Here is a 57671-nt window from a genome sequence, read left to right as displayed (position 1 = left end):
GCAGAATTCCCAAATACAATGAATACGCCGACGAAATAGGCCCCAAGGAATACATTCAGAAGGTGCGCCGGCGGGAGATCTACGATCCGACCCTAACCTTCCAGTTGTCCAACGATTTTCATCCCCTTAAGGTCTTGAAAAATTATTCCCAGGGAGATGTCGATTCTCTGGAATACGCCGTTCTGCTCGAATGGAATAACGTTTATTATCAGAAGAAACAAAAGGTCGTCAACCAGCAGAAAACGGTGATCCGGCTCGGGCTGGTCCAGTGGCAGATGCGGCCGTTTAAAGATATGGACGCACTGACGGAACAGATGGAATTTTTCGTCGATGCAGTCAGCGATTACCAAAGTGATTTCATCGTTTTTCCGGAATTCTTTAATGCGCCGCTGATGGCTCCGCATAATCATCTGCCGGAGTCGCAGGCCATTCGGGAACTGGCTGCTTTCTCGGATCCGCTCCGAAAAATAGCCCAGGAATTCGCAGTCAATTACAATGTGAATATCATTCTGGGGAGTATGCCTTATCTGGACGGAGAGCGCCTGCTCAATGTCGGTTTCGTTTGTCGCCGGGACGGAAGTTACGAACGTTACGAAAAGATCCATATCACGCCCTCGGAGAGTTCGGCCTGGGGCATGGTAGGCGGCAATACGGTGAAGGCCATCGAAACGGACTGTGGAAAGATCGGGGTACTGATCTGCTACGATTCGGAGTTTCCGGAACTATCCCGCCTGCTGGCCGATCAGGGCATGAAGATCCTGTTTGTTCCTTTCCTCACGGATACGCCCAACGGTTTTACCCGGGTGCGCAACTGCTCGATGGCCCGTGCCATCGAAAATGAATGTTACGTGGCGATTGCGGGTAGTGTGGGCAACCTGCCGCGCGTGAACAATATGGACATCCAATTCGCACAGTCGGCAGTATATACGCCCGCCGATTTTGCTTTTCCGACTAACGGTATCAAAGCCGAAGCCACTCCGAATACGGAAATGACGGTGATCGCCGATGTGGATCTGGAATTGCTCAAGGAACTGCACGAGCACGGCAGCGTGCGTAACCTGAAAGACCGGCGCAATGATCTTTACGAATTAAAACTGCTTCCTAAAAAATCGTAAAGCAGACCACGGACCCTCCGTAAATCGTGATGAGCGATTTACGGAGGGTCTATCTCTATCCTCAACTTATTTTCGTTGAAAATCTTTCGGCGCTTCCTGGGTGACCTGCCCGGTAGCAGCCCACTCGGTGCCGCGTTGCAGCGTGGCGATGAATCCCGGGCTTTGCATGGAATAAGGAGCATGGCCCAGGGCCGTGTGGAAAATGCGTCCTTCTCCGTAGTGGATCGTCATGAGCAGCGGTTCGTGCCGGCCGGTCCCGTTCTGGGCCTTATCGCTGAAAGCCGTCGCTAGCACGTGGAAATTCCTGGCCGGACCGCGTAACTGGTCGTACAGCTCATCTTTACTGTGTAGCCATTCGGCGGGCAGATCGCGGGCAATGGGGTGCAGGGTATCCTGAAAGGTAACGGTAAATTCGTGTTCATGACCGTGGTGACCACCCCGACCGGGGCTGTCGTCCCGAACCATTTTTCCATCCTCACCGAAGTAGACGTACGGTCCGCTTCGTTCATCCCGGCCTTCCCAGCCACCGAGACCGATCATTTCGTTATAGGCGGGCCAGTCGGCAAAGGCATTATCCGCGGCGTGGAAAGTAACGAATCCACCGCCCCCACGAATGTATTGTTCAAAACTCCGGCGGGTCGCCTCGGGCCAGTCATCTCCGTTGTAATTGGAAACCACTACATCGTAAGCGCTAAAATTCGGCTGGAATTCATCCATCACTTCACCGGCAGCGGGAGTGCGGGCAATCGTCACGCTAAAGATCCCGGCCGCTTCCAATTGTTCTTTTAGAATATCGGTCTTTTCCGGCCAGTTCTGGTGATTATTCTGACCATCAACGATCAGCACTTTTAGCTTCGGTTGCAGGAGCCCCCGTTCTTCCATCCATCCTTTGACCAGCAGAGGCCAGTTTTCGGTACTGCCCATGCCTTTCGCCATTGAGAAACCGTGGCCGCCACCCTGGAAAATGTGCATACTGGCCGGGATATTATGTCTTCGCAATGCGAGGTAATAGTTAACGCTGTTTTCCGACACCACGGCTTTATCATCATCGGCATGAATAAGGATCGCCGGTGGTGTTTCGGCCGTGACCTGTTTTTCGTTGGAAAAATGGTCGATCGCCTCCTGATCGGGATCGGGGCCGATCAGATTGCGCCGGGAACCCATATGCGCGAAGGTCGTATCCATAGTGACTACCGGGTACATCAGTACGGAAAAGTCCGGGCGGCAACTGAAGCGCTCCAGCGGTTCTTCGGCCGCGGGGTCCCCGTAATCGAAGTGGGTGGATAGGGTAGAGGCGAGGTGCCCGCCGGCCGAAAAGCCCATGACGCCCACCCGTTCGGGATCGAGCCGCCATTCTTCGGCCCGGCTGCGCACCAGGCGCATGGCCCGCTGGGCGTCCATTAGCGCAACTTTATCGCGGCAGTCTTCACTTTCCCAGTGGGGGAGCCGGTATTTGACGACGAAAGCCGTCACTCCGAAAGAGTTGTACCATTCAGCCATTTTGGTCCCTTCCCAGTCCCAGGCCAGAATAGTGTAGCCACCACCGGGGCAGATCACCACGCTGGTACCATTGCGTTGGGCTTCCGCCGGGAAAAACGCCACGAGCTCGGGTTCGTGTACTTCCCGGACAACCCGGCCGATGCTGGCGCGTTCGTCGATACCGGTTTCCAGATTATTTTCGCAGGGAATGCCTTCCGGCCAGAGGGGAAGGACAAAGTTTTGGGCAGAGGAGATCAGGCTCATACTGGTGAGTAGGAGAATAAGCAGGTTTTTCATTTTGATTGCGGTATAATTTCCGCTAAAGGTAAGTAATAAATGCGGTAGATTCCGGAGGATAGTCCAGGCTCATCCTCCGGCTTTCGCTAAAACTTATTCCTGATTACCGGCCCGCAATTTTTCGGCATTTTCCGCTACCTGCAGGGCTTCGATCACCGACTCCAACTGTCCGTCCACGATCTGTTCCAGGTTGAAGTTTTTGTTATCGCCCTCCAGACGGTGGTCCGTTACGCGGTTTTGGGGATAATTATAGGTACGGATCTTCTCGGAGCGGTCCCCCGAACCCACCAGAGAGCGTCTCTGGGCGGCAACGGAGTTCATCTGCTCCTGGCGCATCTTATCCTGGATCTTGACGTACAGGCGCTGCAGTGCGATCTCCCGGTTCTTGATCTGGGAGCGACTGTCCTGGCTTTCGGATACGATACCGGTAGGTAAGTGGGTGAAACGCACGGCCGATTCGGTCCGGTTTACGTGCTGACCACCCGCGCCACTGGCGCGGAACACGTCGATCCGCAGGTCTTCCCGCCGGATGTCGATGTCTTCTTCCTCCATTTTGGGGATCACCGCTACGGTAGCGGCCGAAGTATGTACCCGCCCCTGGGATTCGGTTTTGGGGATCCGTTGTACGCGGTGTGCGCCGGATTCAAATTTGAGCTTACCGTAGACATCTTCACCAAACACCTCCAGAACGACTTCTTTATAACCGCCCACGGTTCCTTCGGTAAAGGACAGGGTTTCGGTCTTCCAGCCCTGGCTGTCAAAATATTTGGTGTACATCTTGTAGAGGTCGCCGGCAAAAAGGCTGGCTTCGTCCCCACCGGTACCCGAGCGGATCTCGAAAACGACGTCTTTAGAATCTTCCGGATCCTTGGGAATGAGCAGCCACTTGATCTTTTCCTCCATTTCCTCTTTCTGCTCGCCGAGTTCCTCAAGTTCCATCTGGGCCATTTCGCGCATTTCCGGGTCATCGGAACTGGTCATTTCCTTAGCCGTTTGGTAGTTGCCAATCAGGAGTTCGTATTCCTTGAACGCCTTAACGATAGGCTCCAGGTCTTTGTATTCTTTGCTGATCTTTTTGAATTGATCCATATCGGAAATAACTGCCGGATCGGACAGCCGTTCTTCCAAATAAATATATCTATCTTGTATCGCTTCCAGTTTATTGATCATGTTACTTGGTAAATTTTGCCAGGAAATGGCGGATGTGAGCATATTTAGATCCTGCCGGCAGTTTGCTATCCTTTAAAACTGGCAGCAGCCGGCTACCTGCCAGGTAATGTGCAGGACGCTAATAGCGGAGTTTCCCGGATTGTAGTAGAATGTACATGTGTGTTCGTAAAATTGAGCGGCAAAGTTAATGTAAGTTCGGGAAATTAGCTAATGCAAGTTGTTGTGCCCGGGTAATTAGGGCCGGTAAGGGCTGAATCGCAGATCCGGCGATCATGCATCAGCCGTAAATTCCCTTCCCCAAAACCATTCTGATCCAAAGTATGATCCTGTGTGCGATCGCGCCAGAGCGAGTATCGATGAACTTTTTGGGTTATCGGTGATGATCCTTACATTCACATTCCCGCTCTCGGTATTTGTAGTTTACAACTTCGATTTGATGCGCTCCACCTGAAATGATCCAGACAAAACATCAATAAAATGAATAAACCAACGATCTTCTTTTTGCTGGTCGCGATCATGACCATGACGAGCTGTGCCAACACGCCGCCGGAAACCCCGGAAGAGGCGACATCAACGACGGCTGAGCGGGAATTCTATCAACTCAAAGTCTACACTTTTGACACCGATGAGCAGGTGGCCATGACGGACAACTACCTGCGGGATGCCTTTATGCCGGCGCTGAAGAAAAGGGATATCGGTCCGATCGGGGTGTTTAAGCAAATTCCCGGCGAAAACGATTCGACCCGGAGAACTTACGTGCTCATCCCGTTTTCCTCCCTCGAAGAAGTAGTGGATCTGGAGGCTGCGCTCGGCGGGGATAACGAATACCAGACGACCGGAAGCGAATACGTCGACGCCGCCCACGACCATCCACCCTATCGCCGGATCGAATCCACCTTAATGCAGGCCTTCGTGGATATGCCCCAGATGGAGCCTTCCGGCTTGGAAAATCCCCGTTCGGAAAGAATTTACGAGCTGCGCAGTTACGAATCGCCTACGGAACAGTACTATCACAACAAAGTGGACATGTTCAATGCCGGGGGAGAGATCAAACTTTTTGATCGCCTCAACTTTAATGCAGTTTTTTACGCCGAAGTGATCTCCGGTTCCAAGATGCCCAACCTGATGTATATGACGACCTTTTCGGACATGGCCAGCCGGGATGAAAAATGGAAAGCGTTTTTCGATGCGCCGGAGTGGAAAGAGTTGGTCGCTATGGAAAAATACAAGAACAATGTATCCCATGCGGATATCATTTTCCTGTCGCCGACGGAATATTCGGATTATTAGGCCATGGATTATCGCTTGCGGATCCGGGCCAGCCCGGCCTTGGCCCGCTGGTGCAGACCGGTGGCGTATTCATCGGGATTGAGCAACAGGCATTTCTTAAAATACTCTTTGGCCTTTTGCCAGGATTCGATCTTCTCGTAAATGAGCCCACATTGCAGGGCGGCATTGCAGGCGAAGAAATAGGGCGAATTAGCCCCGGAGTCTTCAATGGTTTTTTCAAAATAGGAAATCGCTTCGGCGGTGCGGTCCAGCTCCTGCAGGATGCGCCCCATCCGGTAGGTATATTCCAGGCGAAGGTATGCATCTTTAGATTCGTTCAATTTGAGTGGCGCCAGTCGGTCATAGGCCTTCTGGGCGTAGCCGCCGTCGAACAAGAGGCGGGCGCGCACGAGGTCCACGTGTGGTGTCCGGCCGGCATCCGCTTCCCGCTGGGCATTGCTGTCCCCGCCGCTCGTGGCGTTCCCGCGCTGGGATACCTGTACCAGGTTCGTCCGGTAGCCCGTCGGGTCGCCGTTGATCAGCGCCTGCCAGGCCAGCTTCTGGTAAGCTTCCTTGATATAGTGCGTGCCGTTGAATTTTTCCACAAAGCGATCAAAATGTTTTCCGGCATCCCGATCCAGCCGGCGCAGTTTGGCCAGCCCCAACATAAATTCCAAGAAGGGGAGAGGGTGGAAGATGCCGTCCTGGGGCGCAGCTTCCAGGATCCTGATCGCTTCGTCATTATGTCCGGTACGCATGGCGATATTGGCCACTACAAAAGCATGTAGCGGATTGTCGGCAGGCACCAATTCGGATTTTCGAATGGTTTTCCAGGCCTGCTGCGGCTCGTTGGCCAGGTGGAGCAGGAGATAAGCCTGCAGCACCTGTGATTCTTTAGTGAACAGGAAATCGTCGTGTTGCCGGGCGTAGGAGACGACCTTTTCCATTTCCTTTTTTCCCTGATCGATAGTGCCTTTCAGGCTGCTCAGAAGACGTACGCTCCACTGGTAGCCGTCCGGAATGGTGCCCACCATGGCGTGGAGAATGGCCAGATCCTTCAGATTGGGTATGAAGTCCGGGAAACGTTCCTGATTTTTTTCGAGTAGTTTATTGGCGCGGTTTACATCGGTAAAAGCCGGAAGATAGTCTTCGAACCGCAAACTAACCAGCGCCCAGTGCAAGCGGATGTCCGCCTGGAGGAACAGATAATAGGGCGAAGATTCGTCTCCGGTCTCGATGGCCGACAGGCGGCGATCCTTATTGGCTTCCAGCTGTTTGTACAGGGCTTTATCCTCGGTGATGTACAGCCGGAAAAAATCGATATAATTTTCAATGTGATGAACGACGAGGTTATTGGGATCTTCCAGCTTGAGCTTGGCCAGTTGGAGATGTGCTTCTCCGAACCGGAGCGACATTACATTTTCGTAGGCATCCCGGGCCAGAGGCGTATAGGTGAAGTGCTTGGCCCCGTAGAGGACCGAAGTGTGGAGGAATAGAAGCAGGCTGGTTATTCTCAATAAGTTCATGGGATGCATTGGATAAGTTGTCAGTCAAGTAACCCGGCCGTAGTTAGCGACCGGTAAGCGGGCCGTTCGTATACCGTTTAGACTAAAATTGAACACTTCCGTCACGGATTTTAGTATACAGCGGTGCCATCAATTCCGGTAGACCGGCCACCGGCTTAAATTAGCTAACAAAAATACCGTGTAAGTGATCGGTCCCCGCGGGAATTAAAACGAAAAACCTCAGGCCATCCGGAAGACGGGCCTGAGGTTTTATAGTAACGATTGTACTTAAAGAGTATGCTTATTCGGTAACGGAAGAAACGCCGTCCACCTTATCTCTTACTTCGTCTACCAGAGAATCGTCCACCAGGATACGGCCGCAGTGTTCGCAGGCAATGATCTTTTTGCGCTGAGCGATCTCGAGCTGCATCTGGGGCGGGATCTGGTTAAAGCAACCACCGCAGGCATCACGCTCTACAGTTACCACCGCCAGACCATTCCGGTAGGAAGTGCGGATCTTGTCGTAGGCCCGCATCAGACGATCTTCTACTTTTTCCCGTGCCTTATCGGACAGGGCACGCAGTTTCTTTTCGTCTTTGTCCGTTTTCTCGATAATTTGTTCGAGTTCCACCTTTTTGGTTTTCAGGTCGGCCTGCTTGGACGCCAGGCGATCCTGGGTCGCTTTCAGCGTTTCCTCTTTTTTGAAAACCTCTTCTTTGGTGCCTTTGATCTTTTTATTGGACAACTGGATCTCCAGTCTCTGCATTTCGATCTCTTTGCTCAATGCATCGTACTCGCGATTGTTCTTCACATTGTCCATCTGCTTCTCGTAGCGATCGATCAGTGCATTGGCTTCAGTAATATTCGCCTGGTGCTTGCTGACTTCATCCTCCAGGTCTTTTACAGTATTTTCCAGACGGCTGATCCGGGTTTCCAGACCGGCGATATCGTCTTCCAGATCACTTACTTCGATCGGCAGCTCCCCTTTCAAGATCTGTATTTCATCGATCTGAGAGTCTACAAGCTGAAGCTCGAACATATTCTTCAACTTTTCTGCAACGGTTAATTCTGCCATTATTTTAAGGCTTGTTTTGTTAACGATAGTTTCATTGCTACAAATAATAAACGGGGTTTGTCCTTACTTTTGTGCAATGGACCGCAAAATTACTAAATTTTTGGGATATAATTTCATGCAATAATTGAATCGTAAACTGCTCACTCTCATAGTGTCCGATATCGGCGATGATGATGTTCCCGTCGGCATCAAAAAACTCGTGGTATTTGTAATCGGCCGTTACAAAAACCTGAGCTCCCTGACCGATCGCCTGGCGGAGTAAAAAACCACCGGCGCCACCGCAAACGGCAACTTTTTCAATCTGACGGTCCAGGATCTCGGTATGGCGGACACAGTCTGTCTGCATGCGTTCTTTCAGGTATTTCAAAAATTGGTCGGGCGCCATGGGCTCGGGCAAAAAACCGATCACTCCCGAACCGATCTCCGGAGTATCGACCTCAATGGAGAACAGATCGTAGTCTACCTTGGCTTCCTGCTGGTATTTTTTGACCGTTTTGAGTACTCCGCTCTGGGCGGCCGAGGGAAAAGCGATCTCCAGTTTCACCCGGGCTTCCCCGTTGATCATCTGGGAGCGGCCGGATTCGGTGAGATAGCCGGCTTCGCGGATACCTTCGATCCGGGTGGCGCCCACGGCAACCAGCGCTTCCTGCAGGGGAACGGCCAGACTGGCCGGGGTGAAGATCTGTAGCTTTTTCCCCACCTGTTTCGGAGCCAGGATCTGCGTACGTTCCAGCCCAAGACGCTCGGCGATCCGACCGTTTACACCGCGCCGGAATACATTGTCGAGATTGGTATGCGCAGCAAAGATGGCCAGGTCATGCTTAATGGCTTTGATGATCACCCGCTCCACATAATTCCGACCGGTGATCTTTTTCAGACCGCGAAATACAATGGGGTGGTGGGCGACGATCAGGTTACACCCCAGCGCGATGGCTTCGTCCAGGACCGCTTCGGTAGCATCCAGACACACGACCACTCCGCTGACCAGCATGGCCGGAGAACCGGTGATCAGGCCGGCATTGTCGTAACTTTCCTGGTAGACGGGTGGGGCGATAGTATCTAAATAGGTAATGACTTCTTTAACATTCATGGTTTTTCAGGTAAGGAGTAGTTGAAAACTATCGGGTCCGTCGGCCGGAGCATCAACTGGCACCGGTCACGGTTGATTTAATTTTTTGCTCAATGGAGGTTGTGGAATATCCCTCGATATACGGCAGACTGTAAACTTTTCCTCCGGCATTTTGCACAATATCCGATCCTACGATCTGCTCCGGTTTCCAGTCGCCGCCTTTAACAAGAACATCGGGAACCACCAATTTGATCAATTCAAAAGGGGTATCCTGATCAAAAGCTACCACGGCGTCCACAAAGGCGAGGGCTGCCATCTGGTGCTGGCGGGTCAGCTCGTCGTTAATGGGACGGTGCGGTCCTTTCAGCCGGCTAACGGAAGCGGCGGAGTTCAGGCCGATGATCAGACGGTCGCCGAGGTCACGGGCTTCGGCCAGGTAGTGAAGGTGTCCGTAATGGAGCAGGTCAAAACAACCATTGGTGAAAACGACCTTTTCGCCATTGGCCTTCCAGGTTTCGACAGTGGCCCGGATCTGGTCCCAGTCCTGGATCTTGGATTGTATTTGTTGGAATTGCATGCTTGATGGATTTTAAGTCTGTAAAGCGGGTTGGTAGTTCCGGTTGATAATGGGCAGCAGGATCAGACCGATCAGACCGATCAGAATATTACACCCCAACTGTATGGAGATGAAAGCGATCATGGCCCAGGAGAAACCGTCCTCTCCGCTGACTCCGTACATCGTCAGGGCAGTCTGCGCTAAAAAATGATAGGAGCCCATTCCTCCGGGAGACGGAATAACGATGCCCCAACCCCCAAACACAAACACCAAAAGTGCCGCCGTTGCGGATAATTCGCTGGTGGGTGGGAACGCAAAGAAGCACAGATAGGTCATGAGGTAGTACATCACCCAGATATTGATACTGTGGAAGATGAACCAGAAGGGGCGATCCAGTTGCCGTACGGTCTGCAATCCCTGCAGAAAACCCAGGGCCAGATCACGGATCTTCAGGGCCAGTTTGCTGGCCATGATCTGTTTTCGGAAGATCCAGAAAACGATAATTGCTGCTACCAGTATGAGGGAAAGGATAAGGATCAGCGTACCCAGTCCACTACCCTCACCCGGAATGGAGGCGTATTCGCTGAAGAACGCCCAGATGCGATCGAATTCGAGGATGAAGGCGAAGGCCGTGACCAGCAGAATACTGATCACATCAAATACGCGGTCGGCCACCGCCGTACCCATGATCTTTTCCAGAGGGGCCCGTTCGTAGCGGGCCAGCAGGCCCGGTTTGACGATCTCTCCCATGCGGGGCAGGCCGAGGTTGGCAAAATAGCCGATGACGACGGTAAGAAAAGCATTGATGAGCCGGACGTTGTAACCCAGCGGGCGAATGAGCATCTGCCAGCGCTTGGCCCGGCTGATATTGCTGATCGTGAAGGCCAGCAACACCATGATGATCCAGAAGTAATCGACCCGGCCGAAATCCTGTAATACTTTGGTTACCAGGCTGCATTCCGCTTCGGGAATACCCTTGAGCGCGCACTCTTCCTGGTAAGCGGTATTCTGATTTTGGTACACCAGATAAAGGATAACCAAACCGATACCCAAAAAAAGGAGAAATTTTAAGATGTTGATCAGTATCGCTTTCAAGGCCCTATAGGTTAGCTGGTTTAGCCGCGGCTGTTGTGAGATTTGAAAAGATTAATTGCATTCCGGAAACCGGGGGAAGTTTAGAACATGTTTAAAATTCGTTTTTGCCCGGGACGGACCCGTATGGGCAGACCAAAGGATGAAATTTAAGCATGTTCTTAGCTCGAAATGATAGAAAGGACAAAAGTAGAAATGTTCTCTAAGAATCCACCGAAATTCCGAAATTAAAGCGTGCTAAACCGCTACATTGTCAGTGAATTGCTGAATTTGGATGCCGGAGCACCCAATTGCCGGAATGTTGGAAAGTTCTCGATTACCGGAGGTTCCGGTTTAGCCCGGAATCACTTTATTCGCTTCATCGACAAACACTACGCTGGGTTCAAAAGCCCGGGCTTCGTCCTGAGACATCCATGCATAAGCGATGATAATAACGATATCCCCCACCTGACAACGGCGGGCAGCGGCACCGTTCAGACAGATAACTCCCGAACCCCGTTCCCCTTTTATGGTATAAGTTTCCAGGCGTTCGCCGTTGTTATTATTGACGATCTGCACGCGTTCGCCTTCGATGAGATTGGCTGCATCCAGCAGGTCTTCATCGATGGTGATGCTACCGACGTAATTCAGATCCGCCTGAGTGACGGTAGCTCTGTGTATCTTCGACTTAAATCTTTGTATCATCATAGCGCTGCAAAAATATAAAATTCTGAATGGTAGTCAATACAAATCCTGAAAAGGCCCCCGTTTGGGGTAAAGCACTTATGCAAACAAAATATTATTAGGATAGTTGAATCCCCCGGGGCAAAGTTCTGACGTGCAAAAGGGAAGATGGTCACTGAGCCGGTCCGCCGGCTGTGGCCAGTCATCCATTCGTACTGTATTCCCCGTTTTTAAAGCGTACCGAACCACTCTTTTCCGGACAACCGGTAGTGCGCTCATCCGCCTGGATATAGTACCTATAGTGCTCAAAGGCCGATAAAAAACTTATCTTTGCCGAAATTTTGCAGAAATTGTCCTCGTTTCGAGCCATAATTAACCCATGCTTACACAATTTCCCATACTGGAATCCATATTGTGGACCGTATTTACGATGGTCATTATCTGGCGTGCCAGTGATGGGTTCGAAACCGCTTCTGAATATATCGGCCGTAATTTAACAGACGGGGTCCGGGGGGCAACGATCAACGCCATTGCAAGTTCTATTCCCGAACTCTTTACCACTATCTTTTTCTTACTGCTACTGAAAGACGCCGATGGGTTTGCCGGCGGGGTCGGCACCACCGCCGGGAGCGCCATTTTTAACGGTATGATCATTCCGGCTCTGGTGATCATTGTCGTACTGCTCTTTGGCATTACCCGCTCTATTGAAGTCTCCCGCCGGGTGTTATTCCGGGACGGTATCGCGCTTATTCTGTGCGAACTGGTCCTTATCCTGGTCCTGAGCAGTTTTCGACTGGAATGGTGGCACGGTTTGTTGCTTATGGCTATGTACGGCGCCTATGTGCTCTACATGGTGCGCAGAATGCGACAGCGACAACGCAGCGCCGCTGTGCTAACGGATCAGGCTCCCGAGATCCCTGCACCCGATCCGGAACCAGTTGAAGCGGAAGACGAAGCGGCGGATACCTGGCTAAAAAAAATCCTGAAACTTGACCTGGAAGGCCTGGTTATCGGCAACCGGCCCATCAATAACCGGAATGCCTGGACCTTGCTGCTCTTATCAACGGCCGTCATCGCTGCGGCCTGTGCCATTCTGGTGTATGCCTGTGAATCTTTCGGTGAGGCGGTGGGCTTCCCGATCTACTTTGTAGCGGTCATTATTGCCGCCGCTGCTACCAGTGTGCCGGATACGATCATTTCCATGCGGGACGGCATGCGGGGCAACTACGATGATGCGATTTCTAATGCGCTGGGCAGTAATATTTTTGATATCTGTTTTGCACTGGGGCTTCCCCTCTTTATGTACACGGCCCTGTACGGCCCGATCGATCTGCCCAGCGGAAGTGAAGTAGGTGAATTGCGCCTGATCCTGCTGATCCTCACTATTGCCGCCCTGCTGATCTATATTATCGGTAAAAAAATGACCTTCCTGAAGGCCGCCCTGCTCATTAGCCTCTATCTGGCTTTCGTCACCTATATCATCAATAAAGGGATCGGTAGTCCCTGGGCCTTAGATATATCGGCCTGGGTACAGCAGGTGCTCAGCAATATTGAATCGCTATTCTAAAAGACCGGATTTAAATGGTTTCCTCTTATCCCGTCCTGGCCTTATGCTCCGGGAAGCGGCCGCTTATCCGCAAATAAACGTTTCCAGCCAATACGGATCGCCACCAGCAGGGCGATAAAGATCAGAATGACGTAATGGAAAGGGATGTAGGTGAAGGCGATGATCCGGGTACGATCAATAAACCACATAATGGCCAGCGTAGCGGTGATCATCATGATCAGGCCGGAAAGTTTATCGAAGCCGGGAATGTATTCCAAACGAACGTTGCGCCGGATGATCAGCAGCGTGGCGATCATGGAGATGACGGGAAGGATCTGGACAAAGACATCCGTCTGCATAATGCTTCGGCGCTCGAAAAGGAAAAAATAGATACTCAGCGTGACGGCGAATATGCCCGGTACACTTACCATATAGATCAAGGTCGAATACAGGTATTTCCAGGGTGAGATGTGTCCCTCGCCTCTCCCGAGCCAACCGGCCAAAAGGGCCGTAACCGGAATAATGGTGAAGTAAAAAATGATGTAGGAGGGGTTATCTGCAATCTTCTGGAAAAAATCCGCCAGGGTCATAGGAAGTGGTTTAGGGTAGTTGGTTGAGGTGTGAGGTGTCAGGGGCGAGTGGTCAGGAGGGAGGTGTCAGGGGTGAGGTGTCAGGTGCGAGCACTCAATCTCTGACCCCTGACTCCTGACACCTCACCCCTCGCACCTAATTACAAATCTAGCAACAACGACACCGGATCTTCCAGCAGCGCTTTTACCTTCACGAGGAAAGTAACGGAAGAGCTACCGTCAATCACCCGGTGGTCGTAGGATAAGGCCAGATACATCATCGGCCGGATCTGTACTTCGCCGTTCACGGCTACGGGGCGTTCCTGAATGGTGTGCATTCCGAGAATAGCCGATTGCGGTTCGTTCAGGATCGGAGTGCTGACCAGCGAGCCGAATACCCCACCGTTGGTAATGGTGAAAGTACCACCCTGCATCTCGTCCAGAGACAGATTGCCGTTGCGGGCCTTACCGGCCAGTTCTTTGATCTTATATTCGATCTCCGAGAAATTCATGGATTCTACGTTGCGCACCGGTGGTACCACCAGACCGGTAGGCGTAGAGATCGCGATGGAAATGTCTACATAATTATGGTAGATCAGTTCGTTGCCTTCGATCCGGGCGTTTACTTCGGGCATTTCCATCAACACTTTGGCGCAGGCCTTGGAGAAGAGGGACATGAAACCGAGCTTGATCCCGTATTTTTCTACGAACTTTTCCTGATATTTTTTGCGCAGCGCCATTACTTCCGTCAGGTCCACCTCATTGAAGGTGGTGAGCATGGCGGTTTGGTTTTTGGCGCGAACCAGCCGGTCGGCGATGGTCCGGCGCATTCGACTCATTTTCTTGCGCTCCTCATCGCGGCTGTAACTGGCCGTCGAAGTGCTGGGCGCAGGAGCGGATTTTGCACTTTTGGCCTCCGGCTGAGGCTTGGGTTCCGCTTTTTTATTAGCGGCCGCTTCTACAGCATCCGCTTTGGTGATGCGACCGTCCTTGCCCTGACCTTTTACCGATTCGGGCTGGATGTCGTTTTCTTTCAGGATCTTGGCTGCCGCCGGGGACGGATGTCCGCTGGCGTAGGTTTCCGCTTCCGCCGGTTGGGCACTGGGCGCCTCGGCTTTGGGTTCTTCCTTCGGTGCCTCGCTACTTTTTTCGGCAGCCGGGGAAGAAGAACCGCCGCCGTCTCCGGCGGTAACGCTGGTATCGATCTTGGCTACCAGAGCTCCGATCTCCAGATCGTCACCTTCGCTGGCAACGTAGATCAGCTTGCCGGCCGCTTCGGCCGGAAACTCAAGAGTAGCTTTATCCGATTCAAATTCACAAATTGCTTCGTCCATATTTACGAAGTCGCCGTCCTCTTTCAGCCATTGGGAAAGGGTCACTTCGTTGATGGATTCCCCAATGACGGGGACTTTCATTTCTACGATACTCATAAGTAAGATTTCAATTGCAGTGCAATAATCCGGTAAAAGCGTTAATTAAACAACATTGGTCGGAGTTTTCTTGTGGAAACTTCGGACTCCTTTAAAATATACAACTTCAAAAGGTATAGGATAGTTTTAACGGAGGGAATACCCGATCAATTTGCGGCGTATTTATACACCAGGATCGTTCCTTTGTCGCCTCTGCCTTCATTGGAGATGTACATGTTGCCGTTTTGGTCAAAGCACAGCCCTTCCGGTTGGGGATGTTCTTCCTTTTGTAGCTTCTGGATGTATACGACCTCGTTCTGACGGTTCATGACAATGATCATCTTGCCTTTGGAGGACAGCAGATACAGATCGCCGCTGATGGGGTGTACGGCCAGGGCTGACGGACTGAAATCGAGTTCGTCTTCATCGAAAAAGTCTTTTACCTTTTCCAGTCGCGTGATGGGTGGGTTTTTGTCCAGGTAATTGTGGACCGCACCGAGCGTAAGCATGTAGATTGGATCCTGAAGCAATTGTTTGTACTGCAGGCTGAAGCCGTAGATCCCCCGGGCTTCTTTCTGTCCGTCCGGATGTGCCTTGCAGGCCAGCAGTAACATCTGATTTTGCGAGTCGTATCCGAGGCCCTCTACATCGTTGTCTTTATTGAGATCGTAATTGAACTTTTCCGTCTCGAAATCCTCCTTATTGTGGTTCTTGATCCAGTAGACCGTGCCGGTGCTCTTGATGGCGTACGCGTCGGAACCTACCGCCTCGACCCCTTCGTAATCGCCGTCTTTCCAAAATTCCCTTTTCTCCAGGATCGCTCCGGTGGTTTTGTCCAGGTGGTACAAAATGCCGTCTTCATCCTGTACGGCCAGTAAATAGTTGCCGTCTCCCGAGATTCCGAGCCCGGAGATCTCCTCCAACTCATCATCGAGTTCAAAAATCTGATCGGGAGAATCGAATTGGTAGGGGAACAATTGCGCGGTGCTGGTGAAAAAACAGCCGAAAAATATACCTGCTATTAAAACAATGCTTCCTAAAAATTTCATACTAAATGGTTAATGTTGGTACTGTTGCTATAAATCAATATGGGATAACCGATCGCATAAAACCGGAAAATTACAGCATCCCCCTACTCCTGCAGGGGATCGATAATTTTGTTGTTCAAATTTCCTGCGGCGTTTACAGAATACTTCAACAACAATTGAATACTACAAAAATCGCTCCACGATCCCGGGGAGGGGGCTGGGTGCAAGCTCAGATCTTATTTGTTCGATTACATTCTACGGTATAATATAACTAAAAAATTACAGACATATTTTGTTCAACACCGGAGATAAAGGGAGTCAGTAGCCAGTCCGGAAATTTTATGCTGACTACTGACCCCACGACTGGTTTTATGTTTTCTTGCGCAACACGATCTGTTCGCCCTGTTTTTCCATTACCAGGTCGATGAACTTTTTCAGGCCGGAATATTCCTCCGACTGAAAATGGATCTGATTGAGTTTCAAATTGCAATTCATATAGATATCCTGCCCGACCACTTTGGTGGAGATCTCAAAGCTGCCTCCGCTATCGGGCAGTACCATCCGGATGTCTTCCGGGAGTTCCTCTACGTCGTAACCGTCCGGCATCTTCAGGTTGATCACATAACGCTCATCAATGGTATAGGGCACATCGACCGGGTAGGTGCGCTTTTCCTGTTTGAAGGGATTTTCATCGAAAGCCGGGAAAATAACCGGACTGAAGTAAATGAAATCATTATTGACCATCGCGGCCCCCGGGATCCGGCAGTGGAATTTCAGATTGAGCGGCGCTTCGGGATCTTCGAGGCCGGAATAGTCGGCCGCTGTGATCTCAATATCCGGATAGCGGTCCCGCAGGCTGCCTTTTTCCTCTTCGCCTTCATCGGCCCCGGAAGAGCCGGCAACGGCCGTCTGATCCTGACTTTCCTCTTCCAGATCGATGCGGGTATCAACGGCTGCGTAGCCCTTATAGCGGGATTGTACCTCCCCGTCCAGTTCACCGGTTTCCGACAGTTGGGCGTTGATCATCATAATACTTTCGCGCTGAGGTACCGGCAGCTGTATCCACTGCGGTTTTTCGGTGCTCAGCAGCCAGGCTTTGTTATTAAAGCTACTGATGCGGGATAAACCGATGGGACGATGTTTACTGCCGATATCTACTATCTGGAGCTGTTCACCGTAACGGACCAGGGCCATGAGGTGATTGAACTGATCAATGATGGGATACAGGTCGACCATTCGGCCGTGGGAACGCGTGCTGACCATGATCGGGTAGACTTCGATACCCATCTTTTGGGCCAGACCGATAAACATCAGATTGAGCTCACCGGAAGTGGCGGTTTTCTTTTCGAAGCATTTATCCAGTTTATCGGTAGCGGAAAAGGTGTAGCGACCGTCCCATTCCATTTCGGTAGCCAGGAAGTTGTAGATGATCCGAACCTTTTCGTCATTATCATCTACCCCGGAAACCTGTGGGCTGACGGCCTTCCAGAGATCTTTAAAATTCCGGTCTTTGCTGATCTGTTCCCCGACACTTTCGTATTCCATCAGCTTTTGGGCCAGAGCCGGCCAGGTGCTCATGTGGGGTTTGTAGCCCTGACCGGGCCAGTTGGTACCTTTGAGTTGAAACCGCACGCGGGAATAATAGTCGTCCATGGTGGTGATGAACCCTTCTTCCTTCAGGGCCGGTACATGCTCGGCCGCGTAACGGCTAACGTATACTTTGGTTTTGGCGCGACTGGATCCCGTATAGACACTGGAGCCTCCCATAGTGATGGATTGTTCCTGGCTATCGGTCTCGTGAATATCGGCCGGTTGGCCCTGGGTGATCGCTACGTAGTCAAACCATTCCGGTACTTCCAGACGGTATTCACTCCAGATGGTCGGGATGTTTTCCTGGAAATACCATTCCCGCAGTTCGTTGAAGAATTCCGATTCCAGAATATAGCGGTATTCCAGGACGGCACCTTCGCTCAGGTTGCCGGCGGAGAACTTCATCAATGACCAGTTGTCACTGACCTTTTCCTCAAAAATGTCCGAATTTTTTACGTTGTATTCGCTACCGTCGGGGCTGAATACTTTCACCTGCAGATTACGGATATTTTCGGCGTTGTGGTAAAACGGGATGGAGACATCTCCCTCGTCAAAACCGGATCTTTTCAGGATCTTGATCCGCTTGTGTTGACGAAAGTCGTAACGGATATCTCCTTTCATAAAGTTGAATTGCAGCTCACCGTAATTGCAGAGTACGACGGCACTGGCGGAAGTGTCGGGCTCATAGACGGTCATGGCCAGATCCTCGTCGGGGATTTTTCCCCATTTGATGGGATCTTTCTGAGCATTGGATGGAATAGCAAAGAGCAGGGCCAGCATCAGCGAGATGCTTTGCAAAGAGAAAACGCGCATGTTAGATTAGTTTATTGATAAAATAAAAATTGGTAACCGGGCATCAGAAAACCGGTTTACTTAGAGTGTGTTTGGGATTTATTAATCGGACCACAAACGCCACTTTTTCGTTTATACTTCAGCTATTTTTCAGTCCGTACCCTCTGGGTATGCACTTCAAAATAAGCTTCGTCTAAACAAAAAATTGACTGTTTTCGTCACAAAGAAAAAATCCCAAACACACTCTTATTGATTCTTTTTAAGCACGACTTTGGCGTGCACTTGTTGTAAATAATGGCTAAACAGCTGCTTTAAATGTGGGTAGAGTGCCGGTTCTATAAAATCGCTACGCATTGTGAACCGGCAGTCAAGCAGGATCTTTTTACCTTCCTGCTTACATTCATAAGTTATTTCGCCCTGGTGATCGGGCAGACTGTAATTGGTGCTCTTCGGTAGTTCGACGACTTCGTAGTTGGGTGGCAAATCCAGCGTGATCTGCCACTCTTCCTCAAATGGATACGGGAAGTCCACGGGGAAGTTACGATTCTTTTGCTTAAACGGATTTTCGGAAAAATTCGCGTAGACGACCAGCGGCAAATATAAAAAATTGCCAAAGGACTGACCGGCGTCCGGAATGTAGAAAGACAGCTGTTGCTCAAATGCGGCATCCAGATCAGTTGCATTTAAGAACTGAACGGAATCCAGCATGGCTTCCGGATGCAGGCGCTGCAGGCGTTGACTCCAATAATGCCCTTTGGGTGCCTGGCGGTGCAATTTGCGTTCCAACAGTGCCGAATAACTGCTGTATCGGGCCTGCATCCGGCCGTGCAGGGCGCCGGAAGCATCAAGTTGTAATTCAACCGTATAGCGATCACGGCAGGGAGGAACCTCCAGGTTGATCCACTGCGGCCATTCTGGATTGACCACCCAGGCCTTCTTGTTGAGCGTCTGTAGCCCCGGCATTCCCGGTGGCCGGAGCGGATCGGTGGGATCCAGCAACCAGGTCCGTCCCCCGATGCTTACCAACACCATAACGTAATTGAACTGATCCATCAGCGGGTACTGCTGGGTCATCCGGCCGTGTTGCCGGGTGGAGGTAAGCACGGGGTGAGCTACAATATTCTGAGCGTGCAGCAGGGCGAGCAGCATAAAGTTAAGTTCAGCAGTGCTGGCTTTCCCGGTTTGGAAAGCGTCGTAGAGTTCCCGTTCGGGTTGTACGCCATTGAGCCCGTTCCAGTGGATCCGTGTTACAAGGAATTGGTAGATCTGACGCATTCGCCGTTCCGGATCGGTGGCCAGGTCCAAGTTGTTAAGGAGTATACGATTGAGCTTGCGGTAAGATTTTTTGGCCAGGTACAGGCCGCCGAAGAACGGGCTGTCGATCAGGTCGTGAGCTGCCTGTTCCCAGGTCGGCAGAAATGCTTTGGGGAAATCTCCCGGCTGGATGATCTCACTCAGTTGCAGCCGGAGCCGGACGCGGTAATCATCGATAGTGGTCATGTAGGCTTCCTCGCGGATGGCCGGCGCATTTTCCATGAGGTAGAACTGGTCCGAAAACAAAAAGCGCGTCTTGCCGCTGACCAGGTGGATCTCATTTTTTGTTTTTTCCTTCAGTTCCATATACTCCGCCCCTTCGAACAGGGTGGCAAAAGAAAGGTAAGACGAATTGTGCAGGCTTAGCTGACTGAAACGCGTTGGGATGGAGTGCTGAAAATACCAGGTCCGGGGCTGAACTACATTATTGGAGCGGAGGCTGTAGCGGTATTCCAGGATGGCTCCTTCCTGAAGCTGGGGGAAAGTGAAATTCACGTGGGTCCAGTGGGCATCGCGTTTTTCGAAATAAAAATCTTTGCGGGAAAGGCTGTGTACGCGGCCGTCCGGAGTGATGGTCTGGGCATCGATGGAAATGATCCATTCGGAATCATTGAAATGATAATAGGGAATACTGACGCTGGCCAGTTCGGCAACGGGTTTTTTATCGAGCAACTTGATCCGCTTGTGTACGTTGAGCTGGTAATCGTGTTCTTTGCTTTCATTGCGAAAAAAGAACTGCCCGATCTCTCCGAGGATAACGGCGCCGGCCTCCGGATCTTCAGCGTAGACCTCCATAATGCGGTCTACCGGGGGAATGGTTCCCCATTCCATTTTGTAAGATTGGGCAACCGGTATTTGGCATATTGAAAAAATAAAAAAGAGTGTGTAAAAAAATTTCATAAAGAAATGATTGGTTCACCGACTCTAATATAAGGCCAATGCATTCTCCGCTAATGCATAACGTATAAGTTCCTTATATTTGCGATCCGAATTTTTATTTATTCACGCAAGTCGGCAGTTTGTCGGTTGTTGGCTGATCAGTGGGACAGGCATCGGTTCGAAACGGGCCGCAGGCTGGGAAAAGGGAGAAATCTACCGCACCCCGCACAACTGATCCCGCCCGACGGAAAACTGGCGCTTGAATTACGCATTGAAGTTTGACAAAGTTGATGGAAGACTGGCAGGAGGATTTTGAATGGCTGCGCATTCGCCACATGGTGAAGGACCGGTTTGGAAAGGCAAGCCTTCCGGATCTGAATGCGATCCTTTTCCTGATCGGTATTCAGGAGCTGGGGCGTTGGCAGGAGGCTTTTACCAAAGAGGAAAAGCAGGACCTGATGCACATCGCGGTTTGCCGCTTACTGAGTTACGAGGGATACTACGAATTTGTGGGAAGGGATGACGATGGCTGGCCGCACTGGCGTACCCTGAAACCGTTTGCCACGAAAGGCCTCAAGGCGCAGGAAGGAATTCTCAAGGAAAACATTATCCGATATTTTAAAGAACTGGAAGCAGAGTAACACTAATCAAAAAGAGTACCATATGAGAAATATCTGGCTCGGAATAGGCCTTTTGTTGATGTTGGGTTTTTCTTCTTGTCAGAAGGATGAATTTACCCACGCTGAGATCATGACGGATTTTGGCAATATCGAAGTGATCCTGTACAATAGTACGCCGAAGCACCGCGATAATTTCATCAAGCTGGCCAATGAAGGCTATTATGATGACCTGTTGTTCCACCGGGTGGTGAACGGTTTTATGATCCAGGGCGGCGATCCTGATTCAAAAAATGCCGCTCCCGGACAATCACTGGGCCGGGGTGGCCCCGGTTATCAGATCGACGCTGAGATCGGTGCGCCTCACTTCAGAGGAGCCCTGGCCGCCGCCCGTGACGGCAACCCGCTGAAAAAATCCTCGGGCTCTCAGTTCTACATCGTGCAGGGAAGACCGGTAACGGAGGAAGCGCTGACCCAGATGGAAAATCAGAAGAGTCTCAAATACAGTCCGGAACAACGGCAGGTATACGTGAACGATGGCGGTTCTCCCTTCCTCGATGGCGATTACACCGTTTTTGGAGAAGTGGTGAGCGGTATGGAAGTGATCGATAAGATCGCCGAATTGAATACGGATTCCAACAATCGCCCTACCGAAGACGTTCGGATGAAAGTACGCATTCTCGAATAATCTAATTTGCAGTTCATGATAAACGAACAATGGTCCGGGTCGGTAGCAGGGAGTCGGTTTTTTAAAATGCTGGCCTATCTTTTGCTGGTTGTACTGGTGGTAGGATGTTCCCGCCCGGTAGCGCAGTTTACTTACAGTGGTGAAGCTAAGGCGCCGGCAAACATCCAGTTTGAAAACCAGTCGGAAAAAGCAGACAGCTACGAATGGGATTTCGGCGACGGAAAGACCTCCGAGGAAGCAGCTCCTACCCACCGGTTCCGCAAATCGGGCATTTACGATGTACAACTTCGCGCCTTTCGCGAGGGCAAAAGCCGGGTGACCCGGCAGCAGGTCGTGATCGCGCCGCCGGACCGTTGTCTGGTGGAGGTCGAAACGCCTTACGGCAATATGCTGGTTGAGTTGTTCAGCGCAACGCCCCAGCACCAGGATAATTTCACCAAGCTGGTGGAAGATAATTTTTTCGACAGCTTGCTGTTCCACCGGGTGATCCAGGAATTTATGATCCAGGGTGGCGATCCTAACTCCAAAGGAGCCGGAGCAAACCAGATGTTGGGGAGCGGCGGCCCGGGTTATACCATTCCGGCCGAATTCGTAGATTCACTGATCCATATTAAAGGCGCACTGTCCGCAGCGCGTACGGGAGATCAGGTCAATCCGGAGAAACGTTCTTCCGGATCTCAGTTCTATATCGTACAGGGTAAAACCTATACGGACCGGGAACTGGACATCATCGAATCCCGGAAAAATATGCGATATACCAGTGCACAGCGAGAACTGTATAAAACCGTTGGGGGGACACCCTTCCTGGATCGCGATTACACGGTATTCGGACAAGTGATAGAAGGATTGGAAGTAATCGACGCCATCGCCGCGCAGCCCACCGACGGGCGTGACCGGCCCCGGGAAAATGTGTGGATGAAAATGACCTTTATCAAATAAATTATGGGTAAGAACAAGTACGTACTTGGAATTGACGTAGGGGGTTCTGGGATCAAAGGAGCGCCGGTTGATATCAAAAAAGGAAAACTACTGAGTGAGCGGCTGCGTATCGACACGCCTCAGCCGGCAACACCGAAAGCGGTCGCCAAGACGTTTGCCGAACTGGTAAAGATGCACGATTGGAATGGTCCGATCGGTTGTGGATTCCCGGCGATCGTTCGCCACGGGGTAGCCCATTCGGCGGCCAATATCGATAAGAAATGGATTGGCACGGATGTGGAAAAATTATTTTCCAAAGCCAGCGGCTGTCCGGTTAAGGTAATGAACGATGCGGATGCGGCCGGTTTGGCGGCAGTCCGTTACGGCGCCGGCAAAAAGGTAGACGGTACCGTGCTGATGCTCACGATCGGCACCGGTATTGGATCGGCCCTTTTTATCGACGGGAAATTAGTGCCCAATACTGAATTCGGCCATTTGTTCTTCAAGGGAATGATCGCCGAGCACTACGCCGCCAATTCCGTGCGTAAAAATCTCGAACTCTCCTGGGAAGAATGGGGAAAGAGATTCAATGAGTACTTGCTCCATATCGATCGCATCCTGTCTCCGGACATGGTGATCCTGAGCGGTGGAGCCAGTAAACGTTTCGACGAATACCGGCATACCATCACTTCCGAAACCAAGATCATTCCATCGGCAATGCTGAATAATGCCGGTACGGTAGGCGCGGCAATTTACGCCTGGGAGAATCTGTAAGGGACGGAAGTCAGTTCAATAAAAAAAGGAGTTCATCCCGAATTTCGGAGTAGTCTGAAATTCGGAATGAACTCCTTTTTTTATGGATGCTGCGGATCTCTTACAGGTCCAGCTCCACGCTGTAATCACCGATTGTCAGTAAGGCTTTGTCATCACAACCGCCGTCCCCGAAATCGATCGAACCGGTGACTGCCGGATTGCTGATATCCAGCGCAAAGAAACCACTGACCGGCCAGACGCAGGTGATCGGGTTCTTAATGGCGTTCGGCGTGGAAATATTCACTACCACGCCTTCGCTGGTGGTCAGTACGGCATCACGGGTCGTACTCCAGACGTCATCGAGAATGCCGCTCAGTCCGTCGGTGAAAAAGTTAGTGTCCCCACCCTGGGTCTTTTTGGTCATCGTGCTGGCCTGATAGGCAAAGCTTTTACCGGCCGCCGTAGTGATCTGACCGTCAATAGTGGAGGAGAAGGTGAAGAAACCATCGTTGTCCTTGCCCTCATTTTTGATCTCATACGCTCCGGAAACAGCATTTCCGTTGTGTACAAAATCCGTGAAACTCAAACTGATCGACGTACCCGGACTGAGGAGCAGTCCATTGAAAACGGCAGTGATCTTTCCGGCCATCAGCGGGAAATCTCCATCGGCGCAACCCGCGCCGAAATCGAGCTCAAAGGTAGCGGGGAAAACGCCGTTGCCGGCCAGGTTCAGGTTCGTCTGCGGACAGTTGCCCCGGGTATCGAGATCGCCTTCCTCGTTTTTAAACCCGTTCAGGTCGCCCTGCTGACCGGCTTCCCGGTTAACGACCTGAAAGACATGTTCAAAGGTCGTTTCCGCCATCATATATTCTTCCGCAGCTTTTTCGGCGGCCATACGATCTTCTTCGGAAACGGATTTTTCTTTAGAGCAGGCCGTGGCAAAGGCAAGCAATGCCAGGCAGGGCAGCAGATACTTTTTAGTGATCATGTTGATTAGTTTAAAGGGGATGAACCGGCCGCGCCTCCCGGGCGTCAGGCCATCAAATTAAAATTGCAAACTCATTGTTAATACAGGGATAAAAACGAGTAGGCAGGGGGAGAGATTATTAAGCGGGAAAAGATTTCCCGGTTTTTAACACTTACCGGCGGGAAGGAACGGTCGGCTTAAGAGTGTTCCGGAGGGGCTGTTTCAAGGACCCCATCCGATTCTTTTTTACTGTACATCACTGCTTTTCTGGGTGGCAACCAATTGGTCAATAATCTTGTCGCAGGCAGCATCCAACATGTTATAAACCTGTTCGAATCCGTCGTCATTCCAATAGGGATCGGGTACATCCGTACCATTGCCGGGCTGGGCCAGTTCCATGATGAGGTGGACTTTCTCGTTGTGCGCTTTCTGGGTGCTCAGATTTTGAATGTTGCGGAAATTACTGCGGTCCATGGCCAGGATGATGTCAAAATCATTAAGATCGTCGTAGCTAAACTGGCGGGCTCTTTGCTTGCTGATATCAATGCCGTATTTACGGGCAACGGCAATGGAGCGGGTATCCGGTTTTTCGCCGATGTGCCAGCTACCGGTACCGGCGGAATCAACCGTCCAGTCGAGTCCGCGTTCCTGTAGCTTTTCCTTCATGATCCCTTCTGCGAGGGGGGAACGACAAATATTTCCAAGGCAAACCATCAAAATTTTCATCAAGCGAATATTTTTTCTTCTAGAGAGAACGCAGTCCGTGGCGATGTGTTGTAGGGAGCCGGTTTCTATCTAAACGGATGAGCCCGGCAAATTGCGTCCTCCGCCCGCACATTCGTGGCCCAAAGTACCTAATTAGCGGAAACTCCAGACCGGGTAAGCTTCCCCGGCCGCAAAATGATCTTTTCCTCGGGGCAGCATCAAAAATGCATCGGCATCCACGAGGTTGGCCAGGTCTCCCGATCCGTGTCCTTCCACGGGATCGGCCAGCAGGTTGCCGTCGGCCGCACTGCGGAGTTTAACCTGGATGAAGTAGTTTAAGTCCGGTCGGAAACTAACTTCCCGGCTCAGTTGGGCCCGGGGTTTTTCTTCACTGATCCCAAGGCTGGTCTCCAGCCATTCACCGAAATACACCCGGGTACAGGCAAGGGAAGAAACCGGATTGCCCGGAAGGGCAAACACGACCGTACCTCCGGGAATATGGCCGAACCAAAACGGCTTACCCGGGCGCTGGGCTACCCGGTGAAAGAGGCGTTTAACCCCCATGGCGTCCAGTGCATCCGGAATGTAATCAAATTTGCCCTTGGAAACACCTCCACTGAGGAGCAGTACATCGTAATTCGGAAGCTGCTCCTGCAGTACCTTTTTAATCGTGGCCGGATCGTCGGGCATATGCATGATCTGCGCACGGATGCCCCAACGCTGCAAAAGTGCCTGAATACTGAATACATTCGACTGGCGGATCTGGTGGGGGAGGGGTTTTTCCTCCACCGCGACCAGCTCGTCGCCACTCGAAAGGATCAGAGCGGTGATCGGGCGGGTGACGGGCAGAGATGCACGCCCCACAGTAGCGGCCACGCCGATCTCTCCGGGAGCGATCTTCCGGCCGGCCGGGACGATAACATCTCCCCGCTGGCGATCCTCTCCCCGCCGATGAATGTTTTGACCTTTTTTGATCTTATCGATGGTCAGATGAGCTTCCTGGTCCCGGATCTCCAGGTCTTCGTAGCGAACGACCGTGTCGGTACCGGCGGGCAACATGGCCCCGGTCATGATCTCGATGCAGTGCCCCTGCCGGGTTAATTCCTGCTGGGGCGCTCCGGCGGCGCCTACACCCGCGATCGGAAAACTACGTTTCCCGGCCGCAAAATCTGCAAAGGAGAGGGCAATCCCGTCCATGGTTACCCGGTCAAAAGGGGGGAAGTCCCGGTCCGCGCGTAAAGGTTCCCGGAGTATCTTTTGATTGGCTTCGGCCAACGGCACTTCCACCGCGGGCAACTCAATGGCTTGTTGCCGGACAATTTTTAATGCTTCTTCAACGGAGATCATATCTATTTTTTCATTTCGGCTTCCTTCGGAAAGATCGCCTGGAAACAATCTACCTGGGACAGGCCGTTTTCGTTTTTGTGTGCTCTTAAACCGTAGTACTGATCCAAAAAGGCATCACTGCCGGACCAGATCGTTTGCAAAATTCCCCGGAAACGATCCTTCATAACCGGAGTGGCCGATTCCCGAAAGCGGTACATATCCGCCATTTGGACCTTGGCTACTTCCGGGTTCCGCCAGGGGCAGGTAACCACCGGAAGACCTTTCATGGCGAAATATACGGCGGCTTGGTCGGGCCTTTCGTAATGCCAATCACAGATCAGGACATCTTTGGGGATCAGGTCGACCGCCCGGTGTGTATTGTTGTAACTGCCTTCCCAGAGACCGATACCGGTGGTTTTACCGTCGATCAGTCGGTCACCCCAGATCCAGAGTTGCCGGTCCTGTTGGTGCAGGTGATTACGGATCCGGGTAACTTCTCCGGCAAAGAGCTCTGCTTTATCCCGGCCATTGCAGCGTGGGCACTGCTCGTGGCCGATGTAGAAAACTTCATCCATACCCGCGTGGAAGGCGTCGCTCTGGAATACTTCACAGATCTCATCGACAATATCGAATACTACTTCGTGAACATCGGGGTGGAGCGGACAGTAACTTTTGCAGTAAAGTCCATCTTCGTTGGGCCATTCGTAGTTCTCGGGGAGTTCAACTTCGGGCGTCTCGTCAAATTCCGGATACTCCTGCAGGAGTTTGCCCAGGCTGCCGTGCCAGGATTGATGCCCTAATAAATTGACCTGCGGTACCATGCTAATACCGTGCTCCCGGCAGGCCTCCAGCATACTGGTCACATCCGCTTTGGATAAGCCGTTCGGATTCGCCAGTTCCGGTCGACTGGTATACTGGTAATTGTAATCGATCCGCAGGATCAGGGTATTGATCCCTCGCGGCGCCAGTTCTTCCCGGATGAATTTTACAAAGCGTTCCACCCCGTCCGCCCCGGGAGCGCCGATACAGAAACCGCGCAGGGGAAGGCTGTCCTGGGTGGTGGGCTGAGCCTGAATTAACGTAAGGATAAAAAGATGGAAAAGCAGAGTGAGTGGGTATCTCTTCATTGTCAATAGTGTAAACGGGTTTTATTGGAAGCGATCAGCTTCTCAGGTTTAATTGGATCGTGTGGATAAGCGGTCGGTTAAAAAAGACTTCCCTGACGGGCGAAACTTCTTGGATTTTCCAGTTCGAGTAGCCGGCGTTTCATGTCCAGGCCGTAAAAGTAGCCCTGGAGATCGCCGTTTTTGGCAATAACGCGGTGGCAGGGGACGATGATGGCCACGGGGTTTCTCCGATTGGCCTGGCCGACCGCCCGGATGGATTTGGGATCACCCAGTTTTTCGGCGATCTTCAGATAGGAGGTCGTGTGGCCGTAGGGGATCTCCAAAAGCGCACTCCAGACGGCCTTGTGGAAATCAGTGGCGCCCTCCCAATCCAGTTTCAGATCAAAGTCCTGCCGCTGCCCTTTGAAATATTCATCCAGCTGGACGACGCAATCCTTCAGGACCGGAGCAATGGGCCCGGCCGGACAGGGCTTGGTATCCACCAGTTGTACTTTGCGAATACCCTTGGTACTGCCCTGAATACAGAAGCAACCGAATGGAGAAAGATAATGAGCAGTGGCTAGCATAATGCTCTTGATTTTACAGTCCCTAAAGTACAGTTATTGGCTTAAAAGAACAAGACTCTTTCCCATTTCCGTGCATCCCAATCTGAGTTAAATTGTTATAAATAACACAGTCTGGCATCTAGGAGAAGTATTCTCCGTTACGGACCCGGTAAATTCGACGGGATCTCGAGGTAGCCCGGCCTGCTTACATTCAAATAATTCAATCCGACATGCGCGTATTGCTTTCTGTTCGTTTTTGGCTGCTATGGCTGGGCAGCCTGAACTTTTTTTCCGCTTCTGCCCAATTTGCTGAGCCGCTGACCTTCGGAGGAGCAGCCAATGAGAACGGCTACCATTTGCTCAGTGACGGAGCGGGTGGCTTCTTTGTGGCCGGTACTACCGACGGCGCTTTCACTCCCGCGGGAACACCGCTGCCGGTGTACGGACAGGAAGATTTTTTCCTGGGCCGCCTGGACGCTGAGGGGAACTGGCTGTGGGCCCGGAGCGGAGGCAGCTTTCTGAACGACGAGATCCGCGTAATGCGATCTATGCCGGACGGCGGATTATTGCTGGCGGGTACTTTCTGGCTGGACTTCACCTACGATGAATTTGAACTCAGCACATCGGATAACATCCGAGGCGCTTTTATCCTGCGCACCGATGCACTGGGTAACGAACAGTGGGGAAAAGTGATCAACGGGGCCAACCTGCGGGAGATCGAGGATGTAAAGATCGGGCCGGAAGGCCAGATCTATCTGACCGGATATTTTGCCGAAACGTTGCAGTTCGATACGCTGGAACTGGAAGCCCGGGGCGATAACGATGCCTTCCTGCTGAAACTCAGCCCGGACGGCGAATTGGAAAGCTGGCAGCAACTGGGATATAAGGGAACTACCCGCGGGCAAACACTCGCTCTCCACCCGGACGGCGGCTATTACTGGGGCGGAGTGTACGACGATACCTTGCGGGTGGATACCGCGGAGTTGTACGCCAACACTTTCGACCGCGATGTATTTGTCGGACGCTTTGACGGTGATGGCAACGCACTTTGGGCCAAACGGGCCGGAGGCGTGTTCGAAGAGGAACTCATTGCCATGGAAACGGATGAAGACGGCAATGTGGTAGCCACGGGCTTTCTGATCGGCGTCATGACGCTCTCCGAAACGCTGTCCGTTCAGAGTCGGAACGGGAATCCGGATATTTTCCTCTTTCAGTACGATGAAACCGGTGCCCCGCTCTGGGCCCGCGCCATTGGCGGAAACCTCATCGATCTTCCAACTGATCTGAATTTGCAGGAGGATGTCCTTTATCTCAGCGGTACCTATCAGGGCAGCATCGCCTGGGATGACCTTTCGACACCAACTACCGGTGGCGTGAATGGCTTCGTGGCTGCTTTTGACCCGGCATCCGGGAACAGTCAGTGGCTGGCGCCGGTGACTACCGAGGAATTTGTTTTCGTGGAAGCGCTGGCCGTGGACTCCGAGCTGGGATTATTCGCAATCGGTAGCTTTACCGGTACGGCCCGTCTGGGAAGTTTTACCGTGACGAACCCGGGAGATTACGATGTATTTCTGACAGCGGTAGATCCAGGCCTGACCTCCGTTTTCTCTCCGGAAGCTTTTCCCGAATTGAAATTGTTCCCCAATCCCGCCCGGGACAGGATCTATCTGGAAAACCGGGAAAACCCGATCGTAAGGCTGCAGATCTACGATGCCGCCGGACGCAAAAGGTGGGAGCGCCATGGCCAATTACTGTCCCAGCCACTGAACGTCTCCACGCTGGAGCCGGGACTATACTGGCTGGTCATCCACCTGGAGGAAAAGTTCGTAACTAAATCCTTTACGATTGTACGATGAGCGTTTTTTTGATCGGACCAATGAGATTTGAGAATAAGCATGACGCTTCGGTTCTTTTTCGGATTACCTTTGAGGCGGTAAGGCGCTAAGCAAACTTCAGCATTGGTCGAGTAGTAAAACTATTCGCCGCCTCAATCGTTGCTTAGAGATATTTCCGTTATAAGCGGTACCGGTCGGGCCGGCATCCCACGCATCGTACGTGGGGGAGCTTTCAAGCTTTCCGCTGCTGAACACTCACTTTTACTATGTCTACTTTTTCTACACCGGCGGGCCCTGCTGCTCCTAAAAAAGAGGTGGATGTCAACGCCATTCCCCTGTATAGTTGGTTTTTGCTTTTGTTTTTGAGTTTGATGTGGGGATCGTCTTACATTCTGATCAAAAAAGCGCTGGGCATCTTCACACCCATGCAGGTGGGCGCTTTGCGACTGAGTATTTCCGGTCTGGCTTTCCTACCTTATTTCCTGCTGAAGTGGCGGCGGGTCGACTGGAGTAAGTTCAGGTGGTTGCTGCTGGTCGGGATCACCGGTACCGGCCTGCCCTCGATCTTATTTCCCCTGGCCCAAACCCATATCAGTAGTTCGGTGAGTGGTATTCTCAACTCGATGACTCCTTTATTTACGATGCTTATCGGCATCCTGGCGTTTAAGGCGCCGATGATCTGGGCGAAAGCCGTTGGGGTCTTGCTGGGACTGCTGGGAGCGGTTTTGCTGATCCTGGGTGGCTCGGAAGGAGAATTTGGCGGGAATTTCGGTTACGGACTATTCATTGTCCTGGCCACGCTCTGCTACGCAACCAGTACCAATACGGTAGCGTTCAAATTAAAAGGCATCAGTTCACTGGTGATCAGCGGCGTTTCTTTTACCATTGTGGGTATCCCGGCCATCATTCTGGCTTTATCTCTGGGAATTCCGGAAGTAATCGCAACCCATCCGGAAGCCTGGACGGGACTGGGTTACATTACCATTCTGGCTTTGGGAAGCACGGTGCTGGCCTCTGTCCTGTTCTTTCACCTCATCCAGATCATGGGGCCCATACCTTCTTCCATGGTGAGTTACATCGTACCGATTGTTGCTTTACTCTGGGGATTTGTCGACGGAGAATTCATCGGCCTTATCCACTTTATGGGAATGGCGATGATCTTTATCGGCGTGTATCTGAGTCGGCGCCGCTGATCCGGGTGCAAGACCGCCAAGCGAGCCTTAATGCCTACATCTTGTATTCTATATCCTTTTTCACGACCTGCTCTTCGGGTGCACTTGTCTCCGGGGCTGCCATATCCCGGCTGCGCACCGTACGTTCTATCGTTTCCATAGAGATCGGGATCTCGTCCGGCTGCGGAATGATCGGCAGGAAAAGGCGCGTACCTTCATCGAAGTACCGGATGAGCTCATCGGGCGTGATGACCCGGGCGTTGGGTTTGGTCCGGTCATCCAGTCGGCGCAGTCCCAGTACATCCGCTCCGATATACTGTCCGAGTTGGTAGTAGGATTCCCACTGGATGGGATCAAAAAACTGATCCGAGGTGGGTTCGTGCGGAAACAGGGGATGGTAGATCTTATATTTATAGGTGCCGTATTTCAAAAAATCCTTCTTGGGGATCTCCGGACGTCCTTCCGGGGCGGTAACGGTGGATTTGATATAGACCAGCGTGCCCACCTTTTTGTTCTCGTAGTGTTCGATTACCTCTTCACCGTCCTTTTCTATTTTATCCCACAACTGATAAAGATCAGCAATGGCGTAGCGCTGGCGCGAATAGCCGTGGGAAGGGTGGGGGCGCATGACTTCTTCGGGGATCTGATCCTCCCGAAAGCGGATGTCAACCCCGAGTTCATTGCGGGCCCGGATGGTGAGGTTCTCCAGATCCGCAAAGGTGAAATTGGGGTCGGCACCGGCATCAATAGCCAGGATCAACCGGCATTTCCGGCGCAGCAATTCCATCACCGCCAGATTCTCGATGTGGCCACCGTCGGAAATATTAACCATGGTTTTATCCGTACCGATCCGGGAGAACAGTTCGTAAAAGAAATAAAATGGCCAGAATACCAGCGGGTAGGAGGTTTTTAGTCGACTGGGATTCAAGGTCCAGTAGCCGAGCCGCAGGTTCAGTACCGTGGTGAGGATGCTCAGGATCCGGTTGGAATAGATCCCCATTCCGGGGTTGACCGCGGCGGCGGAGATCGTTACCGCAGCGGGCAGTGTCATGGTATCGTAACCGAAGTGATCGGAAGTCCTGACATAGCCCGTTAGTTTGGCTCCCGAATACATTGGAGACAGCAGGAAGTAATCACTGGCTTTGGTACCCTGGAAATTCGGATCGGAAGAGGACTGCAGGTTCAGGCAGGTATTGATGAGCGGATAGGGAGCCAGATAATCAGCCCGCTCTTCGCTCGTGGTATCGGACAGATCTTTGAGTAATACGTTTTGGTGGGTACCCGAGAATTTCAGAAAAGCATCCGAAAGCTGCTTTCGGTAGAAGCGGTGGAAACTGGATGCATTGGGGTTGGCAAAAAAGCCGAGTATGATCAATAAAACGCCCAGTACCAGCTTGGGGAGGAACAGCGGGATATTGGGGATCTGGATCTGCTTAAGCCCCAAAAAGACCACAATGGCGATGCACAGTAACGCCAGTCCCACGGCGATCGATTCCACCACATTAAAATAGGCCGAAACACTCAGGTTGAAATTCAGGACGATATTGAAAACGTAGTGAACAACAAAAATAACACCCAGCACGATCCCGCCCCAGTAAAACAGGGTATCCAGGCGCTCGTCGATGATGACGGGGTCGAAACCCAGCGCGGGCCGGATGAAGGCATACAGTCCCAGGGTGAGCGCCACCAGGATGCCCGGGCTGATCCAGCTCATGATCAGGCTGATCAGAAAACTAACTACCAGCACGAATTGATTCCAGATCTTGAGCCAGCCGGTACCGGGGAAGAGGTATTCGCCGCGCGTGCGCATGTAGGAGATGTGATCATCGCTGAACAGGTGTTCGTAGCCTCCGGTTTGCTTCAGCGTAGCCTGGATGTAAGCGCCCGTATAACCGCCGCCGGAAACGGTGGATATGTAATCGGCATGTTCGAGAATATTGTACTTGTTCAGGGTCTTGAGCAGGCCCAGGTTGATGGTGGCTGAACGAATGCCGCCGCCGGACAAAGCGATACCGAATTTATTCTCCTCGAGACTTTCGGCAAACTCCCGATCGAATAACTTTTCCCGGCGCTCTTTCAGATGTTTATTTTCTTCGGCAATTACTTCCGTGTACTTCAGGGTCTTAGGCTGGGTCTTCATCGTGTTAAATATGCGTGAAGTTTATTTTCTTATCGCAGAATAATTTGCCACATAATACAATTTTTTTTATATTCGCAGGACCCAATGAGGATGCAGTTCGCATACTCACCCGTATTCCCCTCTAAAATTCATCACATCCTATCGCTTTATAGTTTAGTTGCAAACACTAATACACTTGTTTCATCTTTTTTGAAACAAAAGAAGCAGTCTTACGTACAGTATTAGACGCAATGCTTTTTTTTATATATATTTTTGACCGGTAGGTCAGAAATGGGACCGAACTACACCATATTCCCAATAATTAGCACCAAAGGAACCCGGTAAGGAAATTAATTCTTTGGTGAAACCGATTAAACTATGAGACAAAACACACTCCGGCTACGGACAGGCTGGGGGCATCCCATGATCACTGAAAAAAACAAATTTCTGAGCCTAGTAATTTTCATGCTCTTCTGTTACTCAGGTACCGCTCAGGAATCATTTACAGTTTCAAATCTAACCGTGCTCCCTCAGGGATCTTATATCAATCCCGCTCAGGTACCAACTCATCTTAAACATTATATTGGCGTACCCTTACTTTCGAATATAAGAGTCAATGGTAACAGCCAGGGCTTCAGAATTGATGACCTTGGCGTGGACGATCTGTGCAACTGGATGATCGATTACGATCAGGCCCGCCGGCAGGTCAGCGATATGAACACCTACCGACTGGATGGTCAGATTGACCTGCTGTACGGAGGAATTGAGTCCAAAGCGGGCTTCTTTACCTTCAATTTCTCCGAACGCGTGGTCGGCGATATGTGGTTGCCGCGAGATCTTTTCCGCCGCTACGCGGATGAGGACCTGGAAGAACCCATTGCCGGCAGATGGTACGATCTCCAGTACCTGCAGGGGCAGGCCCTGCATTTTAAAGAACTGGCCGTTGGTTACGCCAGCGAAGCGCGCAAGGGCTTTAACTGGGGCGCACGGGTGAAATTCCTGCTCGGTCATGAAGCCATGTTCCTGGAAAACGAGAACTGGGTCGTACGTGAAGACGAAGAGGGCGGCCTGTTTACCGACGGCAACTTTGCGGTGCGATCCGCAGGTTTCGGCCACTACGCCGAGGGCGAACCGCTCTTCCGCCTGTTCTCCGCCCGCAACGCGGGTGTAGCGCTGGATGCAGGGCTCAACTACCAGTACAACGATCACTGGTCTTTTTTCGCCAGTGTGCGCGATCTGGGTGGCATTACCTGGCGGCGCGGATTGAACCAGAGAATGATGCCCAGCACCTTTTCCAGTCTGATGGAGGAAGTGGACGTTACTTTTGATGACCTGGTCAATGTGCCGGCGGAAACCACTAAAAGTTTCCGGACTAACCTGCCGGCGCGCGTTATGGCCGGTGGCCGCTATCAATTCGAGAATAAGCACACCGTGAACGGTCTGGCAACGGCCAGATTCTACGAAGAAGAAATGGAAATAGGCGTTTCGCTGGGATATGCCCTGCCGATCACTTCCTGGTTGGATGGTACGGTAAATTATGCTATCTTTAACAAGACGTACAACAACGTGGGTGCAGGCCTGGCCATGGAGTTCGGAAATGTGCAGTTTTACGTTGCTTCGGATAACGTTCTTTCGGTGTTTTCACCGACTTCCGCCACCAATAATCACTTTCAGACCGGACTCAACCTGATCTGGAATAAGCCGGAGGAGGATGAACAGAAACCTACGGCGAACCGCGAGACGATCCAGCCGGATGATGAGATCCTGCAGGAGCAGGTGCAGCCCACTACGACGGCGCCGAAACCGCAGACCAGTGACGATGAAGATATTGCGTATTTCACACTGAAGAGCCAGTTCTCCAGTCAGGAGCCGGGCCAGGAGATCGACGCTATCTATGTGGATGTTTACCGCTACAACAAGAGTGGGGAAAAACAATTGATCCACACCAGTCGTTATCCGAGTAATGAATTCGAAGTTACCTTGTACCGCATTCACAGTTTGCACGAGCTTACGGTAAGGGCTTACGGGTACGAACCGCTGGTATATCAGTTCTTTCCCGAATCGGACGGCCTGAACCGCAATTTTAAACTGAACCCAAGGGGTGGATCTACGGGTAAATAGGCAGTTTTAACAGCTCGGGATCGATAAATATTATTTTTTATATAATAAAGTAAAGCAAAAAAGCTTTATATTACTGATTGCTAATCGCTTAGAGTAAACACGCTATAAAAACCAAGTGACGACACCAGGCAATCGACGCATACAACCATACTGAAAAGAAAAAAGATGGAAATTTCTCTCCATCTGAAGAACTAAAAACACTGTAGTTCAAGTTAGGTATTCCGTAACCCCATATGCAATTTAATACGCCCTTGTTTCTATTGATTTAAGCGCCCCTCTGCCTTGAATCAGAGAAAATAGCACACAACACGTAATCTCATATTTTTTAGTCGCTATCTACATCTAAAGACAGCTATGTACGACCTTATTTTGTGGTAAGCAATTACCATATGGGTATAATACAAGCATGGGTATTCTATTTTACTAGGAGAACAATTACTACACATTACACACCACTCAAATTTTTGACCATGAGCACATTAAAATTCATGGAAAGTCGGAGGCGGTTTCCCGGGGCAGGACAAAGTATATTAATGCTTATCCTAACGCTTTCGATAAGCATGACAACTACTATTTCAGATTTATTCGCGCAACGGCAGATGACACTGGGGGCCATGCGCAATGTACCACAACTCAATACCATTAATCCGGCATATATGCCCGACAGTATCAAATGGTACGTCGGCCTGCCGTTACTTTCCGGTATCAACGCCCATTATCGCAATAGCAGTTTTACACCCGGCCAGTTGGGCCTGGGCAGTAGCGACGGTCTGGACTTGTTGGGCGCCCTGCCTTACACGGACACCCTGAACCGTGCCTACGGCGAACTTTACGTGGAAGATCTGGCCTTTGGCATCAACCTCGGGAATAACTTTCTTTCCCTGAGCGTTGCCGAACGCTTTTTTGCGAATGCGAATTATCCGATGCAGTTCATTGAGTGGTTGGGACTGGAGCAGGATGAAGCGGATATTCCCCTCGGTCGTACGTTCGACCTCTCCACCCTGGAGTTTTCCGCTGTGCATTACCGCGAAGTGGCACTGGGATTCGGTAGTAGATTGTTTGACGGTAAACTTACCCTGGCCGGCCGTGCCAAACTCCTGATGGGACAGGCGGCCGTTCAATCCGATAACTATAATTTCCGGGTGTGGCATCGTCCGGAAGATGATTATAATTACGAACTCACCGGCCGTCTGGATATTATGGCCTCCGGTTTCGACCGTTTCGCTGAAGGCGGACAGCCTTTCCAGCCTTTTGGCGCCAGTAATACCGGGATCGCATTCGACCTTGGAGCACGACTGAAACTGGGCAAAGCAACCTTTTTTGCCAGCGTAAGCGATCTCGGTAAACTGAACTGGAATAAGAAAAACTCCATGACGAGTCTGCGGGATATCGCCGTGAGCGGAGAGGAACTCTTCGAACGCGCTACGGATAACCTCTCCATCGACCGGAACATGGGAGCGCCCGGCTTCAGCACGGAGCTGGTCACCAAGATCTACGGCGGCGGACAGATCGAGATCGGTAATAGTCACGCGTTCACGGTACTGGCCAATCCGCGCCTGCACCTGGGCAGCACGGAACTCAACGGCTCTGTGGCCTACCGCCTCCGGACCAGCAAGTTTCTGGATGTGATCGCCAGCTACAATTATTTCCAGGAGCGCCCGAACAGCATCGGGGTAGGTGCAACCATCAACCTTTTACCCGTACAGATCTACATCGCAACCGATAAGGTAGAATCCCTGATCGATCGCAGCGGACAGAAAGACTTCCAGCTGGCCGCAGGGGTGAACTTCATTTTCGGTCAGTTTAAAGATGAGAAGATCATCGCCAAGAACAAGATGGAAGAGGATGGCGAAGAGGACATGGGCGGATCACACGGTTTCTTCAACTTCGGCAAGAAGAAGGAGGAAGTAGTTACGGTGGATCCGGATCTGAATGACCGGAAAAAGAAAGAACCTGAAGATAAATACTTCACCTTCTACGGTACTGTGATCGATGATGAATCGGACGAACCGGTAGATGCGGTATATGTAGATGTATACGTGATCGGGCCGGATGAGCGCCGCGAGCTCATTCATACCAGCCGCTATCCCGGGCATACGTTCAATGTGCCGCTGTTCCAGAGCGAGCTGCAGCATGAGATCAGCGTCGGTGGTCACGGTTACAAGCGTCAGAGCCTGAGCTTCCGGGCCAATATTACCCGTCTGGAGCATGAATTCAGAATGTCTGATGGTTTGTGGACGGTTAAAGATCCCGAACCCTACGTTGATCCGGGTATGCCGCAACTGGTGAGTGCCCAGGATGTAGATCCGGAGATCCCCGAGCCGGCCCCGGTTGTACAGGAGCCGGAGATGGAATTCGGTGGTGCCGAAGAAACTACCAGCCAAAATCTGGCCTCTACGAATGAGGAGTATACTTTCGAGATCATCCAGCGTACCAGTCTGCGTTCCGAGCCGGACTCCCAGGCCCGCGTTATGAAGCGCCTGGCGGTAGGTACCAATCTGGAACTGCTCGAAAAGACCGATAAGTACTGGTGGAAAATGAAACTGGGCGATCAGATCGGTTACGTAAAACAGCGCCTGCTGGTGAGTGTGCAGTAAGATTGGTTGACCCAACAAAAAAAGAAAGGGGACGGATAAGCATCCGTCCCCTTTCTTTTTATAATGCTGCCCCGATGGGCTATTCTTCCACAATTTCCGTCACTTCCAGGTTCAGCTCTTCCAGTTGCTCTTCCGCAATGGCGGAAGGAGCGTCGATCATCATATCCCGACCCTGATTGTTTTTCGGGAAGGCGATGAAGTCGCGGATGGAACTTTGTCCGTTCATGACGGCACACAGGCGGTCAAAGCCGAAGGCGATACCACCGTGGGGCGGCGCTCCGTATTCAAAAGCTCCCATCAGGAAACCAAACTGATCTTCGGCCTCTTCCGGCGTGAAGCCCAGTAGTTTGAAGTTGCGCTCCTGCAGTTTCCGGTCGTAGATACGAATGGAACCACCACCGATCTCCGAGCCGTTGATCACGAGGTCGTAAGCGTCGGCGCGCAGGTTTTTCATGGTTTCATGATCTCCGGTCAGCATGCGTTCTACGTCCTCTTTCTTCGGAGAGGTGAACGGGTGGTGCATCGCGAAGAAACGCTCGGCGTCCTCATCCCATTCCAGCAACGGAAAATCGACCACCCACAGCGGTTTGAAATCTCCGGCTTTCATCAGGCCGAGGCGTCGGCCCATTTCCAGGCGCAGTTCGTTAAGCTGCTTGCGGGTCTTTTCGGCCTCACCGCTGAGTACGAAGAGCAGATCGCCCGCTTTGGCGCCCATTGCGTCGGCCCAGGCCTGCAGGTCTTCCTGGCTGAAAAATTTATCTACGGATGACTTAAAGCTGCCATCTTCATTACATTTTACATATACCAGACCTTTCGCACCGATCTGGGGACGCTTCACCCAATTGGTGATCTCATCCAGTTGCTTTCGGGTGTATTCCGCCTGGCCGGGTACGCAGATACCGACTACCAGCTCGGCCGCATCGAATACATTGAAGCCTTTACCCTGAGCGACTGCATTCAATTCGTTGAATTCCATGCCGAAACGCAGGTCCGGTTTGTCCGACCCGAACCGCCGCATCGCCTCATCGTAGGACATGCGCGGGAAGTCAGGCAGCGTTACCCCCAGGGTATGCTGGAAGAGGTGCTTGGTCAGGCCTTCGAAAGTTTGCAGGATCTCCTCCTGGGTAACGAAGGCCATCTCGCAGTCGATCTGGGTGAATTCCGGCTGACGGTCCGCCCGGAGGTCTTCGTCGCGGAAACATTTCACGATCTGGAAATAGCGGTCCAGACCGCCCACCATCAGGATCTGCTTGAAGGTCTGCGGACTTTGCGGCAGGGCGTAAAACTGACCGGGGTTCATCCGGCTGGGTACCACAAAGTCACGGGCACCTTCCGGCGTGGACTTGATCAGGAACGGGGTCTCGATCTCCACAAACTGCTGGCTGTCCAGATATTTCCGGGTTTCCAGAGCCAGTTTGCTGCGGAAGATCATGTTGCGTTGGAGCGGCGTCCTGCGCAGGTCCAGGTAGCGGTATTTCATCCGCAGGTCATCGCCGCCGTCCGTTTCATCTTCAATCGTGAAGGGAGGAACTTTAGCCGGATTGAGAATGCTTAGTTCTTTTACCTCCAGTTCCACATCGCCGGTTGGCAATTCTTTGTTCTTGGAAACCCGTTCGATCACGGTACCGGTTACCTGGATCACGAATTCGCGTCCGAGCGTCCGGGCCTTCTCAAACAGTTCTTTGCTGGTTTTTTCTTCACTGAATAACAACTGAGTGATGCCGTAGCGATCGCGCAGATCGACAAACATCATGAATCCTTTGTCGCGGTCCCGCTGCACCCATCCGCTGAGGGTCACGGTCTGACCAATGTGTTCTGCTCTTAGTTCACCACAATTATGCGTTCTATACATGGGAAATATTTTGATCTCATTTTCAAAAGGTGCACAAAAATAGTGGAAACCTTCGATTGCCACTAAAACCGGCCGCTTATTTTTAACCAACTCCGGTTCTTCGCAAATAATTCCGGGGATCAGGCATCATTTTTATCGGAAAAGGCTGCAAATAAGATAAATAGCGATAAAAAAGTTGAAGGGTAGAACAGGTAGGAATAAGGGATGGTCAGCATATTGTAAAAATAAACAAGGCAAAGCTTCAGGCTGCACAAGCCGAAGAAACGGTCCTGCAGGCCGGAGCGGTATTTACGGAACAGCCACAAAGCCGCCGGCGGTATCAGGATCGATCCGATGATCAGTAACCGGTGCCAGCTTGCGATGCCCGAAAAGGGAAGGAATTTGATCAGGCCGGGGTTGTTCCCGATCTGCGCGATAAAACTCCAGCTCTTGTCCGGATCTAATAATTCGTCCAGATAGCTCTCCTGCAATTGCAGAAAAAATCCCAACTGGTCCCAGGCCTGACCGATAGTGAGTAGGAGGATCAACCCGCCGGCCAGCGCCGCGGCCGTTGTGTAGGCCTCCCGGCGCGAACGGTAAAAGAACTGATAAACCAGATAGACCGGAACCCAGAAAACCAGCGAATAGCGGCTCAGCAGGCAAAGGGCGATCGCCAGCCCGGTCAGCACCGGCCACCGTCTGAACAGGGCCCAGGCCAGCAGCAGGTAATAGAAAACGACCACCGGTTCTTCCGATAAGGTGATGAGGGTATTATACAATCCGAAAATGTAGTAGTAAAGTAAGATCAGCGCCAGCCAGGCGATCAGCCGAATGGACACCTGTCCTTTTTGCCGTCCTGTCCCGAATACAATAATTGCCATTACGGCCACCAACAGCAGCGCACTTACCCAGCGGATATCGAGCTGGAGCCAGACTGCCGGTAAAAAGGGTAGCCACATAGCCGGCAGGTAGATCGGACGCATACCCGCCCAGATTGCTTCGATAGGAGCGTAAATAGCAGCACCGTTCAGACGACGTTGAGCCATCGTCTCCAGAATGGGCAGCATGTCGGCCTGGCGGTAATCCAGGGGGGCGGCGGCCACCAGGTGCACATTGCGCCACAGACACCAGGCGGCCAGCAGGGTGAAGAGCCCGATACCGGCTATTCTGATCCAGGAGGCCTCCGTGGCTTGCCCGGGTGATAGGTCTTTCCATACGGGGATCAGAGCAACGGCCAGTCCGGCCGCAAAATATACGAGGGAAGCGGCGATCGGCAATTTCCAGTAAAAGCCGTAAGTCTGCGCCAGTACTTCCAGCAGTACTGCTCCCGCCAGCAGATATTTTACAGCGCCCGTGGATGTTGATGAAAGCTTCATGGATACGTATGGTCCCCGGCAAAGCTAAGAAACTGTTTTAAAAATGGTGCTGCCGTCGAGAAGCCCGGATTTTTTTCATGAACAAGGCGTGAAAAAGTGAGTAGATCTCGATCCCGCCGTAGGGAAAACGTTAGTTCGGGAGTCTAAGCTACCTGATCTTTTTTGCAACGCTGTGCAGGGAAAAAATGCGCGCTTCGTAAACCAGTATATTTTTAGGACAGTTCCTAAGCCGAAATGTCGTGAATCTGGCGGACCGGTGTATTTTATGCAAGGTGGCCATCGGTTTTTGACGAAGGTACGCTGTTCACCGGCCAAATCGTGTTGTTGGGGTAGCCCGGTGTGAGATGGTTAAAACATACAGACAAACTTTTATATTTTTGCGGCCATGAATGCGGTAGCTTACTATCTGGCCCTGCCTTTCATCTATTTGTTGTCCTACTCGCCCTTTTGGGTGATGTACCGGATCTCGGATGTGGCTTTCGTTATCCTGTACTATCTGATCGGTTATCGCAAGCAGGTCGTATTGAATAATTTGCGAAATTCCTTCCCGGAAAAGTCGGAAAAGGAAATAAAGCAGATCTGTAAGGAATTTTATCATTACTTTTGTGACCTGATCCTGGAAACCCTGAAAACATTAACGATTTCTCCGAGCTCCCTGCGAAAAAGGGTCCGCTTTGAGGAAAAGGATAAACAAGTTTTCTCCCGTTTTCTGCAGCAAGATCAAAGCGTGCTGATCGTAATGGGACACTGGGGGAACTGGGAATTAGCCGGCGCGCGTTTTGCCGTCGAAAGTCTGCACCCACTTTACATTGTTTATCATCCACTAAGAAATCCCTATTTCGAAAAACTGGTATACCACATGCGTACACGGCTCGGAAACGGCCTGTTCTCCATGAAAGATACCCTCAGGGAAATGGTCAGGCACCGAAAGGAAAGCACCGCCACGGCATTTATTGCCGATCAAACCCCACACAACTTATTGACTGCGTTCTGGACTGAATTTTTGGGGCAGGATACACCGGTATTCCCCGGTCCGGAAGTGATCTCACAGAAATTTGATTATCCGGTCATTTATGTCGGTACCCGCCGGGTGAAGCGGGGATATTACCAACTGCATTGTGAATTACTGGTGGAAGCACCAAAAGAAACGGATAAAAAGGAGATCACGGACCTGCACATTCAAAGATTGGAAAAAAACATTAGAAAACAGCCGGAGATCTGGCTTTGGACGCACCGTCGCTGGAAGCACCAAAGGCCGACTTCATAAATTTATTAAGCTTCATGAATACACAAGACAAGGAAAAGCAACTAATCAGGGCGACCTTGCCTTATGCTAAAGAAAACCGGACCAAAAGCTGGGGGACTACTTTTTCTACCCTGGCGGTTATCGCTATTGCATTCGTGGGCATTTTCGCACCCACTGCCCTTTGGGTGAAGATACTGAGTAGTGTGTTGCTGGGGCTGACCCTGGTACGGTTTTTTATCATCTACCACGATTACGCACACAATTCAATTCTGCAGAAGTCTACTTTTGCCAAGTGGCTGTTCACATTTTTCGGACTTTATATCCTTGCGCCCCTGAGTATCTGGCGGCGTTCTCACGATCATCACCATCAGCATAATTCCAAATTATACACGTCGAGTATCGGTTCGTATCCGATCGTGACCAAGGAAAAATTCCTGTCCGCTACGAAAAAAGAGCAGCGGCTTTACCTCTTTGCCCGTCACCCGCTGACGATCGCATTCGGCTATATCTTCGTGTTTATCGGCGGCATGTGTATCCGTTCGCTGATGAATAACCCGAAACGACACTGGGATTCGGCTATTTCTCTGGGGCTGCACCTGGTCATGGGCATCATCATGTATCTGGCCGGCGGCTGGACGGGACTGATCCTGGGCCTGATCGTGCCCTCCTTTATCGCATTTGCAATCGGTGCGTACCTGTTTTACGCCCAGCACAACTTTCCGGGCGTTTACTTTGCCGATAAAAATGGCTGGACCTATATCAATGCGGCCATGAAATCATCCAGTTTCATGAAGATGAACCCGCTGATGCACTGGTTTACCGGCAATATCGGTTACCACCACATTCACCACCTGAACGCCAAGATCCCCTTCTACCGTTTGCCGGAAGTATACCGGGAAATACCCGAACTGCAGAAAGCTAAAACGACGAGTCTGAAAGCGCGGGACATCATGGCCTGTTTCCGGCTTAAGGTCTGGGATGTGGAGCAGCAAAAGATGGTCGGATTATAGGCCCGATGGAATTTCATTCGGCTTATGGCGCATGTTAAATAGACTTAATACCGATTTATCCACTTTTTCCTGCATTTTTTTTGTCAATAGACTCATTAGACCTACTTTTGGTTGAATTGGAAAACACGCTATTCCTTAACTAAAATTTATTCCCAAATGAGCAAATTTGATGAAGCTATTGACAAGTACAAGAGTGCTATGGATGGCATGGGTATGAAAGTCGATGAAGACTTATTAACTAAAGTTACAAAGGCTTTAGGCCCGTCAATCTATAATAGTGATGCTTCAATGGTGTCTTGCTCCGACAAAGCAGAACGCAACCGCGTAAAAGAGCGCTTTCTCATGGGTAAGCTTGGTCTTGCCGACAGCCCTAAACTGGATGATGCTATCGAAGCCGTATGTCAGGAAATGGGTAGCAGCAACAAACAAAAGCACCGCGCAATTTTCAACTATCTTCTAGTGAAAAAATTAAAGCAGGAATCTAAGTTCTAATGGAACTTGCCAGGATTCTTTCGACGGGCCTCCATGTCATTACATGGCGGCCCGTCGTCGTTTCGGTCCGGTTCTTTTGATCCGGCCCGCCCGCAATGGGCATACAAATATTTTTTTCTTATAAGTTCTGTTTTGTTGAGTTTTTTTTGCATTTTTACAGGAAAGTAAGACACCCATTCTAATTAGCGAATACACTCATACTTCCACCAAAGGAAGTCCAATATCTTAAGCGTACAGCAACATTTCTGGGACAATTCTATATCTCACACTATCATTCCCCTCCACTGATAGCACATAGCAACTCTTACATCCAGTCACTTAACGGCGGTGAGTATCAACTCAACCGGCGGTGATTTCGTCTGTCTGACCCTAACTGGCTCCGGCCTGAGCGGTTGGCAAGCCCTGATCGGAAGCATGACCCCGCATCCGGCCACCGGCGTTTTTCCGGATGGTGTTGCGGATAATTTTATACGCCATTTTTATAAACCAATTGAGATGAAATTAAATCTATACCGAAAACAATTTGCCGGCGAAGCCCCGACCCGAATGAAACGATCTTCGATCTTCATACCCCTTGGTCTGGTGCTGATGTGCCTAGTGCTGGCCCCAGCCGGCCTGCAGGCCCAGATCGAGATGACCTGTGACGGTACCGCCCAGACGGTAGCCGCCACCGGCGCTTTGGAGGACCTGATCATTCCCATGGATACGAGTATTGCCCAAATGGAATTTACCGTGCACGGAGCAGACGGCGGCTTTGCCGATCTGGCGAACGGATGTGTTTCTGCGGGCGGCGCCGGAGCTACGGCCACGGCCCAGTTTGACCTGGGAGACGGAGAGGGAGAGATCCCCTACGGCTCAACCATTCGTTTTGTAGTCGGAATCGCCGGTGAGAAAGGTACCGGCGGCACCGTACTGGGCACCGGAAATACCTACGGCGGTGGCGGTGGCGGCACCGGCATCCTCTACAAAGCACCGGATAGTGACGAATGGCAGGTCCTGATGGTTGCCGGCGGCGGCGGCGGTGCCTACCAGGGCAGTGTAATCGGTATCTGTGTAGATAGTAAAACCGGCGAAGGCGGCCGTTCGGTCACTAGTGGCGGTGACGGCAATGGGGCCAACGGCGGCCAGGGAGGCATGGTCGGTAGCGGCGGAATGGCCGGCGGCCTGGACGGATTGGAGATGTCCGGCGGTGGCGGCGGTGCCTACACCATCGGTGAGGGTATTACCTGTGTCAACCTGGAGGGCAGTACCGAAGTGGGCGAAGGCCAGCAGGGATTCCCGCTCGGCGGTGCCGGAGGTGGTAATGAAGGTTGTTTTGGAGCGACTTCCCGCGACGGCGGTTTTGGTTTCGGTGGCGGTGCTGCCGGCCAGGGCGGCGGCGGTGGCGGTGGCGGCTTCTCCGGTGGCGGCGGCGGCGGTAGTGCCGGTCGCGGCGGCGGTGGCGGCAGCTACATTTTGAATATTGCCAATAATCCGATCATCGAAGAAGGAGGACTGTCCAGCTCAACGGAGGACGGTTTTGCCCAATACCGTTGTATCAAAAATACCGAGCCGACCGATGAAGATCCCGTCGCGGCCTGTATCGACTCCACTGTGGTCGTGAGCCTGAACGCCGAAGGACTGGCCGTATTATCGCCGGTAATGGTGAACGGAGATACCCTCAATCCGGCCCTGGATTACAGCCTGAGCGCTGTAGACTTCAATTGTGATAGTCTGGGAGAACGTTCCGTGACCCTTCTGGTGCAGGACGAAGGCGGACGAGCGGATTCCTGTACGGCGACCATTCGGATCGTAGATGATCTGGCCCCGGAAGTGGAATGCCCGGCATCTGCCGAAGTTAGTTGTGATACGAATTATAGTGTAGAAGCGCTGGGTACAGCTACTGCGATCGACAACTGCGGCGACGGTGCACTGGACCTGGCCGAAGTGGTGGAGTTCGGAGATTGTGCGGCGGATTTGACCATCACGCGTACCTGGACGGCTACGGATGTTTCCGGGAATAGCAGCACCTGTACGCAGGTGGTGGTAGTGACGGATTCAACCGCACCGACCTGTGCGAATTGCCCGGAAGACATTACGGTTTCCTGCGATGAAGTTCCGGACCTACCCGAACTGGAAGTGGATGACAATTGCGACGAAGCTCCGGTGGTAGCTTTAGAGGTCACTACCACCCAAACGGAAAGCGGCTGCAGTGCTTTCTCCTATACCGAAACACGTACCTGGACCATCACCGATGCCTGTGGCAACGCCACGGAGCACGTACAGGTGATCACGGTGGTGGATGAAGTGGCGCCGGAATGTGCAAATTGCCCGGAAGATATGACCGTGAGTTGTGACGCCGTGCCGGAAGTGCCGGAACTGGAAGTAAGCGATAATTGCGATCCTGATCCGTCCGTTACTCTGGATATTACTTCAACGCAGACAGATGACGGCAGTTGTAGTCAATTCTCCTACGTGGAAACGCGTACCTGGACCATCACGGATGCTTGCGGCAACGCTACCGAGCACGTGCAGGTCATCACGGTTGAAGATACCGATGCTCCGGAAATTACCTGCCCACCAACCGTAACGGTTACCTGCGATAACGATCCGAGCGAGGCCGGCTTCCCCGATGTACTGGATAATTGTGATCCGGCAGCGAGCTTTGATTTCGAAGATGTGGTGCTTTCGGGCGATTGCGACTGGGATTGCATGATCGAACGCACCTGGACCGCCACGGACGCCTGTGGGAACTCCAGCACCTGCACGCAAATGATCCAGCAAAGTGTACTGGAACTGATCGAAGACGCGCTGTCCGAAGATCTGGATGGTGATGCCCTGGCGGATCCTCTGGTCATCGGCCGCCTCAACCGGCACTCGCTGACGGTTACCCTCGAAGGTGCCGCCTGTATGCTGGGCTGGATGCCGAACAACGGTGGTACGGCCTGGCCGCTGGTAAGGGAAGATTTTGTCGTAGACGGTACGGCGTGTACACCCGACGGACTGCCCATCGGCGAGGATGGTAAAATGACAAATCCACTGATCTCAGAGACCCTGATCATGGGCATCAAACTGCGTCTGGACCCCAGTGTCGGTGAGGTATTGCTGGCTGATCTGGATTGTGACATTCATCCGATCGTATTCCAGGGACTGCCCCGCGATCCGACCGTAGCGGATCTGTACAAACAGGCGAACCTGGTAGTCGGTAATATCATCGGATTGCCTTTTACGGCCTACTTTGCCGATGCCCTGGCCTGTATCAACGGTACTTACGGCCTCTGCCCGGATGACGATGACGCTACCGCTTTCGGCGGAGCGGGCAATTATCCGGCCCTGAAACTGGATGCCGGCGGGCAGCATGCCGCCGAGATGAGGGTCTTCCCCAATCCGGTGCGGTCCCAGCTTTCGGTAGACCTGAGCGCCTTTGCCGGTCAGAATGGTCAGTTACGGATCTTCAATGCCGTTGGCCAGAATGTCTACGAACAGGCTTTGAACGAGATATCGGCTGATCCGATGTCCATCCGGACCAATGATCTGAGTAATGGTCTGTACCTCCTGCAGGTACGTATCGGAGACCGTGTGCTGAACGAACAGATCGTCGTACAGGGAAAATAGGAATATTAGGAACCGGGCTTAGTCCGGTATTAGGAAAATAAAAAACCCAAAAAGGCTGCCCCCGGGCAGCCTTTTTGGGTTATATGAGAGTCTGTCGCTTCGTGCGCTCAGACTTCCGCCAGATACTCATGTACGAACTTGATCGCCATGGCCCCTTCACCAACGGCGGAAGCCACCCGGTTCATCGCTCCGGAACGAACGTCGCCGGCCGCGAAAATGCCCGGTCGGCAGGTTTCCAGCAGGAAGGGTTCCCGGTCGAGTTTCCAGATCTTTTTAAAGTTGCGAAAACGAAACAATTCCTTGCCAGTCTCAATGAAACCTTTGTCGTTTCGAAGGATATCATTGGCTTCAAGCCAGTCCGTGAAAGGCCGGGCTCCGATAAATATAAACAAGGCATCGGCGGGTACTTCGTAGGTAGATTCCTCCCGAATATCCTGGATGACCAGCTTTTGTAATCGTCCTTCTCCGCAGGCCTCCGTAATCTGCCGGTAGCCGTGCACTTCAATGTTATCGATCTTGTCGATCTGGTCGATCAGGTAGGAGGACATGCTGCTTGTGAGGTCTTCCCGCCGGATGAGAATGGTGACCTTTTCGGCAAATTTGGAGAGATAAACAGCTCCCTGTCCGGCGGAATTTCCGCCACCTACCACATACACCTTTTTGCCCTGAACGGCCTGCGCTTCGGTAGTCGCGGCGCCGTAGTAAACTCCCGCGCCGGTGAAGTTTTCCACCCCGGTTGCGGGCAGCCGCCGGTAATCCACACCGGTCGTGATAATCACGCTGCGGGTATTGATCTTGCTGCCGTCCCCCAGGGTAAGGATCTTGTACTGGGCGTCCACTTCCATATTGGTCACCTCCTGGGGCGATAAAAACTCAATGCCGAAGCGGGTAGCCTGGGTCAGCGCTCGGCGGGTCAGTTCGGCACCGCTGAGGCCTTTAGGGAAACCCAGATAGTTTTCGATCCGGGAACTCGTCCCGGCCTGGCCACCGGGTGCCCGCTTTTCGATCATCAGGGTTTTGAGCCCTTCCGAACCACCGTACACGGCGGCGGCAAGACCGGCCGGGCCGGCTCCGATGATCACCACGTCGTAGAGGTCGGATTTAGCCTGCGGGTTTAATCCCACCTTGGAGGCAACCTCCTGTACTTTGGGGTCGGTCAGGAACTCTCCGTTCTCAAAAAAGATGGCCGGTAGATCTTTGGTGCTTATTTCGTGTAATTCCAGCAGTTCTTTCGCCTTTTCGTGCTGGTCGATGTCCAGCCACTGGTAGGGGAGGAGGTTGCCCGCCAGAAAGTCTTTCAGGTTGTGAGATTTGGGAGAGTACTGGTAGCCGACGACCCGGATACCCTGAAAATCCGGCCGGTAACTGACCTGCCATTCGTCCAACAGATCGGAAATAACGGGGTACAGTTTTTCCGACGGTGGGTCCCAGGGTTTCATCAGATAAAAATCCAGTTGCACATCGTTGATGGCCTTGATGGCCGCCTCCGTATCCGAATAGGCCGTCAACAGCACTCGTTTGGCGTCGGGAAAGATAACTTTGGCTTTTTCCAGAAAGTCGACGCCCGGCATCTCCGGCATGCGCTGATCGGACAACAAGAGGGCGACCACATCTCCTTTCTTCTTCATCTCCACCAGTGCCTCGAGACCTTCATTCGCCGAATCGGTACTGATGATCCGGTAATCATCCCGGTATTCGGAGCGCAGATCCCGGCGAAGCGACCGCAGTACGGTCGCGTCATCATCGACTGAAAAAATGATCGGTTTTTTTTCGTCTGACATAAATGGTTTTTTCCTCGAAGGCCAGTCCGTTTCCGCTTATTAAGCAGAAAGTGATCTCGTCTTTTGACCGACCGGCCGACAACTATTGAATGTTTTAACTAAGTGCGAAACAGACCCGAAAGGTCGTTTTCCCCGGCCGGCTCTCAACGATCTTGATCTCGCCCATGTGGCGGTCCATGATCTTTTTCACGATATCGAGCCCCATGCCCGTTCCTTCTCCCATGGGTTTGGTGGAAAAGAAGGGATCGAAGATGCGGGACTGATCTTCTTCCGAGATGCCCGAGCCGGTGTCGGTAATATACACACAAACGTGACTTCTTTCTACCGCCGTTCTGATGGTCAGGGTACCTCCCGGTTCCATCGCGTCGATGGCATTGTCGATCAGATTGGTCCAGACCTGATTAAGATTGCCCGCAATAGCGCAAACCTGGGGCAGATCGGGCATAAACTCCTTAACCAGCTGGATATTTTTATTTTTGATCTTGTGTTTGAGAATGATCAGGGTACTGATGATCCCTTCGTGCACATTCAGGTTCTCCATGGTAGAGGCCCGGTCCATATGCGAATAAGATTTGATCGCCTTGATCAGTCCGGAGATGCGCCCGGCCGCTTCCTGGATCTCGGCCACGAGGCGTTCCAGATTCAGGGTACTTTCGATCCAGGCCATGATCGGGCCTACGCTTTTTCCTTCAATGATGTCGCAGATATCGTCCAGATCATCAACCGTTATGCCGAAATCGAGATAGGTTTCGGCGATCTGGTCGGCATCATTGACCTCGTGATCCTCCAGCCAGTCCATCAGATCATCGCGGACCTCTTCTTTTTCCATCAGGCTCAATTCCACTCCCTGTACATTGCCCAGTTTGGAAAACAGGATCTCGTTCACCCGGTCCGTTTGTTCGGGGGTGATCCGCATGGTGATCACGTTTTTGAACTTATCGGGGGTAGCGTGCACTCCGCGGTAAAGTTCTTCGGAGCTGCGGACCATAGCCGAGGCCGGATTATTGAGTTCGTGGGCCAGGCCCGCCGACAGTTTACCCAGTGCCAGCAGTTTTTCGTCCTGATAGCGGATCTGGGAAAAATCCCGGATCCGGGTCGACATGACGGCTACCAGGGCCTGCACCATATCGTAGCTCACATTGACCATTTCCACAAAATAATCCCGGTGCAGTTCCAGTACGTGGGTGTCTTCCAGCGGCATCCCGTAGGCCCGCGAATGGGTCATTCGGGAAAAGGGCAGTACCCCGGCGATGTTGCCTTTGCCCCAAACACCCATTTCTCTCCGGGTGCCATTGCGGTCGATCTCAATGGTGTATTCCCCTTCCAGAATGATCTGCATGTGATCGACGGTCTGGTCGGGTTCGAAAATGTAGCTGCCTTTTTTGTAGATGTGATAGTCTGATTTATCTATAAGCCATTCCAGCGCCTCGGCGGGAAGGTCTTTGAAGGTATCCAGTTCGCGTAGTTGGGCGACCAGGTTTGCGGGTTTGGTTTCAATGGACATAAGGGTGGTTTGAGGAGTTCCCAAAAGGAACAACGGGAAACAGCTTTGGGTTGAACCTGAAGAAAAAGGAAATGTTTTTCCAGAGTGTTCGATTGAAAAATAGGCATATTTCCGGCGAAATACAAGCGGTCCGAACGGAGGGTCAGGATTCAGCTAAATGATCTTATCCAATCCCGAGCGGCCCGGCGGTTTCGCAAGATGAAGATCTGCTTGCCGGCGGCCTCGTACCCTTTCAGTCGGTCGAGCATCGCTGGCCGCCGGGTACGCGGATAGTTCCAGACGTAGCGGACAAATTCCCAGCTGAGTCTTTCCGGACAGTTGTCGGGCATGGAAGGGCGTGTCCGGCCGTGGTAGCGGATGCGTCGGCTGACGATACCCCACAGACACTGCCAGCGGCTGAAGTCCAGAAATACGATCGTGTCGGCGGCGCGGGCCCGGATTTCCAGCGTCCCTCCGTAATTTCCATCCATCACCCATTGGTCTTTGGCAATTAAATTCCGAACTTTAGCGTTCCATTCATCAGGTGCACATTCCCGCCACCCTGAATTCCAAAAATGTTGGTCCAGATGGATGACCTCCAGGTGCAGCAATTCGCCGAGTTGCCGGGCCAGTGTGGTTTTTCCGGCTCCCCCACTGCCAACGATTAAGATCCGGTTCATTTTTGAAAGATAGTTAATTGTTTGTTACACTGTCCAGAAAAAGATTATCGGATTGAACCACAAGTGATTAATGCTGTATTTAATAACGCAAGTTGCTAGTTGTCAGTAAACAGTTGTCAGTTTAGGTAAGAGAGCAAATGAATTAATTAGACGGCCTCTCTGGTCAATTACCTTTCGTAACAACCGTTTTAACCATTTCACCCGAACTGACAACCGGTACCAGGAAACTGACAACTCTTACATAATAACATGAAACCAAAAGCGTCTTCCAAAGAGCTGGGCACCAAATCCATCGGCTCGCTACTGGTAAAAATGGGAGTACCGGCTGCTATCGGTATTCTGGTGATGTCGATCAATTTTATAGTAGACACGATCTTTGTCGGGCGCTTTGTGGGCACCATGGGCATAGCTGCGATCACGGTAGTCATGCCGATCAGTTTTTTCTTCTCTTCCATTGGAATGGCCATCGGCGTAGGTGGTGCTTCGGTTATTTCCCGGGCCCTGGGTGCCGGTGAGCACGATAAGGCCGTTATAACTCTGGGGAATATGGCCTGCCTGACGGTGATCATGGCCATTACCGTAGTGAGCGGCGGGTACTTTTTCGACACGCCTATTCTTCAGCTTTTCGGTGCCCAGGGAGATATCCTGGCCCCGGCCCAGAGCTATTTTGGTATCGTGCTGACGGGCATTCCCTGTCTGGCCTGGGCAATGATGGCCAACAACGCCATGCGGGCGGAGGGAAAACCCAAGAATTCCATGGTGTCAATGCTGATCCCCGCCATCACCAACATCATTCTGGATCCCATATTGATCGTATGGCTCGATATGGGCCTGGAGGGGGCCGCCTTAGCTACCACTATTTCCTATTACGCCGCGGCCTTGTATACCCTCTGGTTTTTTGTTTTCGGTGGTTCCGAACTGAAAGCATTCTGGAACTATCTGCAATTGCAGTGGAAAGTGGTTCGGGAGATCTTTTCCATCGGTTTCGTGACACTGGCCCGCCAGGGAGCAGTAAGCCTGCTCACCATCGTGCTGAACAATGCTTTATTTCAATACGGTAGCGAACTTTCCGTAGCGATCTACGGGGTGATCAACCGGGTGATGATGTTTGCCAATTTTCCCGTACTGGGGGTCACGCAGGGTTTTCTACCGATTGCCGGCTATAACTACGGGGCGGAGCAATGGAAGCGGGTTAAAGATACCATCCGGATCGCTTTGGTGGCCGGTACGGGTATTGCCCTGATCATTTTCTTTGGTGTGATGTTTTTTGCCCGGCCGCTGGTGGCGCTGTTTACCCAGGATCCCGAGTTGCTGAGCCAGGGTCCGGAGGCCTTGCGGATGGTTTTTCTGGCTACTCCCCTGATCACGGCCCAACTGGTCGGGTCCGCTTATTTTCAGGCGGTCGGCAAACCGATCCCGGCTTTATTTCTAACCTTGACTAAACAGGGCTTCTTTCTGGTCCCCCTGGTGTTGACCCTGCCGTTATTTTTTCAGCTCGACGGCGTCTGGTATGCTTTCCCGGTAGCGGATATTCTGGCGGCCTCCGTGACGCTCTGGGCGCTGAGAAGAGAGATAAAACGGAACCTGAACAGCTTCATCCGGCAGCAGGCAAAGGAAACGGAAAAAGAAAAGGTACTGGTCTGACCACACTTCTCCTCCCCGAAATTATTGTTCGATCGACCGCGCTGTGCCGGTCGGTATCGAACCGTTTAAGTAGCAAACGCGTTAATCACAAAAACACGCGAACACACTCCTAATGCCGAAAGATTCACTGGTTTCCGTTATCACCGTTAATTTCCGACAGGCTCAACTGACCTGCGATCTCCTGGACTCCCTGCAACAATCAACCTATCCCAATCTCGAGGTCTTCGTCGTGGACAACGGCAGTCTGGAAGATGTGAGTGATCTGTTTCGCGCCCATTATCCGGGAGTGGAAGTGATCGTTAGTGAAACCAATCTGGGTTTTGCCGGAGGCAATAACCTCGCGCTGGCGCGTGCCAAAGGCGATTATCTTTTCCTGATCAATAATGACGCAGAACTGGCACCGGAAACGATCAGCGTACTGGTAGACGGCCTGAAGGCCGATGCCAAACTGGGCGTGCTGGCGCCCAAGATCCGCTATTTCGAACAACCGGATCTGATCCAATACGCCGGATTTACACCGGTGCATCCACTTACCGCCCGCAACCGGACCATCGGGCAGGGAATCACGGATGAAGGGCAGTTCGATCAGCAACGACCGACGCCTTACGCCCACGGCGCCGCCATGATGCTTACGCGCGAAGCCCTGGAACGGGCCGGGCTAATGCCGGAGGTCTATTTTCTGTACTACGAAGAACTGGACTGGTGCGAGCAAATACGCCGCGCAGGCCTGGAAATCCATTTTGAACCCCATGCGCTGGTGTGGCACAAAGAGTCGGTTTCCGTGGGTGCCGAGAGCCCGATGCAAACCTACTACCTACACCGCAACCGCCTGTTGTTCATGCGTCGAAACGCTCCCTGGTGGTCCCTGCTCAGCTTCAGTTTATTTTACGGCCTGATCACTTTTCCGCGCTGGCTGCTGCAGTACCGGGTACAGGGCCGGCAATCCCATTACCGGGCACTGCTGGCCGCTCTGAAGTGGCACCTGAGCAAAAGCGACCGACCCGCCGATCCCGCTAGGTTTTGATTTTTAGACTCGTCTAAAAATATTTTTAAATTTATTTTTAGATCAATCTAAAAGTGCTATATTTGTATTGCAAGACAGGAAAAATCTCATTTATGGAATCCCTCTCTCAGACAGAAGAGAATTACTTGAAGGCTATTTTCAAGATCAGTGAACGGGATGGCGACTCGGTTAGTAATAACGCCATTTCGATGGAAATGCAGACTTCTGCGGCTTCGGTTACGGATATGATCGGGCGTTTGTCCAAAAAGGAACTGGTCAATTACCAGAAACACCGCGGTGTGAGCCTGACGGATGAAGGCCGGCAGGTAGCCACCCATCTCGTCCGCAAACACCGACTCTGGGAAGCTTTCCTGGTGGAGAAACTCAGCTTTACCTGGGACGAAGTACACGACATCGCCGAACAACTGGAGCATATCCGGTCCCGGGTACTGGTAGAGCGGCTGGATGAATTCCTGGGTTTTCCCCGCTTCGATCCCCACGGGGACCCGATTCCGGATGCGGACGGCAATTTTGCCGTGCGGAAACAAGTGCCGCTATCCGAACTGGCGGTAGGGGACGAAGGCATCGTTGTCGGTGTCCAGGATCATGCCTCCAGTTTCCTACAATACCTCGACCGGGTCAAGCTGGGGCTCGGGGCCAAAGTGAAAATGCTGGAACATTTCGAGTACGACGAGTCGGTCAAGATCCGACAGTCTCCCGATGGAGAACTGGTGCTGAGTAAAAAGGTGAGCCAGAACCTGTTTGTGCAGAAAAAATGACGGAAGGTGGGACGTTTGGATATTCAGACCTCGGCAAGGCCGCAAGTTATTCCTGGCAGGATCCCACACAAAAATGCTATTCCATGAAAGCAATCTATGCAATACTGCTCCTGGCGCTACCATTTAGTGTGGATGCCCAGGAAGAAAAAAAACTGGTCGTTGCCACCGCATCGATCTTTGCCGATATGGCCGAGGTGATCTCCGGGGGGCAGGTGAATGTGCAGATGATCGTTCCGATCGGGGGAGACCCGCACATCTACGAACCGACGCCGGGTGATGCACAATTGGTGAACGGTGCCGATCTGATACTCCGGAACGGGCTGACCTTCGAAGGCTGGCTGAATGAGCTGATCGAAAATTCCGGTACCAGGGCATCCATCGTAACGATTACCCAGGGCGTACAGCCCATCGAAAGTATTCAGTATAAAAATTCTACGGACCCGCACGCCTGGATGGATGTAGCCAACGGCCTGATCTACATCGAAAACATAAAAAATGCCCTGACCGAGCTGGATCCCGAGCATGCAGATATCTACGAGTTCAACTACGGTATTTACCGGCAGCAGCTGGAAGATCTGGACCGCGAGATCCAGCAGGAGATCCGCCGGATACCGGAAAAGCGCCGGATCCTGATCACCTCCCACGATGCCTTCCGCTACTACGGCAAACGTTACGGTATCGATGTACAGGCCATTCTGGGTACTTCGACGGACGCCGATGCCCAAACCTCGGATATCGTACGCCTGAATAAGATCATTCAGTCTTCCGGAGTACCGGCGGTGTTTATTGAAACTACCGTTAATCCCAAACTGCTGCAACAGATCGCAACGGATAATAACATTGAGGTGGGGGGCAAACTCTATTCGGACTCGATCGGCGATAAGGATAGTCCGGCTCCGACCTATATCGATATGCTCAAGTACAACACCTCCACCATTGTGGCAGCACTCAGCAAAGCGGATACGGCGGATACGGATACGTCCGAAGCGGAAAAAAGCAATTATGGGCTGTTCGTAGTACTGGGCGTACTGTTGCTGGGCGGATTTATTTTTATGGTCGTCAAACTTAATGGCTAATGGCAGAGGAACAAACTCCCGACAAAACGGTGATCACGGTTAAGGGCCTGTCGGTTTCTTACGATCGAAAGCGCGTGCTGACCAATATTTTCCTGGATATCGGGGCCGGGCATCTGTACGGGGTCGTCGGACCCAATGGAGCCGGCAAATCCACGCTTTTCAAGGCCATGCTGGGGCTTATCGACACAAATGCCGGGTCGGTAAGCATCAACGGTAAACCGGTCGAGAACAGCCGGAAGGAAGTGGTTTACGTTCCCCAGAAAAGCGAAGTGGACTGGACCTTTCCGGCCACTGTACTGGACATCGTATTAATGGGTCGGTATCCGCACAAAAAGATCCTGCAGCGTATGGATCAGCACGATAAGGACCTGGCCCATGCCGCCTTGAAGGAACTGGGGATCGAATCCCTGCGGGACCGTCAGATCGGTGAACTCTCCGGTGGGCAGCAGCAGCGGGTTTTCCTGGCCCGGGCGCTTTGCCAGGAAGCCAGTATTTTCTTTCTGGATGAGCCTTTTGTCGGAGTGGACATTACCACGGAAGAAAAGATCATTGCCGTGTTGAAACGGCTGGCGGCGGAAGGCAAGACTTTACTGGTCGTGCACCACGATCTGTCCACCGTGCCGGAATATTTTGATCAGGTCATCTTTATCAATCAGCGCCTGGTGACCTACGGAGATACCGAAACGGTATTCACCCAGGAAAACATCGCCAAGACCTACAGCGGCCAGTTGCCCATCCTGCACCGGACCGGTATGCTGGACGAGTAGGAGCTCTCCGTTTCTCCGATCTTTACCTACCGTTCCCGAATTTCTTACCGCCGTTGCAAAATACGCGACATCATTTTACGGGCTGGAGATAACAATCTTCCGCCTTCCGTAGTTTTACATCCATACGGAACTAATCTCCGACCGGTGAAGAGCCGGCAACCATCTCTACTTCGGAACAGGAATTCCGGTATCCGGATTTGTGACCAATTTTAATAAAAAGGTCTATTTACCAAATTAACACGCTTGGTACCGGGAACATCCACCACGAATATTTGATTACATATTGAATCCTCCGGTCTACACTCTAGACACAAATACATTTTACAATAACCAAAAAATCCTGATCTACAATGAAGCGAATTTTAATGCCCTGGGCCTTTTTGGGCCTGATCGCGCTCGTATTATTCTCTACTGCTTGTGAAACTGACGGCACCATCGACCCTGGTGTTGATCCGCTGGGCCCGGAGGTCCGTTTTTTAACTGATGTAGGTTTTATCAGTACGGACAGCCAGGTGAGCCCCGGCGAAGTATTTAAAGTGAAGGTCAATGCGGTGGCCGGCGATGCCGACCTGAAGTCACTGACGATCCGGGAAGGCGGAACCAATGTACCGCTGGACCGCCTGACCATCACGGTAGACGGTACGGATGTGACCAATAACCCGCTGCTGATCACCTCGGCTTTTGCCAGCGGCGCTACCTGGGAGATCAGCATTGAAGCTCCCGTGGATGCGGCCGTGAGAACTTATGAATTTACCGTTGCCGACCAGGACAACGAAACGGCCAGCGTCAGCCTCGATGTTGAAGTGTTCGGCCAGCTCGCCATTAGCCTGGAGCGCGGCGAAGACGAAGTAACCGTGCTTGGAAAATCGGATTACTCCATCAATGTAAGAATCAAAATTCGAAATTTCGCGCAAACTCAAAACGAAACATTCACTTATTTTAGCTTTTAATAGTACTCAATTTTATACCTTTTCCCAGCCAATTTAAGCTTATTGATCATCG

Annotated in this window: 45 protein-coding genes (1 of these 45 running past the window's edge); 21 read left to right on the top strand and 24 right to left on the bottom strand. The window is 51.9% G+C overall.

The window, feature by feature from the left end; genetic code table 11:
- A protein-coding gene (locus tag CRP01_RS28605) for a carbon-nitrogen hydrolase family protein (protein WP_099153491.1) crosses the window boundary here: on the top strand, window positions 1–1115 show its 3' portion. The gene continues 445 nt to the left of window position 1, outside the view; only the last 1115 of its 1560 coding nucleotides appear in the window; its start codon lies off the left edge, out of view; it ends in the stop codon at window positions 1113–1115.
- A 66-nt stretch (window positions 1116–1181) separates the two neighbouring features.
- On the opposite strand, the gene CRP01_RS28600 is transcribed toward CRP01_RS28605, so the two are convergent.
- Window positions 1182–2891 (bottom strand): ThuA domain-containing protein, encoded by a 1710-nt coding sequence (locus CRP01_RS28600; protein WP_099153490.1) that lies wholly within the window; start codon window positions 2889–2891, stop codon window positions 1182–1184.
- Between the two features lie 93 nt (window positions 2892–2984).
- Window positions 2985–4061 carry a peptide chain release factor 1 gene (prfA, locus tag CRP01_RS28595; protein ID WP_099153602.1) on the bottom strand — a complete coding sequence of 359 codons (1077 nt, stop codon included), beginning with the start codon at window positions 4059–4061 and terminating at the stop codon, window positions 2985–2987.
- A gap of 477 nt (window positions 4062–4538) precedes the next feature.
- Here prfA and CRP01_RS28590 point away from each other — a divergent pair, with 477 nt between their 5' ends.
- On the top strand, window positions 4539–5351 hold the full coding sequence (locus CRP01_RS28590) for an NIPSNAP family protein (protein ID WP_222845828.1): 813 nt from the start codon (window positions 4539–4541) through the stop codon (window positions 5349–5351).
- An 8-nt stretch (window positions 5352–5359) separates the two neighbouring features.
- Here CRP01_RS28590 and CRP01_RS28585 read toward each other — a convergent pair whose 3' ends face one another.
- The 6 genes from CRP01_RS28585 to panD all read right to left on the bottom strand — a co-directional run bounded on the left by CRP01_RS28585 (window position 5360) and on the right by panD (window position 11314).
- Window positions 5360–6856, bottom strand: a complete 1497-nt coding sequence (locus CRP01_RS28585; RefSeq protein WP_099153489.1) for a tetratricopeptide repeat protein — start codon at window positions 6854–6856, stop codon at window positions 5360–5362.
- 280 nt (window positions 6857–7136) lie between these two features.
- A complete protein-coding gene (locus tag CRP01_RS28580) occupies window positions 7137–7910 on the bottom strand; it encodes a zinc ribbon domain-containing protein (RefSeq protein WP_170110579.1) in 774 nt (257 codons plus the stop codon).
- A gap of 37 nt (window positions 7911–7947) precedes the next feature.
- Entirely contained in the window at window positions 7948–9000 is a 1053-nt protein-coding gene (locus CRP01_RS28575; RefSeq protein WP_099153487.1) for a Nif3-like dinuclear metal center hexameric protein, read from the bottom strand.
- 52 nt (window positions 9001–9052) lie between these two features.
- Window positions 9053–9556 carry a D-glycero-beta-D-manno-heptose 1-phosphate adenylyltransferase gene (gene rfaE2 / locus CRP01_RS28570; protein ID WP_099153486.1) on the bottom strand — a complete coding sequence of 168 codons (504 nt, stop codon included), beginning with the start codon at window positions 9554–9556 and terminating at the stop codon, window positions 9053–9055.
- Window positions 9557–9568: 12 nt separating this feature from the next.
- Window positions 9569–10630: a lysylphosphatidylglycerol synthase transmembrane domain-containing protein gene (locus CRP01_RS28565; protein WP_099153485.1), complete on the bottom strand. Its 1062-nt coding sequence runs from the start codon at window positions 10628–10630 to the stop codon at window positions 9569–9571.
- 330 nt (window positions 10631–10960) lie between these two features.
- Window positions 10961–11314, bottom strand: coding sequence for an aspartate 1-decarboxylase (gene panD / locus CRP01_RS28560; protein WP_099153484.1), 354 nt, complete (start codon window positions 11312–11314; stop codon window positions 10961–10963).
- A gap of 355 nt (window positions 11315–11669) precedes the next feature.
- Between panD and CRP01_RS28555 the strand changes: the two genes are divergently transcribed.
- Window positions 11670–12857 (top strand): sodium:calcium antiporter, encoded by a 1188-nt coding sequence (locus tag CRP01_RS28555; RefSeq protein ID WP_099153483.1) that lies wholly within the window; start codon window positions 11670–11672, stop codon window positions 12855–12857.
- A gap of 41 nt (window positions 12858–12898) precedes the next feature.
- Here CRP01_RS28555 and CRP01_RS28550 read toward each other — a convergent pair whose 3' ends face one another.
- The 5 genes from CRP01_RS28550 to CRP01_RS28525 all read right to left on the bottom strand — a co-directional run bounded on the left by CRP01_RS28550 (window position 12899) and on the right by CRP01_RS28525 (window position 20369).
- Complete coding sequence (locus tag CRP01_RS28550; protein WP_099153482.1) at window positions 12899–13426, bottom strand: hypothetical protein; 528 nt, start codon at window positions 13424–13426, stop codon at window positions 12899–12901.
- Window positions 13427–13566: 140 nt separating this feature from the next.
- The gene (odhB, locus tag CRP01_RS28545; protein WP_099153481.1) at window positions 13567–14835 is read right to left on the bottom strand and encodes a 2-oxoglutarate dehydrogenase complex dihydrolipoyllysine-residue succinyltransferase; all 1269 of its coding nucleotides are present in this window, start codon (window positions 14833–14835) and stop codon (window positions 13567–13569) included.
- A gap of 146 nt (window positions 14836–14981) precedes the next feature.
- Entirely contained in the window at window positions 14982–15863 is an 882-nt protein-coding gene (locus tag CRP01_RS28540) for an SdiA-regulated domain-containing protein (RefSeq protein ID WP_099153480.1), read from the bottom strand.
- 348 nt (window positions 15864–16211) lie between these two features.
- Window positions 16212–18245 (bottom strand): DUF3857 domain-containing protein, encoded by a 2034-nt coding sequence (locus CRP01_RS28530; protein ID WP_099153478.1) that lies wholly within the window; start codon window positions 18243–18245, stop codon window positions 16212–16214.
- Between the two features lie 225 nt (window positions 18246–18470).
- Window positions 18471–20369 carry a DUF3857 domain-containing protein gene (locus CRP01_RS28525; protein WP_170110578.1) on the bottom strand — a complete coding sequence of 633 codons (1899 nt, stop codon included), beginning with the start codon at window positions 20367–20369 and terminating at the stop codon, window positions 18471–18473.
- 326 nt (window positions 20370–20695) lie between these two features.
- Here CRP01_RS28525 and CRP01_RS28520 point away from each other — a divergent pair, with 326 nt between their 5' ends.
- Genes CRP01_RS28520 through ppgK form a run of 4 tightly spaced genes read left to right on the top strand, consistent with a single transcriptional unit; the run spans window position 20696 to window position 23414 of the window.
- Window positions 20696–21058 (top strand): hypothetical protein, encoded by a 363-nt coding sequence (locus CRP01_RS28520; RefSeq protein WP_099153476.1) that lies wholly within the window; start codon window positions 20696–20698, stop codon window positions 21056–21058.
- A 22-nt stretch (window positions 21059–21080) separates the two neighbouring features.
- Window positions 21081–21722, top strand: coding sequence for a peptidylprolyl isomerase (locus tag CRP01_RS28515; protein ID WP_099153475.1), 642 nt, complete (start codon window positions 21081–21083; stop codon window positions 21720–21722).
- 15 nt (window positions 21723–21737) lie between these two features.
- A complete protein-coding gene (locus tag CRP01_RS43045) occupies window positions 21738–22661 on the top strand; it encodes a peptidylprolyl isomerase (protein WP_170110577.1) in 924 nt (307 codons plus the stop codon).
- A gap of 3 nt (window positions 22662–22664) precedes the next feature.
- A complete protein-coding gene (gene ppgK, locus CRP01_RS28505) occupies window positions 22665–23414 on the top strand; it encodes a polyphosphate--glucose phosphotransferase (RefSeq protein ID WP_099153473.1) in 750 nt (249 codons plus the stop codon).
- A 100-nt stretch (window positions 23415–23514) separates the two neighbouring features.
- On the opposite strand, the gene CRP01_RS28500 is transcribed toward ppgK, so the two are convergent.
- The 5 genes from CRP01_RS28500 to CRP01_RS28480 all read right to left on the bottom strand — a co-directional run bounded on the left by CRP01_RS28500 (window position 23515) and on the right by CRP01_RS28480 (window position 28084).
- Window positions 23515–24381 (bottom strand): hypothetical protein, encoded by an 867-nt coding sequence (locus tag CRP01_RS28500; protein WP_099153472.1) that lies wholly within the window; start codon window positions 24379–24381, stop codon window positions 23515–23517.
- A 225-nt stretch (window positions 24382–24606) separates the two neighbouring features.
- Complete coding sequence (locus CRP01_RS28495; protein ID WP_099153471.1) at window positions 24607–25086, bottom strand: low molecular weight protein-tyrosine-phosphatase; 480 nt, start codon at window positions 25084–25086, stop codon at window positions 24607–24609.
- Between the two features lie 132 nt (window positions 25087–25218).
- A complete protein-coding gene (locus CRP01_RS28490; protein ID WP_099153470.1) occupies window positions 25219–26412 on the bottom strand; it encodes a molybdopterin molybdotransferase MoeA in 1194 nt (397 codons plus the stop codon).
- A gap of 2 nt (window positions 26413–26414) precedes the next feature.
- Window positions 26415–27518, bottom strand: coding sequence for a family 20 glycosylhydrolase (locus CRP01_RS28485; protein ID WP_099153469.1), 1104 nt, complete (start codon window positions 27516–27518; stop codon window positions 26415–26417).
- 77 nt (window positions 27519–27595) lie between these two features.
- Entirely contained in the window at window positions 27596–28084 is a 489-nt protein-coding gene (locus CRP01_RS28480; RefSeq protein ID WP_099153468.1) for a methylated-DNA--[protein]-cysteine S-methyltransferase, read from the bottom strand.
- 209 nt (window positions 28085–28293) lie between these two features.
- Here CRP01_RS28480 and CRP01_RS28475 point away from each other — a divergent pair, with 209 nt between their 5' ends.
- Together CRP01_RS28475 and CRP01_RS28470 are read left to right on the top strand one after the other, a co-directional pair.
- The gene (locus tag CRP01_RS28475; protein WP_099153467.1) at window positions 28294–29919 is read left to right on the top strand and encodes a T9SS type A sorting domain-containing protein; all 1626 of its coding nucleotides are present in this window, start codon (window positions 28294–28296) and stop codon (window positions 29917–29919) included.
- Between the two features lie 245 nt (window positions 29920–30164).
- Window positions 30165–31091 (top strand): DMT family transporter, encoded by a 927-nt coding sequence (locus tag CRP01_RS28470; RefSeq protein ID WP_099153466.1) that lies wholly within the window; start codon window positions 30165–30167, stop codon window positions 31089–31091.
- A 34-nt stretch (window positions 31092–31125) separates the two neighbouring features.
- Here the strand turns inward: CRP01_RS28470 and CRP01_RS28465 are convergent, their stop codons facing one another.
- Entirely contained in the window at window positions 31126–33210 is a 2085-nt protein-coding gene (locus CRP01_RS28465; protein WP_099153465.1) for a patatin-like phospholipase domain-containing protein, read from the bottom strand.
- A 357-nt stretch (window positions 33211–33567) separates the two neighbouring features.
- On the opposite strand from CRP01_RS28465, the gene CRP01_RS28460 reads away from it, so the two are divergent.
- Window positions 33568–35310 (top strand): DUF5723 family protein, encoded by a 1743-nt coding sequence (locus tag CRP01_RS28460; protein ID WP_317048822.1) that lies wholly within the window; start codon window positions 33568–33570, stop codon window positions 35308–35310.
- A gap of 560 nt (window positions 35311–35870) precedes the next feature.
- The gene (locus CRP01_RS28455; RefSeq protein ID WP_143473567.1) at window positions 35871–37907 is read left to right on the top strand and encodes a DUF5723 family protein; all 2037 of its coding nucleotides are present in this window, start codon (window positions 35871–35873) and stop codon (window positions 37905–37907) included.
- 79 nt (window positions 37908–37986) lie between these two features.
- Here the strand turns inward: CRP01_RS28455 and aspS are convergent, their stop codons facing one another.
- Together aspS and CRP01_RS28445 are read right to left on the bottom strand one after the other, a co-directional pair.
- The gene (aspS, locus tag CRP01_RS28450) at window positions 37987–39759 is read right to left on the bottom strand and encodes an aspartate--tRNA ligase (protein WP_099153462.1); all 1773 of its coding nucleotides are present in this window, start codon (window positions 39757–39759) and stop codon (window positions 37987–37989) included.
- 119 nt (window positions 39760–39878) lie between these two features.
- Window positions 39879–41114, bottom strand: a complete 1236-nt coding sequence (locus tag CRP01_RS28445) for a hypothetical protein (RefSeq protein ID WP_099153461.1) — start codon at window positions 41112–41114, stop codon at window positions 39879–39881.
- 385 nt (window positions 41115–41499) lie between these two features.
- Between CRP01_RS28445 and CRP01_RS28440 the strand changes: the two genes are divergently transcribed.
- The 4 genes from CRP01_RS28440 to CRP01_RS43220 all read left to right on the top strand — a co-directional run bounded on the left by CRP01_RS28440 (window position 41500) and on the right by CRP01_RS43220 (window position 47456).
- Window positions 41500–42381, top strand: coding sequence for a lysophospholipid acyltransferase family protein (locus CRP01_RS28440; protein WP_099153460.1), 882 nt, complete (start codon window positions 41500–41502; stop codon window positions 42379–42381).
- Window positions 42382–42395: 14 nt separating this feature from the next.
- Window positions 42396–43370, top strand: coding sequence for a fatty acid desaturase family protein (locus CRP01_RS28435; protein WP_099153459.1), 975 nt, complete (start codon window positions 42396–42398; stop codon window positions 43368–43370).
- Between the two features lie 156 nt (window positions 43371–43526).
- The gene (locus CRP01_RS28430; RefSeq protein WP_099153458.1) at window positions 43527–43862 is read left to right on the top strand and encodes a DUF2853 family protein; all 336 of its coding nucleotides are present in this window, start codon (window positions 43527–43529) and stop codon (window positions 43860–43862) included.
- A gap of 495 nt (window positions 43863–44357) precedes the next feature.
- Window positions 44358–47456, top strand: a complete 3099-nt coding sequence (locus CRP01_RS43220; RefSeq protein WP_143473566.1) for a T9SS type A sorting domain-containing protein — start codon at window positions 44358–44360, stop codon at window positions 47454–47456.
- A gap of 107 nt (window positions 47457–47563) precedes the next feature.
- Here the strand turns inward: CRP01_RS43220 and CRP01_RS28420 are convergent, their stop codons facing one another.
- From CRP01_RS28420 to CRP01_RS28410, 3 genes are all read right to left on the bottom strand, one after another.
- A complete protein-coding gene (locus CRP01_RS28420) occupies window positions 47564–49237 on the bottom strand; it encodes an FAD-dependent oxidoreductase (protein ID WP_099153456.1) in 1674 nt (557 codons plus the stop codon).
- Between the two features lie 94 nt (window positions 49238–49331).
- Window positions 49332–50741 (bottom strand): ATP-binding protein, encoded by a 1410-nt coding sequence (locus tag CRP01_RS28415; protein WP_099153455.1) that lies wholly within the window; start codon window positions 50739–50741, stop codon window positions 49332–49334.
- 149 nt (window positions 50742–50890) lie between these two features.
- Complete coding sequence (locus CRP01_RS28410) at window positions 50891–51400, bottom strand: DNA topology modulation protein (RefSeq protein ID WP_099153454.1); 510 nt, start codon at window positions 51398–51400, stop codon at window positions 50891–50893.
- Between the two features lie 249 nt (window positions 51401–51649).
- On the opposite strand from CRP01_RS28410, the gene CRP01_RS28405 reads away from it, so the two are divergent.
- The 6 genes from CRP01_RS28405 to CRP01_RS28380 all read left to right on the top strand — a co-directional run bounded on the left by CRP01_RS28405 (window position 51650) and on the right by CRP01_RS28380 (window position 57619).
- Entirely contained in the window at window positions 51650–53044 is a 1395-nt protein-coding gene (locus tag CRP01_RS28405; RefSeq protein ID WP_099153453.1) for an MATE family efflux transporter, read from the top strand.
- A gap of 112 nt (window positions 53045–53156) precedes the next feature.
- Complete coding sequence (locus CRP01_RS28400; RefSeq protein WP_099153452.1) at window positions 53157–54068, top strand: glycosyltransferase family 2 protein; 912 nt, start codon at window positions 53157–53159, stop codon at window positions 54066–54068.
- Window positions 54069–54160: 92 nt separating this feature from the next.
- Window positions 54161–54826 carry a metal-dependent transcriptional regulator gene (locus tag CRP01_RS28395; protein ID WP_099153451.1) on the top strand — a complete coding sequence of 222 codons (666 nt, stop codon included), beginning with the start codon at window positions 54161–54163 and terminating at the stop codon, window positions 54824–54826.
- 83 nt (window positions 54827–54909) lie between these two features.
- Entirely contained in the window at window positions 54910–55902 is a 993-nt protein-coding gene (locus CRP01_RS28390; RefSeq protein ID WP_099153600.1) for a metal ABC transporter solute-binding protein, Zn/Mn family, read from the top strand.
- Window positions 55902–56669 (top strand): metal ABC transporter ATP-binding protein, encoded by a 768-nt coding sequence (locus CRP01_RS28385; protein WP_099153450.1) that lies wholly within the window; start codon window positions 55902–55904, stop codon window positions 56667–56669. Before CRP01_RS28390 ends, CRP01_RS28385 begins: the two co-directional genes overlap by 1 nt.
- A 350-nt stretch (window positions 56670–57019) precedes the next feature.
- Complete coding sequence (locus CRP01_RS28380) at window positions 57020–57619, top strand: hypothetical protein (RefSeq protein ID WP_143473565.1); 600 nt, start codon at window positions 57020–57022, stop codon at window positions 57617–57619.
- The last annotated feature ends 52 nt before the right edge of the window (window positions 57620–57671 follow it).

Source organism: Flavilitoribacter nigricans DSM 23189 = NBRC 102662 (assembly GCF_002646595.1).
Lineage (GTDB): Bacteria > Bacteroidota > Bacteroidia > Chitinophagales > Saprospiraceae > Flavilitoribacter > Flavilitoribacter nigricans.
Note: the sequence above shows the minus strand (reverse complement) of the source record. Positions and strands in the feature narration are given on the sequence as shown.

Coding starts and splice junctions, on each gene's coding strand:
- CRP01_RS28485 (WP_099153469.1), bottom strand. CDS start 27,518: ATGAAGAGATACCCACTCACTCTGCTTTTCCATCTTTTTATCCTTACG.
- CRP01_RS28525 (WP_170110578.1), bottom strand. CDS start 20,369: ATGGAATGGGGAACCATTCCCCCGGTAGACCGCATTATGGAGGTCTAC.
- CRP01_RS28515 (WP_099153475.1), top strand. CDS start 21,081: ATGAGAAATATCTGGCTCGGAATAGGCCTTTTGTTGATGTTGGGTTTT.
- CRP01_RS28430 (WP_099153458.1), top strand. CDS start 43,527: ATGAGCAAATTTGATGAAGCTATTGACAAGTACAAGAGTGCTATGGAT.
- CRP01_RS28555 (WP_099153483.1), top strand. CDS start 11,670: ATGCTTACACAATTTCCCATACTGGAATCCATATTGTGGACCGTATTT.
- CRP01_RS43220 (WP_143473566.1), top strand. CDS start 44,358: ATGAAATTAAATCTATACCGAAAACAATTTGCCGGCGAAGCCCCGACC.
- CRP01_RS28470 (WP_099153466.1), top strand. CDS start 30,165: ATGTCTACTTTTTCTACACCGGCGGGCCCTGCTGCTCCTAAAAAAGAG.
- CRP01_RS28585 (WP_099153489.1), bottom strand. CDS start 6,856: ATGAACTTATTGAGAATAACCAGCCTGCTTCTATTCCTCCACACTTCG.
- CRP01_RS28575 (WP_099153487.1), bottom strand. CDS start 9,000: ATGAATGTTAAAGAAGTCATTACCTATTTAGATACTATCGCCCCACCC.
- CRP01_RS28550 (WP_099153482.1), bottom strand. CDS start 13,426: ATGACCCTGGCGGATTTTTTCCAGAAGATTGCAGATAACCCCTCCTAC.
- CRP01_RS28590 (WP_222845828.1), top strand. CDS start 4,539: ATGAATAAACCAACGATCTTCTTTTTGCTGGTCGCGATCATGACCATG.
- CRP01_RS28435 (WP_099153459.1), top strand. CDS start 42,396: ATGAATACACAAGACAAGGAAAAGCAACTAATCAGGGCGACCTTGCCT.
- prfA (WP_099153602.1), bottom strand. CDS start 4,061: ATGATCAATAAACTGGAAGCGATACAAGATAGATATATTTATTTGGAA.
- CRP01_RS28600 (WP_099153490.1), bottom strand. CDS start 2,891: ATGAAAAACCTGCTTATTCTCCTACTCACCAGTATGAGCCTGATCTCC.
- CRP01_RS28490 (WP_099153470.1), bottom strand. CDS start 26,412: ATGATCTCCGTTGAAGAAGCATTAAAAATTGTCCGGCAACAAGCCATT.
- odhB (WP_099153481.1), bottom strand. CDS start 14,835: ATGAGTATCGTAGAAATGAAAGTCCCCGTCATTGGGGAATCCATCAAC.
- ppgK (WP_099153473.1), top strand. CDS start 22,665: ATGGGTAAGAACAAGTACGTACTTGGAATTGACGTAGGGGGTTCTGGG.
- CRP01_RS28500 (WP_099153472.1), bottom strand. CDS start 24,381: ATGATCACTAAAAAGTATCTGCTGCCCTGCCTGGCATTGCTTGCCTTT.
- CRP01_RS28445 (WP_099153461.1), bottom strand. CDS start 41,114: ATGAAGCTTTCATCAACATCCACGGGCGCTGTAAAATATCTGCTGGCG.
- CRP01_RS28580 (WP_170110579.1), bottom strand. CDS start 7,910: ATGGCAGAATTAACCGTTGCAGAAAAGTTGAAGAATATGTTCGAGCTT.
- CRP01_RS28530 (WP_099153478.1), bottom strand. CDS start 18,245: ATGCGCGTTTTCTCTTTGCAAAGCATCTCGCTGATGCTGGCCCTGCTC.
- CRP01_RS28410 (WP_099153454.1), bottom strand. CDS start 51,400: ATGAACCGGATCTTAATCGTTGGCAGTGGGGGAGCCGGAAAAACCACA.
- CRP01_RS28480 (WP_099153468.1), bottom strand. CDS start 28,084: ATGCTAGCCACTGCTCATTATCTTTCTCCATTCGGTTGCTTCTGTATT.
- panD (WP_099153484.1), bottom strand. CDS start 11,314: ATGATGATACAAAGATTTAAGTCGAAGATACACAGAGCTACCGTCACT.
- CRP01_RS28540 (WP_099153480.1), bottom strand. CDS start 15,863: ATGAAATTTTTAGGAAGCATTGTTTTAATAGCAGGTATATTTTTCGGC.
- CRP01_RS28390 (WP_099153600.1), top strand. CDS start 54,910: ATGAAAGCAATCTATGCAATACTGCTCCTGGCGCTACCATTTAGTGTG.
- CRP01_RS28460 (WP_317048822.1), top strand. CDS start 33,568: ATGAGACAAAACACACTCCGGCTACGGACAGGCTGGGGGCATCCCATG.
- CRP01_RS28405 (WP_099153453.1), top strand. CDS start 51,650: ATGAAACCAAAAGCGTCTTCCAAAGAGCTGGGCACCAAATCCATCGGC.
- CRP01_RS28495 (WP_099153471.1), bottom strand. CDS start 25,086: ATGAAAATTTTGATGGTTTGCCTTGGAAATATTTGTCGTTCCCCCCTC.
- aspS (WP_099153462.1), bottom strand. CDS start 39,759: ATGTATAGAACGCATAATTGTGGTGAACTAAGAGCAGAACACATTGGT.
- CRP01_RS28465 (WP_099153465.1), bottom strand. CDS start 33,210: ATGAAGACCCAGCCTAAGACCCTGAAGTACACGGAAGTAATTGCCGAA.
- CRP01_RS28400 (WP_099153452.1), top strand. CDS start 53,157: ATGCCGAAAGATTCACTGGTTTCCGTTATCACCGTTAATTTCCGACAG.
- CRP01_RS28440 (WP_099153460.1), top strand. CDS start 41,500: ATGAATGCGGTAGCTTACTATCTGGCCCTGCCTTTCATCTATTTGTTG.
- CRP01_RS28420 (WP_099153456.1), bottom strand. CDS start 49,237: ATGTCAGACGAAAAAAAACCGATCATTTTTTCAGTCGATGATGACGCG.
- CRP01_RS43045 (WP_170110577.1), top strand. CDS start 21,738: ATGATAAACGAACAATGGTCCGGGTCGGTAGCAGGGAGTCGGTTTTTT.
- CRP01_RS28380 (WP_143473565.1), top strand. CDS start 57,020: ATGAAGCGAATTTTAATGCCCTGGGCCTTTTTGGGCCTGATCGCGCTC.
- CRP01_RS28455 (WP_143473567.1), top strand. CDS start 35,871: ATGACAACTACTATTTCAGATTTATTCGCGCAACGGCAGATGACACTG.
- CRP01_RS28385 (WP_099153450.1), top strand. CDS start 55,902: ATGGCAGAGGAACAAACTCCCGACAAAACGGTGATCACGGTTAAGGGC.
- CRP01_RS28415 (WP_099153455.1), bottom strand. CDS start 50,741: ATGTCCATTGAAACCAAACCCGCAAACCTGGTCGCCCAACTACGCGAA.
- rfaE2 (WP_099153486.1), bottom strand. CDS start 9,556: ATGCAATTCCAACAAATACAATCCAAGATCCAGGACTGGGACCAGATC.
- CRP01_RS28475 (WP_099153467.1), top strand. CDS start 28,294: ATGCGCGTATTGCTTTCTGTTCGTTTTTGGCTGCTATGGCTGGGCAGC.
- CRP01_RS28395 (WP_099153451.1), top strand. CDS start 54,161: ATGGAATCCCTCTCTCAGACAGAAGAGAATTACTTGAAGGCTATTTTC.